Annotated in this window: 52 protein-coding genes and 2 pseudogenes (2 of these 54 running past the window's edge); 22 read left to right on the top strand and 32 right to left on the bottom strand. The window is 71.6% G+C overall.

What is annotated here, in order from left to right; all coding sequences use genetic code 11:
• The 3 genes in view from DFJ67_RS26565 to DFJ67_RS26555 are tightly spaced (each overlapping or abutting the next) and all read right to left on the bottom strand, a layout consistent with a single transcriptional unit that may run on beyond the window.
• Positions 1–1,196, bottom strand: the 5' portion of a protein-coding gene (locus tag DFJ67_RS26565; protein ID WP_116070513.1) for an FGGY-family carbohydrate kinase. It extends 208 nt beyond the left edge of the window; only the first 1,196 of its 1,404 coding nucleotides appear in the window; it begins with the start codon at positions 1,194–1,196; its stop codon lies off the left edge, out of view.
• Positions 1,193–2,200 carry a LacI family DNA-binding transcriptional regulator gene (locus tag DFJ67_RS26560; RefSeq protein WP_116070512.1) on the bottom strand — a complete coding sequence of 336 codons (1,008 nt, stop codon included), beginning with the start codon at positions 2,198–2,200 and terminating at the stop codon, positions 1,193–1,195. The genes DFJ67_RS26565 and DFJ67_RS26560 overlap by 4 nt, the downstream gene beginning before the upstream one ends.
• On the bottom strand, positions 2,197–3,246 hold the full coding sequence (locus DFJ67_RS26555) for a 1-phosphofructokinase family hexose kinase (RefSeq protein ID WP_170215989.1): 1,050 nt from the start codon (positions 3,244–3,246) through the stop codon (positions 2,197–2,199). Before DFJ67_RS26555 ends, DFJ67_RS26560 begins: the two co-directional genes overlap by 4 nt.
• 192 nt (positions 3,247–3,438) lie before the next feature.
• On the opposite strand from DFJ67_RS26555, the gene DFJ67_RS26550 reads away from it, so the two are divergent.
• From DFJ67_RS26550 to DFJ67_RS26540, 3 genes are read left to right on the top strand one after another with little or no spacing between them, the layout of a single operon-like run.
• Positions 3,439–4,011, top strand: a complete 573-nt coding sequence (locus DFJ67_RS26550) for a P-loop nucleotide/nucleoside kinase family protein (protein WP_170215988.1) — start codon at positions 3,439–3,441, stop codon at positions 4,009–4,011.
• 35 nt (positions 4,012–4,046) lie between these two features.
• Entirely contained in the window at positions 4,047–5,039 is a 993-nt protein-coding gene (locus DFJ67_RS26545) for a class I mannose-6-phosphate isomerase (protein ID WP_116070510.1), read from the top strand.
• A gap of 3 nt (positions 5,040–5,042) precedes the next feature.
• Entirely contained in the window at positions 5,043–5,924 is an 882-nt protein-coding gene (locus DFJ67_RS26540; protein ID WP_116070509.1) for an aminoglycoside phosphotransferase family protein, read from the top strand.
• On the opposite strand, the gene DFJ67_RS26535 is transcribed toward DFJ67_RS26540, so the two are convergent.
• Genes DFJ67_RS26535 through DFJ67_RS26520 form a run of 4 tightly spaced genes read right to left on the bottom strand, consistent with a single transcriptional unit; the run spans position 5,921 to position 8,459 of the window.
• Positions 5,921–6,709 (bottom strand): SAM-dependent methyltransferase, encoded by a 789-nt coding sequence (locus DFJ67_RS26535; RefSeq protein WP_203783091.1) that lies wholly within the window; start codon positions 6,707–6,709, stop codon positions 5,921–5,923. The two genes, DFJ67_RS26540 and DFJ67_RS26535, sit on opposite strands and share 4 nt — an antisense overlap.
• 57 nt (positions 6,710–6,766) lie before the next feature.
• Complete coding sequence (locus tag DFJ67_RS26530) at positions 6,767–7,171, bottom strand: SRPBCC family protein (protein ID WP_116070508.1); 405 nt, start codon at positions 7,169–7,171, stop codon at positions 6,767–6,769.
• Between the two features lie 2 nt (positions 7,172–7,173).
• Positions 7,174–7,593 (bottom strand): ribosomal maturation YjgA family protein, encoded by a 420-nt coding sequence (locus DFJ67_RS26525; protein WP_116070507.1) that lies wholly within the window; start codon positions 7,591–7,593, stop codon positions 7,174–7,176.
• Between the two features lie 17 nt (positions 7,594–7,610).
• Entirely contained in the window at positions 7,611–8,459 is an 849-nt protein-coding gene (locus DFJ67_RS26520; protein WP_116070506.1) for a helix-turn-helix transcriptional regulator, read from the bottom strand.
• A gap of 125 nt (positions 8,460–8,584) precedes the next feature.
• Between DFJ67_RS26520 and DFJ67_RS26515 the strand changes: the two genes are divergently transcribed.
• A complete protein-coding gene (locus DFJ67_RS26515; RefSeq protein ID WP_116070505.1) occupies positions 8,585–9,583 on the top strand; it encodes an aldo/keto reductase in 999 nt (332 codons plus the stop codon).
• A gap of 1,160 nt (positions 9,584–10,743) precedes the next feature.
• On the opposite strand, the gene DFJ67_RS26505 is transcribed toward DFJ67_RS26515, so the two are convergent.
• Entirely contained in the window at positions 10,744–11,271 is a 528-nt protein-coding gene (locus tag DFJ67_RS26505) for a dihydrofolate reductase family protein (protein WP_116070504.1), read from the bottom strand.
• Positions 11,272–11,347: 76 nt separating this feature from the next.
• Here DFJ67_RS26505 and pdxR point away from each other — a divergent pair, with 76 nt between their 5' ends.
• Complete coding sequence (gene pdxR, locus DFJ67_RS26500; protein ID WP_116070503.1) at positions 11,348–12,751, top strand: MocR-like pyridoxine biosynthesis transcription factor PdxR; 1,404 nt, start codon at positions 11,348–11,350, stop codon at positions 12,749–12,751.
• Between the two features lie 637 nt (positions 12,752–13,388).
• On the opposite strand, the gene DFJ67_RS43960 is transcribed toward pdxR, so the two are convergent.
• The 6 genes from DFJ67_RS43960 to DFJ67_RS26465 all read right to left on the bottom strand — a co-directional run bounded on the left by DFJ67_RS43960 (position 13,389) and on the right by DFJ67_RS26465 (position 19,538).
• Positions 13,389–14,042 carry a tetratricopeptide repeat protein gene (locus tag DFJ67_RS43960; protein WP_116070502.1) on the bottom strand — a complete coding sequence of 218 codons (654 nt, stop codon included), beginning with the start codon at positions 14,040–14,042 and terminating at the stop codon, positions 13,389–13,391.
• A gap of 10 nt (positions 14,043–14,052) precedes the next feature.
• Positions 14,053–14,421 carry a DUF5955 family protein gene (locus DFJ67_RS26485; protein ID WP_116070501.1) on the bottom strand — a complete coding sequence of 123 codons (369 nt, stop codon included), beginning with the start codon at positions 14,419–14,421 and terminating at the stop codon, positions 14,053–14,055.
• Positions 14,418–16,169, bottom strand: coding sequence for an AbeC-like domain-containing protein (locus DFJ67_RS26480; RefSeq protein WP_116070500.1), 1,752 nt, complete (start codon positions 16,167–16,169; stop codon positions 14,418–14,420). Before DFJ67_RS26480 ends, DFJ67_RS26485 begins: the two co-directional genes overlap by 4 nt.
• Before the next feature lie 121 nt (positions 16,170–16,290).
• Complete coding sequence (locus tag DFJ67_RS26475; RefSeq protein ID WP_116070499.1) at positions 16,291–17,037, bottom strand: anti-sigma factor; 747 nt, start codon at positions 17,035–17,037, stop codon at positions 16,291–16,293.
• Complete coding sequence (locus DFJ67_RS26470; protein WP_116070498.1) at positions 17,034–17,723, bottom strand: sigma-70 family RNA polymerase sigma factor; 690 nt, start codon at positions 17,721–17,723, stop codon at positions 17,034–17,036. The genes DFJ67_RS26475 and DFJ67_RS26470 overlap by 4 nt, the downstream gene beginning before the upstream one ends.
• Before the next feature lie 96 nt (positions 17,724–17,819).
• A complete protein-coding gene (locus DFJ67_RS26465; RefSeq protein ID WP_116070497.1) occupies positions 17,820–19,538 on the bottom strand; it encodes a hypothetical protein in 1,719 nt (572 codons plus the stop codon).
• A gap of 84 nt (positions 19,539–19,622) precedes the next feature.
• Between DFJ67_RS26465 and DFJ67_RS26460 the strand changes: the two genes are divergently transcribed.
• From DFJ67_RS26460 to fmdA, 6 genes and pseudogenes are all read left to right on the top strand, one after another.
• The gene (locus DFJ67_RS26460) at positions 19,623–20,426 is read left to right on the top strand and encodes a methyltransferase domain-containing protein (protein ID WP_116070496.1); all 804 of its coding nucleotides are present in this window, start codon (positions 19,623–19,625) and stop codon (positions 20,424–20,426) included.
• 44 nt (positions 20,427–20,470) lie between these two features.
• Positions 20,471–20,917: pseudogene (locus DFJ67_RS44755) on the top strand (NAD(P)-binding protein); the annotation flags it as partial.
• 187 nt (positions 20,918–21,104) lie between these two features.
• Entirely contained in the window at positions 21,105–21,647 is a 543-nt protein-coding gene (locus DFJ67_RS43365) for an FAD-dependent monooxygenase (protein ID WP_211333966.1), read from the top strand.
• A 42-nt stretch (positions 21,648–21,689) separates the two neighbouring features.
• Positions 21,690–22,454, top strand: a complete 765-nt coding sequence (locus tag DFJ67_RS26450) for an SDR family NAD(P)-dependent oxidoreductase (protein ID WP_116070495.1) — start codon at positions 21,690–21,692, stop codon at positions 22,452–22,454.
• Between the two features lie 73 nt (positions 22,455–22,527).
• Positions 22,528–22,797: a zinc ribbon domain-containing protein gene (locus DFJ67_RS26445; protein WP_116070494.1), complete on the top strand. Its 270-nt coding sequence runs from the start codon at positions 22,528–22,530 to the stop codon at positions 22,795–22,797.
• A gap of 86 nt (positions 22,798–22,883) precedes the next feature.
• The gene (fmdA, locus tag DFJ67_RS26440; RefSeq protein ID WP_116076670.1) at positions 22,884–24,140 is read left to right on the top strand and encodes a formamidase; all 1,257 of its coding nucleotides are present in this window, start codon (positions 22,884–22,886) and stop codon (positions 24,138–24,140) included.
• On the opposite strand, the gene DFJ67_RS26435 is transcribed toward fmdA, so the two are convergent.
• Genes DFJ67_RS26435 through DFJ67_RS26415 form a run of 5 tightly spaced genes read right to left on the bottom strand, consistent with a single transcriptional unit; the run spans position 24,124 to position 28,784 of the window.
• Positions 24,124–25,191, bottom strand: coding sequence for a VWA domain-containing protein (locus tag DFJ67_RS26435; RefSeq protein WP_116070493.1), 1,068 nt, complete (start codon positions 25,189–25,191; stop codon positions 24,124–24,126). The two genes, fmdA and DFJ67_RS26435, sit on opposite strands and share 17 nt — an antisense overlap.
• The gene (locus tag DFJ67_RS26430; protein WP_116070492.1) at positions 25,191–26,144 is read right to left on the bottom strand and encodes a VWA domain-containing protein; all 954 of its coding nucleotides are present in this window, start codon (positions 26,142–26,144) and stop codon (positions 25,191–25,193) included. The genes DFJ67_RS26435 and DFJ67_RS26430 overlap by 1 nt, the downstream gene beginning before the upstream one ends.
• Positions 26,141–27,025: a DUF58 domain-containing protein gene (locus DFJ67_RS26425; RefSeq protein ID WP_116070491.1), complete on the bottom strand. Its 885-nt coding sequence runs from the start codon at positions 27,023–27,025 to the stop codon at positions 26,141–26,143. The genes DFJ67_RS26430 and DFJ67_RS26425 overlap by 4 nt, the downstream gene beginning before the upstream one ends.
• Positions 27,022–27,990 (bottom strand): AAA family ATPase, encoded by a 969-nt coding sequence (locus DFJ67_RS26420; protein WP_116070490.1) that lies wholly within the window; start codon positions 27,988–27,990, stop codon positions 27,022–27,024. The genes DFJ67_RS26425 and DFJ67_RS26420 overlap by 4 nt, the downstream gene beginning before the upstream one ends.
• 8 nt (positions 27,991–27,998) lie before the next feature.
• On the bottom strand, positions 27,999–28,784 hold the full coding sequence (locus tag DFJ67_RS26415) for a S1C family serine protease (RefSeq protein WP_116070489.1): 786 nt from the start codon (positions 28,782–28,784) through the stop codon (positions 27,999–28,001).
• 159 nt (positions 28,785–28,943) lie between these two features.
• On the opposite strand from DFJ67_RS26415, the gene DFJ67_RS26410 reads away from it, so the two are divergent.
• Positions 28,944–29,921 carry an ArsR/SmtB family transcription factor gene (locus DFJ67_RS26410; protein WP_116070488.1) on the top strand — a complete coding sequence of 326 codons (978 nt, stop codon included), beginning with the start codon at positions 28,944–28,946 and terminating at the stop codon, positions 29,919–29,921.
• Positions 29,922–30,019: 98 nt separating this feature from the next.
• Positions 30,020–31,144, top strand: coding sequence for an epoxide hydrolase family protein (locus tag DFJ67_RS26405; RefSeq protein ID WP_116070487.1), 1,125 nt, complete (start codon positions 30,020–30,022; stop codon positions 31,142–31,144).
• 257 nt (positions 31,145–31,401) lie between these two features.
• On the opposite strand, the gene DFJ67_RS26400 is transcribed toward DFJ67_RS26405, so the two are convergent.
• Together DFJ67_RS26400 and DFJ67_RS26395 are read right to left on the bottom strand one after the other, a co-directional pair.
• On the bottom strand, positions 31,402–33,750 hold the full coding sequence (locus DFJ67_RS26400) for a phosphoketolase family protein (RefSeq protein WP_116070486.1): 2,349 nt from the start codon (positions 33,748–33,750) through the stop codon (positions 31,402–31,404).
• Positions 33,751–33,759: 9 nt separating this feature from the next.
• Positions 33,760–36,276, bottom strand: coding sequence for an ATP-dependent Clp protease ATP-binding subunit (locus tag DFJ67_RS26395; RefSeq protein ID WP_116076669.1), 2,517 nt, complete (start codon positions 36,274–36,276; stop codon positions 33,760–33,762).
• 154 nt (positions 36,277–36,430) lie between these two features.
• Between DFJ67_RS26395 and DFJ67_RS26390 the strand changes: the two genes are divergently transcribed.
• Both DFJ67_RS26390 and DFJ67_RS26385 read left to right on the top strand, forming a co-directional pair.
• Positions 36,431–37,393 carry a DUF2267 domain-containing protein gene (locus DFJ67_RS26390; protein WP_116070485.1) on the top strand — a complete coding sequence of 321 codons (963 nt, stop codon included), beginning with the start codon at positions 36,431–36,433 and terminating at the stop codon, positions 37,391–37,393.
• 13 nt (positions 37,394–37,406) lie between these two features.
• Positions 37,407–38,123, top strand: coding sequence for an alpha/beta fold hydrolase (locus tag DFJ67_RS26385; RefSeq protein ID WP_116070484.1), 717 nt, complete (start codon positions 37,407–37,409; stop codon positions 38,121–38,123).
• Here the strand turns inward: DFJ67_RS26385 and DFJ67_RS26380 are convergent.
• Positions 38,120–38,734 carry an LUD domain-containing protein gene (locus DFJ67_RS26380; RefSeq protein WP_116070483.1) on the bottom strand — a complete coding sequence of 205 codons (615 nt, stop codon included), beginning with the start codon at positions 38,732–38,734 and terminating at the stop codon, positions 38,120–38,122. The genes DFJ67_RS26385 and DFJ67_RS26380 overlap by 4 nt on opposite strands.
• Positions 38,735–38,818: 84 nt before the next feature.
• Here DFJ67_RS26380 and DFJ67_RS26375 point away from each other — a divergent pair, with 84 nt between their 5' ends.
• Positions 38,819–39,442 (top strand): TetR/AcrR family transcriptional regulator, encoded by a 624-nt coding sequence (locus tag DFJ67_RS26375; RefSeq protein WP_239096970.1) that lies wholly within the window; start codon positions 38,819–38,821, stop codon positions 39,440–39,442.
• A 117-nt stretch (positions 39,443–39,559) separates the two neighbouring features.
• Here DFJ67_RS26375 and DFJ67_RS26370 read toward each other — a convergent pair whose 3' ends face one another.
• From DFJ67_RS26370 to DFJ67_RS26340, 7 genes and pseudogenes are all read right to left on the bottom strand, one after another.
• Positions 39,560–40,420, bottom strand: coding sequence for a hypothetical protein (locus DFJ67_RS26370; protein ID WP_116070482.1), 861 nt, complete (start codon positions 40,418–40,420; stop codon positions 39,560–39,562).
• Positions 40,394–41,064, bottom strand: a pseudogene (locus DFJ67_RS26365) (spermine/spermidine synthase domain-containing protein); the annotation flags it as partial. The gene DFJ67_RS26370 and the pseudogene DFJ67_RS26365, both read right to left, overlap by 27 nt.
• Positions 41,064–41,891: a dioxygenase family protein gene (locus tag DFJ67_RS26360; RefSeq protein WP_116070480.1), complete on the bottom strand. Its 828-nt coding sequence runs from the start codon at positions 41,889–41,891 to the stop codon at positions 41,064–41,066. The gene DFJ67_RS26360 and the pseudogene DFJ67_RS26365, both read right to left, overlap by 1 nt.
• A gap of 37 nt (positions 41,892–41,928) precedes the next feature.
• Positions 41,929–42,972: a LacI family DNA-binding transcriptional regulator gene (locus DFJ67_RS26355; protein ID WP_116070479.1), complete on the bottom strand. Its 1,044-nt coding sequence runs from the start codon at positions 42,970–42,972 to the stop codon at positions 41,929–41,931.
• A 23-nt stretch (positions 42,973–42,995) separates the two neighbouring features.
• Positions 42,996–43,817 (bottom strand): carbohydrate ABC transporter permease, encoded by an 822-nt coding sequence (locus tag DFJ67_RS26350; RefSeq protein WP_116070478.1) that lies wholly within the window; start codon positions 43,815–43,817, stop codon positions 42,996–42,998.
• On the bottom strand, positions 43,814–44,767 hold the full coding sequence (locus DFJ67_RS26345) for a carbohydrate ABC transporter permease (RefSeq protein ID WP_116070477.1): 954 nt from the start codon (positions 44,765–44,767) through the stop codon (positions 43,814–43,816). Before DFJ67_RS26345 ends, DFJ67_RS26350 begins: the two co-directional genes overlap by 4 nt.
• A gap of 2 nt (positions 44,768–44,769) precedes the next feature.
• On the bottom strand, positions 44,770–46,071 hold the full coding sequence (locus tag DFJ67_RS26340) for an extracellular solute-binding protein (RefSeq protein ID WP_116070476.1): 1,302 nt from the start codon (positions 46,069–46,071) through the stop codon (positions 44,770–44,772).
• 255 nt (positions 46,072–46,326) lie between these two features.
• On the opposite strand from DFJ67_RS26340, the gene DFJ67_RS26335 reads away from it, so the two are divergent.
• From DFJ67_RS26335 to DFJ67_RS26325, 3 genes are all read left to right on the top strand, one after another.
• Positions 46,327–47,973, top strand: coding sequence for a glycoside hydrolase family 43 protein (locus DFJ67_RS26335; RefSeq protein ID WP_116070475.1), 1,647 nt, complete (start codon positions 46,327–46,329; stop codon positions 47,971–47,973).
• A gap of 85 nt (positions 47,974–48,058) precedes the next feature.
• Entirely contained in the window at positions 48,059–49,249 is a 1,191-nt protein-coding gene (locus tag DFJ67_RS26330; protein ID WP_116070474.1) for an endo-1,4-beta-xylanase, read from the top strand.
• A complete protein-coding gene (locus tag DFJ67_RS26325) occupies positions 49,246–49,926 on the top strand; it encodes a polysaccharide deacetylase family protein (RefSeq protein WP_116070473.1) in 681 nt (226 codons plus the stop codon). Before DFJ67_RS26330 ends, DFJ67_RS26325 begins: the two co-directional genes overlap by 4 nt.
• Positions 49,927–49,952: 26 nt before the next feature.
• Here the strand turns inward: DFJ67_RS26325 and DFJ67_RS26320 are convergent, their stop codons facing one another.
• A complete protein-coding gene (locus DFJ67_RS26320; RefSeq protein WP_116070472.1) occupies positions 49,953–51,017 on the bottom strand; it encodes an amidohydrolase family protein in 1,065 nt (354 codons plus the stop codon).
• 9 nt (positions 51,018–51,026) lie between these two features.
• Complete coding sequence (locus DFJ67_RS26315) at positions 51,027–52,403, bottom strand: FAD-binding oxidoreductase (protein ID WP_170215987.1); 1,377 nt, start codon at positions 52,401–52,403, stop codon at positions 51,027–51,029.
• Here DFJ67_RS26315 and DFJ67_RS26310 point away from each other — a divergent pair.
• Together DFJ67_RS26310 and DFJ67_RS26305 are read left to right on the top strand one after the other, a co-directional pair.
• Positions 52,360–53,307, top strand: coding sequence for a LysR family transcriptional regulator (locus DFJ67_RS26310; protein WP_116076665.1), 948 nt, complete (start codon positions 52,360–52,362; stop codon positions 53,305–53,307). The two genes, DFJ67_RS26315 and DFJ67_RS26310, sit on opposite strands and share 44 nt — an antisense overlap.
• A gap of 9 nt (positions 53,308–53,316) precedes the next feature.
• A complete protein-coding gene (locus DFJ67_RS26305) occupies positions 53,317–54,669 on the top strand; it encodes a type I glutamate--ammonia ligase (protein WP_116070470.1) in 1,353 nt (450 codons plus the stop codon).
• On the opposite strand, the gene DFJ67_RS26300 is transcribed toward DFJ67_RS26305, so the two are convergent.
• A complete protein-coding gene (locus tag DFJ67_RS26300; protein ID WP_116070469.1) occupies positions 54,663–55,193 on the bottom strand; it encodes a TetR/AcrR family transcriptional regulator in 531 nt (176 codons plus the stop codon). The two genes, DFJ67_RS26305 and DFJ67_RS26300, sit on opposite strands and share 7 nt — an antisense overlap.
• A 107-nt stretch (positions 55,194–55,300) precedes the next feature.
• Between DFJ67_RS26300 and DFJ67_RS26295 the strand changes: the two genes are divergently transcribed.
• Positions 55,301–56,114: the 5' portion of an SDR family NAD(P)-dependent oxidoreductase gene (locus tag DFJ67_RS26295; protein WP_116070468.1), read on the top strand. The gene runs 104 nt beyond the window's last position; only the first 814 of its 918 coding nucleotides appear in the window; its start codon is at positions 55,301–55,303; its stop codon lies beyond the right edge, outside the window.

Here is a 56,114-nt window from a genome sequence, read left to right as displayed (position 1 = left end):
CTGGCCATCCGGGTCCAGCCGCCGGCCGCGACCGCGGTGCGGTGCTCGCCGACGACCGAGTTGACCGCGGCCAGCAGTGCCGCGGTCTGCTCGCCGAGGTGCGCGAGGGTGGCCGCCCAGAGCAGGTCGGGGCTGGCACCGTCGCGGATCCGGAGGGTCACGTCGTTGTCGTGCATCGCGGCGCCGACCACGGTCAGCGCGTCGCCGACCGGTGCGTCCGGCCGCCACCGGTGGTCGAGTTCGTCGCGGCGGGCCGGGTCGTCGGCACCGACCAGCGCGAGTACCCGGCGCATCACCAGGCCGGAGCGCATCCCGCCGATCAGCACCGCGTGGTCGGGCAGCACGTGCCGGCCGGCGTCGATGCCGAGCGCGACCAGGGTGGACCGTTCGTCGTCGGTGAGGATCCGCGGCACCGAGCGGAGCAGCACCTCGGCGGTGCCGCACGAGTCGAAGAGGTCGGCCGGGCCGGTGGCGCCGGCGCCGATGGCGGCGACCGGGTGGTCGTGGCCGGCGACGGTGACGGCGGCGCCCTTGAAGGCGCCTTGTTTGACCCGGCCGGCCGGTTGGCCTGCCGGCCTCGTCTCGGGCAGGAACGCCGGGCCGACGCCGATCCGGTCGAGCGCTTCCGCCCACGGCTGGCCAGTTGCCTGGTCGAGCAGCCCGGTGCGGGAGGCCAGGGACGGCTCGCTGACCCGCTCGCCGGTCAGCACGTAGGCGACGTACTCCGGCATGTTGAGCCAGCGCGACGTCTGGTCGAGCCGGATGCCGGCGCCGCGCATCCAGAGCAGCTTCGGCAGGCTCCACTGTGAACCGACCGGGAGGCCGGTGCGGCGAGGGAAGTCGGCGACGAACTCCTTGCCCTGGTCTTTGAGTTCGGTCGCACCGCGCTCGTCGAACCAGGCGATGACCGGCGAGGTCTCCCGCCCGTGCGCGTCGAGGATCGTGCCGCTCTCGGCCAGGCCGGCGATGCCGATGCCGGTCACCTGAACGTCGTCTTCGACCTGGGCGACCGCGTCCTCGAGCGTGCGCAGCACGTCGGCGACGAGTGCCGCGCCGGTGGTCTCCAGCCGGCCGCCGGGTGTCTGCGTCCAGGTGGTCGGGTTGCGGGCGAAGGCGACGGTGGTGCCGTCCGGGCGGGTCAACACGGCCTTGGTGACGGTGGTGCCCAGGTCGACACCGGCGACGAGCTCGTTCATGCGGTCACCTCCGGTGCGAGTTCACCGCTGCCGCGGGGCACCACCCGCAGGGGCGCCAGGATCGTTTCCACCGGTGGCTCGTCGCCGGCCAGGCGGCTGAACAACCGCTCCGCCGCGAGCCGGCCGATCGTCTCCGGCGAGTGGTCGACGATGGTGATCGCCGGGGTCAGCGTGTCGGCCATCGCGAAGTCGCCGAACGAGATGAAGCCCAGGTCGGTGCGGCGCAGCCGGTGAATGGTCGGCAGCGAGCCCAGCGAACAGCGGGTGTTGGCGCTGAAAATCGCGGTCGGCGGGTCCGACATCCGCAGCAGCGCCTCGACCGCGACCCCGGCGTCGCCCTTGGCCGGCTCGACCTGGGCGACGAGATCCTCGTCGAAGACGATGCCGGCGCCCTCGATCGCGTCGCGATAGCCGGCGAGCCGGTAGCGGGCGGTCGCGGTGCTCAGCCGGTCGCCGATGTAGGCGATCCGCCGGTGCCCGTGCCGCATCAGGTGCTCGACGGCCATCCGGGCACCGCCGCGGTCATCGACCACCACCGCGTCGGCCGCGAGGTCTTCGGCGGCGCGGTCGATGAAGACCAAGGGGCAGCTGGAGGTACGCAGGTAAGCGTGATCGTCCGATATGGACGCGATGATCAGCCCGGCGACCCGGCGCTGGAACAGGCCGTCGAGCACGATCCGTTCGCGCTCGGCCCGGCGTCGGGTGCTGGCGATGATGACCGAGACGCCGCGGTCGAGGGCCATCCGTTCGATCTCGCCGATGACGCTGGCGAAGAACGGGTCGCCGACCTCGTCGACCACGACACCGATCGTCTCGTCCTGACCGAGGCGCAGCGACCGGGCCAGCGGGTCGGGCCGGTAGCCCAGCTCGACGACCGCCTGCTCGACCCGCGCCCGGGTGGCCGCCGAGACCCGCACGTCGCCGTTGATCACCCGGGACGCGGTCTTGGTGCTGGTCTGTGCGGCCTCCGCGACATCGCGGAGCCGGGCGCGGGGTCGCTTCATGACTGGGTGTCCAGCTTGCGCAGTTGGGCGAGCAGTTCGGCGGCCCGGTCGGGGTCGACTCCGCCCGCGCGGAGCTGTTCGCAGGAAGCGCTGGCTGTCGCGGACCCACGCAGCATGGCGGCGGGCCAGTCCGGTTCGACGGCGCGACCGCGATCAAGGTCGCCTTGGTTGCCGACGGCGTTGCCGGCGGCGTTGGTCGCCGCTTCGAGTTCTAGGAGGACGCCGCCGAGGAAGGAGTCGCCGGCGCCTACCGCGCTGACCACCTCGACCTTGATCGCGGGGAACCAGCGGACGCTGGCTGTTCCCTGTGCCAGAGCGACGCCGTGCGCGCCGGCGGTGACGGCGGCGTTGCGGGCGCCGAGCCGGCAGAGCGTGGTCGCCGCTTCCATCGCGCGCTCGCGCACGTCGCTGTCGGCGTCGAGCAGCACCAGGCCGGACGTGCCGGAGATGGCCGCCTCGGCCTCTTGCAGGTTGGGTTTGACCAGGTCAGGCCCGCTGGCCAGGGACGCGCGCAAGGCGCCCGGCGCGGTGTCGACGACCGCGAGGACGCCGGCCGCGTGCGCAAGCTGGACCAGCTGTCCGTAGGCGTCTGCCGGCGCGCCCGGCGGCAGGCTGCCCGAGCAGGCCAACGTGCGGTGGCCGGGCAGGCTGGCTTCGATCGCGTCGCGGTAGCGCTGCCAGATGGTCGCGTCGATGGTCGAGCCTTGCTCGTTGACGATCGTGGTGCGGCCGCCGGGCTGCTCGATCATGATGATCGCGTTGCGGGTGTCGCCGGGCATCGGCACGTCGACGACGTCGGCGCCTTCTTCCGCGAGCAGCCGCAGCAGGCGTTCCCGGTCGCGGTCGGCGACCAGACCGACGACAGTGGCCCGTTGGTGGTGGGCCCGGGCGACGCGGGCGATGTTGACACCCTTGCCGCCGGCCGTGACCTCGACCGACCGGGCGCGCATCACCCCGCCGAGCACCAGCTCCGGGACGAGCTGTGTCCGATCCAGACACAGGTTGGGCGTCGCGATCAGCACTGACCGGTCCCCTCTTTGACTCATCAGGTAATCGTTGTCACGAGACGAGGTAATCGATGTCACAGCGGTGCTCGCACTATGTGCACGGTGCTTCATGACTGTCAAGATGACGAGGAGTTTTCAGCCAGGTTTCGTAACAGGATCGTTTCCTGGAGCGGCCGTACGACATGGAGAGTGACGTTCGCGTCACACACGGTCAGTGGCGGAGGTGCTGTTGTGGTCGATCTGCCCGCGGTGCTCGTCGCCGGTCCACCGGCGAGCGGCAAAACCGTGCTCGGAGCCGCGCTCGCCCGGTCGCTGAACGCGGTGCTGCTCGATCAGGACGTGCTGACCAGGCCGCTCACCGCGGTCGTCGCCGAATTGCTCGGCACCGATGACCTCGACGACCCGCGGCTGGCTCTGTCCACCCGGGCCGCTCGTTACGAGACCCTGTTCGACGCCGCCGCCGACAACCTCGCCATCGGCAACCCGGTGGTGCTGGTCGCGCCGTTCACGGCCGAACGCCGTGATCCGGTGACCCTTGAACGGCTCGCCGACCGGTTCGCGGCTTTAAGTGCAAAGGCGACACTTGTCTGGCTACGGGCGACACCCGACCTGTTGCGCCACCGGATGGGCGGCCGGGCCGCCGCGCGCGACCGCGCGAAGCTAGCCGATCTTGCGACGTTCCTGGGCCGGGTCGACCTGGCCCCGCCGCTGGTCCCGCACCTCGCTGTTCCGGCCGAAGCCGCGCCGGCTGAGCAGGTCCGACTCGTACTCGAACAGCTTGACGTTTCGCGCGGGCCCCTTTAATGATCAGTTCGCCGCCCCTGCTCAGAGGAGATCCCATGACCGTCATCGTGCTTCCCGTCAACCAGCCGGCGGATCGGTTCTATCTGGGCGGCGACCGGATCGCGGCGTTCCGCGGCAGCGCACCGGCCGGCGACCACACGCCCGAAGACTGGGTGGGCTCGACCACCACCGTCGCCGGCTTCGACTCGCTCGGCCTGACCGTGCTCGACGACGGCCGCCTCCTGCGCGCCGCGATCGCCGACGACCCGGTGCGCTGGCTCGGCGCCGCACACGTCGCACGCTTCGGCGCCGACCCGGCGCTGCTGGTCAAGCTCCTCGACGCCGGCGAGCGGCTGCCGGTGCACGTACACCCGGATGATGCCTTTGCCCAGTCGCACCTGGGTTGTCGCAACGGCAAGACCGAGTCCTGGATCATCCTGGACGCGGAACCCGGCGCCAAGGTGCACCTCGGCTTCCGCGAAGACGTCGAGCCGGCGACCCTGGCCGACTGGGTGGCGCGCCAGGACCGGGCCGCGATGCTCGACGCGCTGCACGCCGTCGAGGTGACCGCGGGCGACACGGTCTTCGTGCCGGCCGGCTACGCGCACGCGATCGGCGCGGGCATCCTGCTGCTCGAACTCCAGCAGGCCGCCGACCTGTCGCTGCTGCTCGAGTATGACGGTTTCGCCATCGACGGCCCTCGCGACGGCCACCTCGGCATCGGCTTCGACGCGGCCCTGCCGTGCGTGCGCCGCCAGGCCGTGCCCGCCGGCACCCTCAAGGAACTGTGCGGACGGATCGACGACACCCGAATCTTCCCGGCGTACGGGGATGCCTTCTTCCGCGCCATTCACCACAGTGGACCGTCCGAATGGGAGCCTGGTTTCTCCATCGCCGTCGTGCTTTCCGGCGAGGGCCGCCTGTCGTGGGGCGCCGACGAGTCGCTGGCGCTGCGCACGGGCATGACGGTGCTCATCCCGCACGACGCCGGCACGGTCCGTGTCGAGGGCCCGGTCGAGCTGGTGCGCTGCCGCCCGCCCGTCGCCTGATCCATGCGGTGGCTGGCCGGCTGCTCCCCGACGATTCTGGCGCAGGCGGTACGAGCTGTCGCGCCTGCGCTCGGTGGCACCTCGATCGAGATCCGCGAGCGAGCCGTCGAGGACGATCCACTGTGGTGGTCGTCGACCGCCGTCGTCGATGGCCGGTTCATCGCGAAGTTCGCGTGGTCGCGGCCCGCTGCCCTGCGCCTGGCCCACGAGATCGGTGTCCTGACCGCGCTGGCGGGCGAGCCGTTCCTGCCCGAGGTGGTTGCCAGCAGCACCGATCCGCTGCTGCTGGTCACCCGGCGGGAACCCGGAACGTCGCTGTTCGAGATCGTCGACTCGATCGACCGGGACCGCGCCGGCCGTCAGCTCGCGGCTTTTCTCGCCAGGCTGCACGACCCGGCAACCCGGGCCCGCGTCGAGACCGCCGTCGGGCCTCTTGCCGCAGCGAGCGCGGGTCCGCAACACCCGCCGTCGACACAGGTCCTCCTCGAAGGTCTGGAGCCCGATCAGAGCGGTGCCGTCAGCCGTTGGTGCCAATGGGCGGACGCCGCACTCGCACGGCCGCGTCCGGCGGTGGTCGTGCACGCCGATCTGCACGGTGACAACCAGATCTGGGCCGGCGACGAGCTGCGCATCGTCGTCGATTTCGAGAACGTCAGCCTCGCCGAGCCGGAATACGACCTGCGCGCGTTTCCCGGGACGGGTCCCGGCGTGGAACTGCTCACGGCCACCACCCGCCACTACGAGCGGATCACCGGCCGGCACCTGTCCATCGACCGCGTCATGGCCTGGCACCTGCGAACCGTGCTGGGTGACACGTTGTGGCGCGGTGGCCCGTTGCCGATCGACGACCTGGCCGCCCGGTTCGCCGAGCTCGGGATCGACTAGAGACCGGACCGCGCGTTCTTCCGCGCTGTCACCATCGCGAAGGTCAGCAACTCGCCGGCGTCGGCGGCGAGCAGGTCGATCACCGCCTGGCGATTGTGCTCTGTGCCGGCCCAGTCGCCTGTGTGCTCGGCCAGCGCCTGCGTCCATAGCAGCCAGTCTCGCCAGCCATCTTCCTGTTGTCGTGCCGAGGTGACGGTCACGAGTTCGGTGACTTCCCACTGGAAGCGCCACCACTCGGCAGTGTGCCAGGCGATCGGCTCCCAGCCGAACAGTGCCTTGATGCGCTCCGGGATCGCCCCGAGCTCGCGGACCTCCCGGGTCATTCCCGGCGTCGCCACGCCAAGTTGGCCGCCGGGCCGCAGGAACCCCACGAGGTATGGCAGGTAACTGTCAGAGGTGCCGAAATATTCGAAGGCGTCGATGCTCACGATGGCGTCGAAGCTGCCTTTCCCGAACGGCAGGTTGTGCGCTTCGGCCCGCACGGCGGTCACCTGGCCGGAAACGCCGGCGTCAGCGAACACGGCGGCGGCCTCATCCGGCGCGATCCACCAATCGGCCGCCACGACCTGGACGCCGTATTCACGGGCCAGGAACACGGACGTCGCTCCCTTGCCGGAGCCCAGGTCCAGGACCTGCATTCCCGGGCGCAGGTCAAGATCCCGGGCCAGGTCTTCCAGCAGCCACAACGGGTTTGGCCCCATGTCCAGATCGAGCAGCCAGGCCGGGTCGTATCGGGACGAGCGCGGATATCGATCTGGGCGGGCGAGCTCATCGAGGAATGTCACGGGTACCGATCAAAGCCGGTCACCCGCGGGCATGCAATCGCTTTGCTCACCCTGCCTCTAGCCGGAAGTCTCCAGGACGGCCTTCAGCTCCACGATTCCCCGCTCGACCCGGGGCCGGACCAGGTCGGCCGCGTCGTGCGGGAGGACATCGGTCAGCCAGACGAGCCGGCTACGGTCACCGTCGTCGAACACCTGGAACGACGCGTGGTGGTAGGTCAACGGCAGGCGCTGGCCGTCGGTCACCGCGTACGCCATCCTGCGGATGCGGTGGTCGATGGCGAGGATGAGCTCGCGCACCTGGGTGCCGTCGGGCATGGTCAGGACGCGCACGTCGCCCTCGATCCGGGCGTCGGCCACCCGGCCGGGCAACAACCGGCGATGGACGGCACCGACATCGGCGATGGCGTCCCACACCCGTTGCGCGGGAACGTCGATGATCGCTTCGACACTGACCGTGGCGATGACTACTCCTGAGTGGACGTCGGGCGGACAAGGGCGTGATGGACAACGGCCAACGGGAGCACGCCGGCCACATACCAGAAGAGGTCGCTGGCGTCGAACTCCACGCCCAACGCGAGCCGCGCGAGGACGCTGCGCTCCGAAAGCTCGGCCGGCCAGCCGGTGAGCTGGAGGAGCTCGACCAGCCAGCAGAAAGCGATCGCCACTCCCCCGGCCACCAACGGTCTGGCGGTGGGCGCGACCAGAAACACCCCCGCGTAGACCATGGCCGCATACAGGACCGTGCCCGAATATTGGGCCAGGGCGCCGGAGCTGTCCAGGACGCTCGCGCCGCTCGCCAGCATCCTGATCCCAAGCGCAACGGCGAGAAGCCCGGCCACGCAGGCGAGCGCGACCAGCCGCACGCGCCAGATCCGATCTACCACGCCGCGACGATAGCGGCTTACGTCGTGCGGGACGGGAAGTCTTCGAGCCCGAGCACCGACAGCAGCGCCAGTTTCTCGGCGGCGTCGGTGCCGGCTGCCGGGGTGAAGACCAGCAGGAACTGGCCCTGGTCCGGGGTCATCAGGGTCTCGCAGTCGACCTCGATCCGGCCGACCTTCGGATGGATGATGACCTTGCGATCGGCGCGGCGGGGGCCGACCTCGTGTTGCTCCCACAGGGCGCTGAACTCGGGGCTCGCCGCCCGCAGCCGGGCGACCAAACCGTCGACGTCGGCGTCGCCGTGCCGGCGGGCGGCGGTCGCGCGCAGGTCGGCCACGAACATGCGGGAGTGGTGCGCGTGTTCCTCCGGCGGGTGCACGAGGCGTGCGGACGGCTCGGTGAACCAGCGCCAGGGCAGGTAGCGGCGGTCGCCCTTGAAACCGCTCGGGTCGCCGTGCAACAGGGTGGCCATCCGGTTGTGGGCCAGCGCCTCGCCGAGGTCGGACAGCACCGTGGCCGGGGTGTCGCCGAGCAGGTTGAGCATCCGGAGCAGGCCGGCGCGGGCCAGCCGGGCGGTGCCGGCCGACGGCGGCGGTTGGTGGCCGGCCAGGTGGAAGAGGTGGGCGCGCTCGTCGTCGGTCAGCCGCAGGGCGCGGGCCAGCGCGGTGAGCAGTTGGGTCGACGGCTGGGCGCTGCGGCCCTGCTCGAGGCGGACCACGTAGTCGACGGACATGCCCGCGAGCATCGCGACTTCCTCGCGGCGCAGGCCCGCGGTGCGCCGGCGCGGACCCTCCGCCATGCCGACCTCGCCGGGGCTGATGGCCAGGCGCCGGCGGCGGAGGAAATCGGCGAGATCGTCGCGCTGCATGCACCCATCCTTGCTCGCGGCGGGTGGCGGCAGCCAGGGAGCGGCGCTCCTACGACAAACGCTCCGCTGCCCACCAGCGTGCCCGGTGGGCACAGTGAGGGGACAACGAACAAGAGGAGATCGACGTGCTGACAACCAAACTGGGCCGCACCGGGCCGACCGCTTCCGCGCTGGGGCTCGGCGCCATGGGGATGTCGGACGGCGCCTACGGGTTCGCCGACCGGCGGGAGAGCATCGCCACGGTGCACGCGGCCCTCGACGCCGGGATCAACCTGATCGATACTGGCGACTTCTATGGGATGGGCCACAACGAGCTGCTGCTGAGCGAGGCGTTACGCGGTCGCGACCGGGACAGCTACCTGCTGAGCGTGAAGTTCGGCGGACTGCGCGGCCCGGACAACTCGTGGGGCGGCTTCGACGGCCGGCCGGCGGCGGTGCGCAACTTCCTGGCGTACTCGCTGACCCGGCTCGGCACCGACCACGTCGACATCTACCGGCCGGCCCGGCTCGACCCGACCGTGCCCATCGAAGACACCATCGGTGCGATCGCCGAGCTGGTCGAGGCCGGCTATGTGCGGCACATCGGGCTGTCCGAGGTCGACGCCGAGACGGTCCGCCGGGCCCACGCGGTGCACCCGATCGCCGACCTACAGATCGAATACTCGCTGATCTCCCGCGGCGTGGAAGCCGAGATCCTGCCGGTCCTGCGCGAACTCGGCATCGGGATGACCGCCTACGGTGTGCTGTCCCGCGGGCTGATCTCGGGACACTGGCGGCCCGGTGACGGTGCGGGCCAGGGCGATTTTCGGTCGCACAGCCCGCGCTTCGCCGCCGGCAACGTCGAAGACAACCTGGGGCTGGTCGAGGCGTTGCGCGAGGTCGCCGTGGCCAAGGGCCACTCGGTCGCTCAGGTCGCCATCGCCTGGGTGAGCGCGCAGGGCGCCGACATCGTGCCGGTCGTTGGTGCCCGCACCCCGGAGCGGCTCGGCGAGGCGCTCGGCTCGGTCGACGTCGAGCTGACCGCCGACGACCTGGCCGAGATCGAGAAGGCGGTGCCGACGGGCGCGGCCAAGGGCGACCGCTACCCCACGGCGATGATGCACACGCTCGGCACCCCGGACTGACCAGAAGGCTGGGCGCAGGCCCGGACCGAGCAGAGCGGTGACGGCGAGCGACGCCGCGGCCAGCAGCGCCATCGTCGTGCCGACCGGCAGGTGTTGCGCCAGCAGGCCGGCCAGCGTGGCACCGATCGCCTGGGTCGCCTTCATGCCGGTGCCCTGCAGGCCCAGGGCCTGGCCGCGGACCTCGGCGCCGACCAGCGCGAGCAGGCGTTCCTGCAACAGCAGGGTGGACGCGTAGCCGATCGACGCCAGCGCGGCCGCGGCGACCGCGACCGGCGTGCTGAGCGGCAGGGCGAACAGCAGGTAGGGCAGGGCGAGCAGGAACCGCAACGGGGTGACCATCCGTGCCCGTGTGGCCGGTGGCAGGAATCGGCCCGCGGCCACGTCGCCGAGGAGCATGCCCAGCGCCGCGGCGACGAACAGTGCCGCCGCGGCGTGCGGCGTGTAGGGGACGAACAGCGCCTCGCAGCCGACGACCAGGCCGTTGGGTAGCCACATCGCCAGATAGATCACGCGCCGGTCCGGTGTGGACAGTAGGTGGCGGTTGACCCGCCAGGTGGCCGCGACGGATGGGCGTCCGGCCGCCCGCGGCGGCCGATCGCTCAGGCCTGCCCGCAGGATCAGCGCCGCGCCGCCGGCCAGGGCCGCGCCGACCAGCAGCGCGGTTCGTGGCGACAGCACCGCCAGGAGAACGCCGCCGAGCCCGAAGCCGGCGATCTGCATCGCGCCGACCGAGATGTTGAGGACCGAGCGGCCGAGCACGTAGCCGTCCGCCGGCACGATCTCGTTCAGCAGCCCGAAGCGGACGCCGCCGCCGAGCGAGGTGGCCAGGCCCGACGCGGACAGCACTGCGAACATCGCACCCAGCGGCAGGCCCGGCAGGGCCAGCACCAGGGCGGCCACGCCGCCGGCGACGGCGGTCAGCGTCAGCGCCGCGCGTGGCCGCACCCGGTCGGCGACCGACAGCAGCGTGCTGGCGCCGACCAACTCGGCGAACGACGGTCCGAACATGCTCAGGCTGGCCAGCAGTGGTGAGTCGGTGTGGGCATAGACCAGCGTCGCCAGCGCCAGCCCGCCCACTGTCGTCGAGGCGACCTGGGCACAGCTCGCCACGAACAGCGGCGTGAACTCCGGTGTCCGGAACAGTTCGCGGTAGGTGCGCATCAGGGCCGCGGTCGGTAGCGCACGTCGACGGCCGTCGTCGGGTGCAGGCGGATCGGCTTGCCGCCGGGGTTGTCATACATCCGGATGCCCTCACCCAGTAGGACCGGTGCGATGTGCAGGTCGACCTCGTCGATCAGGCCGAGTTCGAGGAGTTGGCGGCCGATGGTCGGCGAGAACACCTCGACGTTCTTGCCGGCGGCCGCCTTCAGTGCGATCGCCACCGCCTCGGCCGGGCCGCAGTTGAGGAAGGTGACCCGGTCGGCGGGCGTCGCGTCCTCGGGGTGGTGGGTGAGGATGAAGATCGGGCCGTGCCACGCGCTGCCGTAGGGGCGGCCGTCGCCGGCGCTTTCCCAACCGTCGCGGCCGCCGAGCACGGCGCCGGTCGAGGCGGCGTACTCCTGGATCAGGCCTGGATGGAAGGTGATGCCGGTCATCCAGTCGTGCGAGTGGTCCGGCGTGGCCACGAATCCGTCCAGTGACATCGCGAAGTGCAGGAGTACCTTGCCGCCGGCGGTCTGCGGTTCCATGTCGCCTCCAGAGGTGTGCTGAGCTCGTCCGGTTGACCGTATGGTCGCGACTGGCCCTGCGTTAAGGTCCAGTTCCATGGCTGTTGAGTGGTCCGGTTTGACGCCGGAGATCATGCTGCGGCTGGACCGGGCGGCCGCCGGCACGCTCGGCGCGCAGTTGCAGGAGTCGCTCCGCGCGGCGATCCGCTCCGGGCGCCTGGGCGGCGGCGAGCGCCTGCCGTCGTCGCGGAAGCTGGCCGCGGACCTCGGCGTCTCCCGCGGCCTGGTGCAGGGCACCTACGAGCAACTGGCCGCCGAGGGATACCTGACCGCGACGGCCGGTGGCACGACCCGGGTCGCCCAGGCCATCCGGCAGTCGGCGCCGGACCAACCGCCGGCCGCGCCGAAGGCCGACCGGGGCATCGACTTCGCGCCGGGCAGGCCTGACCTCAACAGCTTTCCGATGCGCGACTGGCTGTGGGCGTGCAACGAGGTGGCGCGGACGGCGTCGCGCGTCGAGATCGGCTACAGCGACGGAGCCGGCTCCCCACGGCTGCGTGCCGTGCTCGCCTCCTACGCCCAGCGGGTGCGGGCCGCGTCGGTCGACGCCCGCGACGTGGTCGTCTGCGCCGGCTTCACCCAGGGCGTCGCACTCACTTTGCGCGTGTTGGCCGAGCAGCGCACCAGGATCGTCGCGGTCGAAGACCCAGGCCACCCCGAAATGGCGATGCAGGTAGGCCGGGCCGGGCTGGAAGTGGCGCCGGTGCCGGTCGACGGGCACGGTTTGGTCGTCGACGCGCTGTGCCGGACATCAGCGACCGCCGTCATCCTCACCCCGGCGCACCAGACTCCCACCGGCGTCGTGCTCGCCCCCGCACGGCGACAGGAACTGTTGCGGTGGGCCGAGGAACGCGACGGCGTCATCATCGAAGACGACTACGACTCCGAGTTCCGCTACGACCGGCAACCGGTCGGTGCGCTGCAAGGGCTGGCGCCCGACCGGGTGGTGCTGATCGGGTCGGTCAGCAAACCCCTCGGGCCCGGGCTGCGGCTGGGTTGGGTGCTCGCCCCGGCCCGGCTCGCCCCCGCCATCGCCGTGGAGAAGCACCGCAGTGACCGCGGCTCCCCCGGTCTCGACCAACTCGCGCTCGCGCGGCTGATCGAGTCGGGACGCTACGACGCGCACCTGCGCCGGATGCGGCGGGCGTACGCCGCCAAGCGGGTCGCACTCACCGAGGCGCTGCGACAGCACGCGCCGCACCTGCGGTTGACCGGGCTCGAGGCCGGCTTCCACGCCGTGGCGGAGTTGGCCGACGGTGTCGACGAGGCCGCGGTCGTGGCCGCCGCGGAGCAGCGATCGGTTCGCCTGCACGGGATGCGCCGCTATCGGGCGCACGGCGGAGCGACCGGCCGTGCGGCCATCGTGTTCGGCTTCGGCGATCTCAACGAGCACGCCATCCGCGCCGGCATCGGGGCCATCGCAGACCTGCTGCACGACTAGGCTCGGACTGATCTGACGGGGGTTTGACGAACGTGGACGATCCGATCGAGCGGGCCAAACTGTTCTACGAGCAGATGGCCTTCGCGGGAGACAACAGCGGCCTGGCCATCGCCGAGCGCGAACTCGACGGCGTCGAAGCGGCGCTGGCGCTGGCCCGTGGCCGGGTGATGCACGGGCGTTTCCTGGAGACCCAACGGGAAGATCCACATGAGTTGGCGCTCTTCGAACGGGCGGCGGAGCTGTTCCGGGCGCTCGGCGACGGACGCGGCGAGGGCGAGGCGCTGCTCTGGGTCGGCATCTTCCACCAGTTCATCCGGCACGACAACGCCGCCGCCGTGCCGGCGCTCGAGCGGTCGCGCCAACTCGTCGAGCCGACCGGCGACGGGCTGATGTTGTCCTACGTGTTGCGGCACCTCGGCATCGCCGAGCACGCCGGCGGCCGGCTCGACACCGCGCGACATTTGCTGGAGGAGTCGACGCGGCTGCGGCGCGAGGCCGGGATGCCGGCCGGCGTCGCCGCCAATCTGGTCGGGCTGGCCTACATCGCGCTCGCGCAAGGCCGGCACGACGAGGCGGCGGCGATCGTCGCCGAGGCCGGTGACCTGGCCGCGGCCAGCGGTGCGCACTCCATCGCCCGTCAGGTCGACGAGGTCAACGTGGCACGCGCCTCGGCGACCCACTCTTTGACGGCGTCGGCGCCCGCGTCGGCGGCGAGCCGGTCCGCCTCGTCGAGCAGCGCGGCGGCGTCGCCGGGGCCGCCCTCCGCGGTGAAGTAGGCCGCGGCGACCAGGTTGGCCGCCACGCCGGCGGAGAAGCCGAGGTCGCGACGGAGTTGGGTCGACTCCGCCAGGGCCGCCTGGGCCTCGGCGCCGCGGCCGGCGTGCTGGGCGGCGAAGGCCAGGTGGCGCAGGGCGTAGGAGCGGATCAGGTCGTCGCCCAGCTCAGCCGCTCGGGCGAACATCGGCTCGGTCGTGTCCATGTCGCCGCGCACCACCTGGTGGTAGCAACCCACCCAGAACTGCGCCTCGGCCTCGCCGTGGGTGTCGCCGAGCGACTGGTAGAGCGCCAATGCCCGGTCGAAGAGGGCGATCTCGATCGGGTCTTCCGGCGCCGGCTCCGCGCCGGCCGAGCGGGCGGCCAGGAAGCGGGCGTGCCGGATCCGGCCGCGGGCCAGCGCGGTGTCGGCCTCGACCGCGTCCAATGCCCGGTCGGCGGTGTCGAGGCCCTCGGTCGCACCGGCGAACACCGCCGCCTCGTAGCGTTCCAGCGCTTCAGCCAGTCGATCATCCATCCAACGGAGTCTAGGTAGTGGACGGCGTCCCGGCGAGCATGCTTTCGACCAGCGACCACACCTGGTAGACGGCGGTCGCCAGGGCCGCGACCGGTTTGACCCGGCTGACCAGGCGGGCGAACGTCGAGCGGAGCGCGTCGGTGTCCGGATCGCCCTGGCGCACCTCGGCCGCGAGCGCGTCGACGTCGCGCAGCGCCTTGGCCCGGTCGACCACCTCGTCGGCGCCCTCGATCGCGGCGCGTACCTTCGTCAGTTCCCGGACGATCGCGTCGAGTTGGCGGGCCGGCGGCGCCGCGACGACCGCCTGGGCGTGATCGCCCGCCGCTACCGCGCCGTGGTTGTCGCGGCCGATCGAGATGCCGTACGTCGGTTGGCTCACCGCTTCTTCTCCTCCGTGCCGCCGGCCGTCGCCTTGGCCTGTTCGCCCGCGGCCGCCGCACCGTAGTTGTCACCGGCGATCACCACGCCGTTGTTGGTGTAGGAGCTGACCCGCTCCTCGTATTCGGACGTGTCGACGCCGTTGCGGCGCAGATAGTCGACCACCGCGTCGTTGATCCGGCGCTGCACGAGCTTGGCGTATTTGGTGGAGTCCAGCCGTTGCAGGTAGGTCAGCGGTGCGGTCGACGACGCCAGTTGGCGGATCTCGTCGCGCGCACCGAAGTCGTAGACCTCGTCGTCGACGCTGGACTGGTCGGCCCGGCCACTGCGCCACCACGCCAGCGCCCGCCGGACGAGCGCGGTAACCAGGCGGGGCGCCGCCAGCGACACGTCGGCGCCGCCCCTGCGCAGGCTGTCCTTGAACGTCTCCCACCACAGGTCGGAGCCGGCCGCGAAGTGGTCGATGTCGAGGTATTTGCGGTGGATCGGCCCCAGCATCGCGGCCACGTTCTCGACGTAGAGCATGCCTCCCTCGACGGCGATGTGGGTGAACGTGGTGACCATGACGCTCTGGTGTTCGGCCGGCATGACGACCGTGCGGTCCGGGCGCCGGATGGCTCGGCTCTCCGCGCCGACGCTGGCCCGCAGGAAGTGCCGGGCGCTCGACTGTGGATGGCGCACGATCTCGTCCATCGCGTCCTGGGTGGCGACCGAGTAGGGCACCCGCAGGTGCTGGTCGACCAGCGGGAAGCCGCGCCACCTGGTGCCGCCGGCGATGATCTGGTCGCGCAGGTGCAGGCTGGTGAACGCGGCACCGTCGGGCAGGTCGGGCGAGCTGAGCGCCGCGAGCCGTTCCTTGACGTGCCGGTTGAGCGCGACCGGGTCGATCGGCACCGGCGGCGGCGCCGGCTCGTCGGGTGGCCGGCGCGGCGGCAGGAAGGTCTCCGGCGGTCGGGTCGGCTTCAACTCGACCGCGACCGACCAGGCGTCGGTGACCCGGCCCGCGCCGAGGAACGGGTTGTATCCCGAGTGCAGCACGACGTTGCCGTGCTGGGCGGCGGTCACCGTCTCCAGCCGGTGCGCGGCGAGGCCGGTGATCCCGGCATCGACCCGCGACGGCGGAGCCCCGGCTGCCAACTCGGTGCACAGCACCCGCACCATCCGGCCGCGGCAGCCGAGCACGACGAAGAACGCGGCGATGCCGACCAGGCCGGTGCCGACCAGCCAGAGCCCGACGCCCGACGATTCAGCGGGGTCCTCGTAGTAGTAGCCGTCGGAGCCGAGACGACTGATCGTGTCGACGATCCAGCCGCCGAGCAGGAGGAGCGCGAGCAGCACCACGATGGCGATGACGCCGAGCCGCTTGGCCCGGGATCGGCTGAGCGGCCCGCCGGACAGGCCCGGCAGGGCGAGCGCGAGCGCGGCGAGCACCAGCAGCAGCGTGCCTTCGGGTGCGATGAACAGGCCGGCCAGCAGCACGGCGGTGACCAGCGCGTGCTGAGCCAACCACAGCCGGCGGGCACGGTAGGCGTGCCGCAGCACCGGCGCCAGGTCATAACCGGTCGCGGGTACGACGGCCCGGTGCGCGTCTTCCATCAGCTCGCGGATGACCTTGTCGCCGAAGCCGGGGTCGACATAGGACGCTCCGCACAGGTAGCGGGTGATGGCGTTGAGCCGCTCCGCCGGTGGGTGCGGGGTCGAATGGTCGAACAGCGCGTCGTCGAGCCGGTGTGCGGCGGCGGTAGGCAAGGCGTGGCGTCCCGTCTGAGCGGTTTCTGACCGGACCGACCCTACGGGGAACCACGTTCGCCCTGGTAGCACCCGTCTGGTCGACCTCCGCACGGGTGACAGTGGACAAAGCGCCGCGCGGCTACATCTCGACTGTCACCAGCGGGCTGGTCGCGCCGTTGTCGTGGACGACCTGCACCTGCACGGCCTTCATGTCGGCGGCGGCCATGGCGGTGGCGGTCTGCAACAGCAGCGGTGCCGGCCGGGCCGCCGTGCCGTAGCCCTCGGGCGGCACCCGCCAGCTCGACACCACCTCGGTCTGGCCGTTGGCGCCCAGCACCACCAGGTGGCAGGTGGCCGGTCCGTTGAGTTTGCTCAGTGCGAACGAGATCCGGGTGCCGAAGGGCCGGGAGTCGACGGCGAGGTCGGCGTGCACCCCGGTCGTCGGGTCGGTGGCACTGTGCGGCTCGCCGGGCCCGATGTTGGGTGTGCCGTCGGGCCGCACCGACGCGCCCGCCGACGGGGCCGCCACGACCTGCGGGTCGGCCACCCAGCGGGCGCCCGCGAAGAGGGCGAGGCCGCCGACCAGGGCGATCAGCACCACGCCGGCCGCGAGGCTGAGCAACCGGCGGCGGCGGACCCGGCGGCGGTCGTCGCTCACCGCGGTCAGCACCCGGCCGAGCAGCACGCCCTGCTGGTCGACCCGCTCGGTCACCGCGAGGTCGGCACCGTTGACCTCGGCAAGCGCGTCGACCACCGGCAGGAACGACTCGAGTTCGCCGGCGCAGACCCAGCAGTCGGCGAGATGCTCCTCGAACCGTTGGCTGTCGACCTCGTCGAGGACGCCGAGGGCGTATGACGCCACGTCGAAATGCTGCTCGCGGCTCATGAATCCGCCACCTCGCGCTCCCCGAGTGCCTCGCGCATGGCGCGCAGCGCGTAGTAGACGCGGGACTTCGCCGTGCCCAACGGCACGCCCAGTTCCTCGGCCGCCTCCGGGACCGTGCGGCCCCGGAAGTAGGTCGCCAGGAGAATCTCCCGGTGCACCGGGCTCAAGGTCTTGAACGCGGCGGTGATGGTCATCCGGCGGAGCACGTGCTCGGTCTCGTCGGAGTCGGCGAACCGGGTCAGATCCTGGTCGTAGGCCTCCTGCGGCCGGGCCTGCACACTGCGGTGCTCGTCGATCACAATCCGCCGGGCGACCGTCACCAGCCAGGGTCGCAGCGAGGTGTGTCCGGAGGTGTTGAGCCGGTCGGCGTTGCGCCAGGCCCGCAGCAACGTCTCCTGCACCACGTCTTCGGCCCGCTGGCGGTCACCGCCGGTCAGCCGCAGGACGAACATCAACAGCGGGCCGGCGTGCTCCTGGTAGAGGAGCCGCATCAGCTCGTCGGGGTCTCCGGGCGTGGCAGGCCCGGCTGGGGACTCACCGGAACCCGAACGTCGCAGCACCCGGTCATTCTGTCCTGCGGCCCGCGGCACGTCAGTAGCCGCCCCTGCGCGACCGCCTGACCGGGGCGGGAACGCCCATTTCGCCAGCGGGGCGATACCGGGCGTCGCGGCGGCGACCGCGTGCATGCCAGACCTCCTCGTCCCCGACCGGCGGCAGACTCCACCAGGGCCATCTGTCGGTACGGACGCCGACGCCCATCGGATCAACGAGGATGCGGATCGTCAGTCGACGTCACCCAGGATCGCCACGTAGCAGCCGGTGGTCGGGCCGCGCTGGGCCGGCGGATAGAGGTTGATGATCTCGGTGAGCGCGGCCGGCCCGAAGTCGCGTTGGGTGGCGACCGTGCCCAGCGCCGCGAAGTCGGTGCGGAGTTGTGCGGCGGTTTCGGCGGCTTCGCCCTTTTTCGTGTAGCCGAACAGGATGACCCGCTGGAAACCGTCGGTGAGCTGGTTGAGGCTCTGGCCCGTGCAGGGCTGGCCGGCCTTCGGCGGCACGTGGGCGGGCTCGGCGCGGGGCCGGAGCACGTCGTCGGCATACCAGCCGACCGCGTGGGCGCTGGCCGTCAGCACGATCGTCATGTCGCCGGGCCGGTGCTGGGTCGACAGCCAGGCCAGGGCGGCCCGCTCGTCGACGGTGCCCGGGGGCTCCGGCGTGGTGCGGGCCTTGATCAAGGGGGTGATCATGACGGCCAGCGTCAACACGGCGACCACCCCGGCGAGGCCGCCGACCAGGGCCGCGCCACCGCGCCAGGAGGTGCGCGCCGGGCCACGCAGCGCGCGGAACGCGACCACGACCAGCTTGGCGGCGGCGGTCGTGGCGAACGCGACCGCAACGTACACGCAGGGCAGGATCCAGATCGCCATCCGCATGTAGAGCGGGACCACCTCGGCGAACGCGAGCAGGAAGGCAAGCAGGGGTACGCCGGCCAGCAGGGCACCCCACGGTCGCCGGTAGTAGACGGCGGCCAGGCAGCCGAGCGCGAACAGCAGCCAGAAGATCGGCGCGACGACCGACAGGTAGCCGGGGCCGGTGCCGGGCGGCGACAGGTGCAGCGGATCGGTGCCGAGGACGGTGAGCCGGTCCCAGGCCCAGTCGAGCGTCTCCCGCTTGGTCGCGTGGGCCGGCGGGTAGCCGCGGCGGCCCCAGAAGATGGCCATGAAGTCGCTGCCCACCACGTAGCGCAGCGAGGCCAGGTAGTGCACCGCGAACACCGCGAACCAGATCAGGAACGGCCAAGCCGACCGGAAGGCCTCTTTCCATCCGGTGCGCCAGCCGGCGCGCAGCCACGCCGTCGCCACCACCACGACCGCGAAAACCGGTGTGGCGAGCATGGCGCCCATGCTGAACAGGCAGGCCAGCGCCGCGACCGACCACCAGATCACGTATTGGCGGGTGGTCGGGCGGGCCTTCTCCAGCAGCACCATGGTCAGGAACAGCAGCAGCATGGTCCAGAAGAGGTCACCCGTGTATTGCTTGACCTCGGCCGAATAGCGCAGCAGCGACGCGTTGGCCACGAACAGTGACATCAAGGTCACCGACCCGACCGGCCCGAGCCAGCGGCGACCGGCCAGCCAGGCCAGCACCAGGGTGCCGACGGCGGCCAGCAGCGGCAGCACCCGCAGCACGTATTCGTCGGTGCCGAACACCAGGACCAGCGCGTGTTGCACCCAGAGCCAGCCCAGGGGCGCGCTCTGGTTGTAGTCGAGCGCGCCGGCGAGGTCGAGGAAGCCCCGGTCGCGGATGTTGCGCGCGATCATCTGCTCGTCGAGCCAGAGCGGGTGGTGGTAGGCGGCCCGCCGGACCAGCAGCACCACCTCGAGGGCGAACGGCACCAGGGCCAGGTCGGCCCACGTGAACCAGCGCCACCACGGCCGGCGGGCCGGCGCGGCGCTGGCGTTGTCGTCGGCTGGCGCGACGGCAGTGGCTGTTGCGTGTGACATCGCCACAGAGGCTAATACCTGGCCCGCAATTCTCAGTGTGCGCTCCACGATGTGCGCCCGGTGCGCCCGGACCAGCCTTGGACCATGACGTACGTGATGGGACGGACCGCGGCGGAGTACGCGCGGCTGCGTGAACAGGCCCGAACGTGGGCCGATGCCACCGGGACGCTGCTCGACACGGTGGGGCTGGCGCCCGGCGCGCGCTGCCTCGACGTCGGCTGTGGCCCGGGCGAGACGATGCGGCTGATGGCACAGCGGGTCGGGCCGACCGGCCGGGTGGTGGGCGTCGACGTCGACGCCGACCTCGGCCGGGCCGCGGTCGACCAGCTCACCGCGGCCGGCCACCGGCAGTGCGAGTTCGTCGAGGGCGACATCGAGCGGGCGGACCCCGTACCCGATGGCGGTTTCGACCTGGTCTTCGGGCGGTTGATCCTGCTGCACGTCGCGGACCCGGTCGCGGTGCTGCGCAGGATGTGGGGCTGGACCGCGCCCGGCGGCGCCCTGGTGGTGCAGGACTACGACATGCGCGGCGTCGACTGCGACCCGCCGCTGCCGGTGGTCGACGACTGGCGCCGGGTCTTCCTGGGAACCTACACGGCGGCGGGGCGCGATGTCGGGCTCGGCCACCGGCTGCCACGGCTGTTCGCGGAGGCGACCGGCGCGTTCCCGGACGGCACGGTCGTCAACGGCCGGATCGACCGGCTGGCGAGCACGGGCGGGATGCTGGCAGCGACCTACCGGAGCATCACCCCGGTGGGGATCAAGCTCGGCACGGTCACCGAGGCCGAGGCGGAGACGTTCCAGGCCGGGATCGCCGAGGCGATGACCACCCATCCCGACCACCAGGCGCTGTGGCCGCTGCTGGTCGGCGCACACCGGCGGCGCTGAAACCGGACTGCGGCCGACCGCATCGACCGGGGATGATGTGATTCATGACTGTACGGGCGGCGGTCGTGGGTGGCGGGATCGGCGGGTTGGTCGCGGCGTTGGCGTTGCGGCGGGCCGGGGTCGACGTGCGGGTCTTCGAGCAGGCGCCGGCGGTCGGCGCGGTCGGTGCCGGCATCCAGTTGGCGCCCAACGCCACCCGGGTGCTCGACGCGCTCGGCGTGCTGGCGGCCGTCCGGCCGATCGCCGTCGAGCCGACCGCGTTCGAGTTCCGGCGCTGGGACGACGGGCGGCTGCTCTCGTCGACGCCGCTGGGCGCGGCGATGGTTGCCGACTACGGCGCGCCCTACCTGCACGCGCACCGGGGCGACCTGGTCGGGGTGTTGAGCGCTGCGGTGCTGGCCGCCGGGGTGCCGGTCGAGGTCGGCGCCCGCTGCGTCGACGTGGTGCCGGGCGAGCGTGGCGCCGAGGTGCGGTTCGCCGGCGGCCGGCGCGAGACGGCCGACCTGGTGGTCGGCGCCGACGGCATCCACTCGGTGGTCCGGCACGCCATCCTCGGCGCCGAAGACGCGCGGTTCACCGGGCACGTGGCGTTCCGCGGCCTGATCCCGGCGGAGCGGGTGGCCGGGCTGCCGGTCGGGCGCACCGCGACCGTGCGGATGGGGCCGGGGCCGGCACTGCGTGCACTACTTCGTCTCGGCCGGTCGGCTGCTCAACGTGGTCTGCGTGATCGAGGAAGACGCCTGGACCCGGGAGTCGTGGACCGACCACGGCGACCCCGCCGAGTTGCGGGCCGCGTTCGCCGGCTGGGATCCGGTGGTCCGGGCGGTGATCGACGAGTTGGCCGCGCCGCTCAAGTGGGCGCTGTTCGACCGGCTGCCGTTCGAGCGGTGGAGCAAGGGCTCGGTGACCCTGCTCGGCGACGCCTGCCACCCGATGCTGCCCTACGGCGCGCAGGGTGCGGCGCAGGCGATCGAAGACGCGTTCGCGCTGGCCGCCTGCGTGCGCGACGACGACGTGCCGGCGGCGCTGGCCCGCTACGAGGCGCTGCGGCACGAGCGCACCGCGCGGGTGCAGGCGATCTCCCGCGGCAACGCGACCCGGTTCCACCTGCCCGACGGGACGGAGCAGCAGGCCCGCGACGCGGCCATCGCGGTCAGCAACGGCCTGTCCCCCGACCTGGCCTGGCTCTACGGCTTCGACGTCCTCGATCCAGATAGCTGAATCTAGCTGCGCCACCCGGTCGCGGCGGCCGACGATCATTCGATGGGCACGCTCGACGGCAAGATAGCGCTGATCACCGGCACCGGCGGCGGCATCGGCCGGGTCGCCGCGCTGACCTTCGCCCGCGAGGGCGCCAAGGTGTTCGGCTGCGACATCCAGGTCGCCGGCAACGACGAGACGATCGAGCTGGTCCGCACCTCGGGCGGTGAGATGGCCGGCCTGGCACCCGCCGACCTGACCGACCCGGAGCAGGCCCGCCAGGTCGTCGACGCGGCCGCCGCGGCGTTCGGTGGGCTCGACATCGTCTACAACAACGCGGCCTCGCTGCGGTTCGGCCCGATGCCCGATTACTCGGTCGACGACTGGCGGGCGACCATCGCCGGCGAGCTGGACATCCCGTTCTTCGTCTCGAAGTTCGCCTGGTCGCACCTCGTCCGGCGGGGCGGCGGCGTGATCATCAACGCCGCCTCGATGGCCGGCATGATCGCCGGCGAGTTCCCGCCGATGGTCGGGCACTGCGCGGCCAACGCCGGGATCATCGGGATGACCCGGCAGCTCGCCCTGGAGGGCGCGAAGGTCGGTATCCGGGCGGTGACGATCAGCCCGGGGCCGACGCTGACCCCGGCGAGCGACCGCGACCTCGGCGACAACCAGCCGGTGCGCGACGCGATCACCGCCAAGACGCTCGTGAAGCGGTTCGCCCAGCCGGAGGAGGTGGTCGAGCTCGTGGCCTTCCTCGCCTCCGACCGCGCTGCCTACATCACCGGCGCCAACTTCCCGGTCGAGGGCGGCGCCACCGCCTGGTGAGCCGTCACCCGTTCGGGTGCACCGGCCGCGCGCCTTACCCGGCCGGTGACCGTCGCAGCCAATGCTGAGACGCATGGCGACGTACGTCTACCGCTGCCCGAGTGACGGCGACTTCGAGGTGCTCGTCGCGCTCGGCGCGGCCGCCCTCACCGTCCCTTGTGCTCAGTGCGGCGACGACGCGCGCCGGGTCTGGTCGGCGCCGCACCTGGGTCGCACGCCCCGCCGGGTGTCCACCGCGATCGAGCATGCCGGCCGCAGCGCCGAGACGCCCCAGGTGGTCTCGCGGCCGCCCGGCACGCGGCCCGCCCCGGCGCGGGTGCCGCGCGGACTGCCCCGGCTGTGACCCGCGGGCGGTGACACCTCGGCCCGCCGGCCGGGACTCACGACGGCGCGCGCCACGGGGGCGCGGTGCGGCGAAAGGGAGTGGGCATGCCCGAGGTCATCTTTGGGTTGGACTCGACCAAGCGGTTCCGGGAGCAGGAGAAGATCGGGCACAACCGGTGGCACCCGGCCGTCCCGCCGGTCGCGACCGTCAAGCCCGGTGCGACGTTCCGGGTGCACTGCCGCGAGTGGTTCGACGGCGAGATCCACAACAACGACTCGGCCGACGACGTACGCGATGCGCCATTGTCCATTGTGCACGCGCTCAGCGGGCCGTTCGCGGTGCAGGGCGCGGAACCCGGCGACCTGCTGCTGGTCGACATCCTCGACGTCGGGCCGATCCCGCAGGAAGACAGCGGGCCGCTGGCCGGGCAGGGCTGGGGCTACACCGGCATCTTCGCCAAGCAGAACGGCGGCGGCTTCCTCACCGACCAGTTCCCCGACGCCTACAAGGCGATCTGGGACTTCCAGGGTCAGGTCGCGACGTCGCGGCACCTCCCCGGGGTCTCGTTCACCGGCCTGGTGCACCCGGGCCTGATGGGCACCGCGCCGTCGGCGGACCTGCTGCGCAAGTGGAACGCGCGGGAGACCAAGCTGCGCGACACCGACCCCAACCGGGTGCCGCCGCTCTCGCTGCCGCCGCTGCCGCAGGACGCGGTGCTCGGCACGCTCTCCGGTTCGGCGTTCGACGACGCCGCGGCCGAGGCCGCCCGCACCGCGCCGCCCCGGGAGAACGGCGGGAACCAGGACATCAAGAACCTGACCAAGGGCTCCAGGATCTTCTATCCGGTGTACGTACCCGGTGCCAATCTGTCCGTCGGTGATCTGCACTTCTCGCAGGGCGACGGTGAGATCACCTTCTGCGGCGCGATCGAGATGGGCGGGTTCATCGACCTGCACGTCGACGTGATCAAGGGTGGCATGCAGACCTACGGCGTCGGGGAGAACGCGATCTTCCTGCCCGGCAACAACAATCCGCAATACAGCCAGTGGCTGGCGTTCTCCGGGATCTCCGTGACGCTCGACGGCGAGCAGCACTATCTCGACGCGCAACTGTCGTTCCAACGGGCCTGCCTGCACGCGATCGACTATCTGACCACGTTCGGCTACACCCCGGAGCAGGCCTACCTCATCCTCGGCGCGGCGCCGATCGAGGGCCGCTTCTCCGGCGTGGTCGACATCCCGAACTCGTGCGCCACGGTCTACATCCCGACCGAGATCTTCGACATCGACGTACGCCCGTCGGCGTCGGGCCCGACGAAGGTGAAGGCCACCGGGAAGGGCGTGCCTAAGTCGTCGTTCTAGGTCTCGTGCGGTTCCACCACTGCGCGAGGAAGACGGCGGCGAGGACGAGCAGCGCGCCGGCCAGGGCGAACCAGACGGTGATCTCCATGTCCTGCTTCTGCAACACGATGTTGCTGGGCAGGTCGCGGAGCACCCGGGTGAGCTCGGCGGCGTCGCCGGCCTGGTAATACTCGCCGCCGGTCAGGTCGGCGACCTCGCGCAGGGTCGGCTCGTCGATGTTCTGGTAGCGGCGCCCGCCGCCGAACCCGCCGCCGCCGAAGCGCGACCCGTCGCCGAAGATCGCGGCGTCGCCGCTGACCTGGTCGCGGTTGCAGACCATCGCCGACGGTTGGGTGGTGCCGAAACCGATCGTGTAGACCCGCAGCCGGCGGGCCGCCGCCTCGCCGGCCGCGGTGGTCGGGTCGACGCCCTGGGTGTTGCGCCCGTCGGTGAGCACGACGATGGTGTCGGGCTCGTAGTCGCCGGTGCCGCCGCCGGCCGGGAGGTCCACCCCGGTCGGCGGCACGTCGGGGTTGACCTCGGCGATCGCGTCGACCGAGGTGAGGATGGCCAGGCCGATCGCGGTGCCGCGGGCGGTGCGCAGCGTGTCGATGGCCGCGATCAGCGCCTTCTTGTCGGTGGTCGGCTCGACCAGCAGCCCGGCCGTCGAGGAGAACGTGACCAGGCCGATGCGGGCGCCGTCGGGCTGGTCGTTGACGAACTCGCGGGCCGACTGCTGTGCGGCGGTGAGCCGGTTGGGCGGCACGTCGGTGGAGCACATCGAGCCCGACGAGTCGATCGCCAGCATGATGGTCGTCGAGTTGGCCGGCACCGGCACCGACGCCTGCGGCCGGGCGGCACCGGTCGCGAGCACGACCAGGCCGGTCGCGAAGAGCCAGATCGGGATGCGGCGCCGCCAGCGGGAACCGGCCGGCACGGCGGCGCGGACCAGCGCGATGCTCGGCAGCCGCACGGTCTCGCGGCGCCGCCGGCGGCGGCTCCACCAGCGGTAGCCGAGCAGGGCGGGGAAGGCGAGCAACGCGGCGAGGGCCCAGGGCCAGGTGAACGACATCAGATGATCCGTCCGAACCAGTGGATCGTCAGCAGCGCGCCGGCCACCAGGAGCAGCAGCGCGAAGGCGACGACCGGGCCGGTCAGCTCGACCGGTTGGTCGTCGATCGTGGTGCGCAGGTCGAGATCGCGGTAGGCGGCGTCGAGCGCGCCCTCGTCCTGGGCCCGGTGGTAGGCGCCACCGGTCGCCGCGGCGATCTGCGTCAGCAGGTCTTCGTTGAGCGCCGTCGACACCTGGTAGCCGTCGATGTCGACGGTCTTGCCCTCGACGGTGCCGACGCCGACGGTCTGGATGTGCACGCCCGCGTTGGCCGCGAGGTCGGCGGCGAGCAGCGCGTCGGGCCCGCCGGTGTCCTCGCCGTCGGTGAGCAGCACGATCGTCGCGTCGCCGCGGTAGGGCAGGTCGGGCGGGGGTGCCGACGGCTCGGGCAGGCTGACCGGCTGGCCGACGATCGCCGTCAGCGAGGCCAGGATCGCCTGGCCGAGCGAGGTGCCGCCGGTCACCCGCAGCCGCTTGATCGCGTCGACGGTCTCGGTGTGCTCGTTGCCGGGCGTATGGGTGTTGAGCGCGCCCTGGCTGAACGCGACCACGCCGACGTCGACGCTGTCGGGCTGGGCCTGGACGAACGAGATCGCGGCGGCCTGCGCGGCGGCGAGCCGGTTGGGCGCGATGTCGTCGGCGGCCATGCTGTTGGACACGTCGAAAGCCAGGATCACGGTGCCGGAGGTACGCGGGACGCCGAGCGTCGCTTGTGGACGGGCGACGGCGAGCAGCAGGAACACGATAGCGGCGAGGAACAGCACGGTGGGCAGGTAGCGTCGTGCGCCGGTGGCCTTGACGCCGACGGCCGCATAGGCCCGCGCGCGCTCGCGGTGCAGCCAGCGCAGCCCGGCGGCACAGGCCAGGCCGACCACGACGGCGACCGCGAGCATCAGGGGGTGGGCGAAGCTCATCGGCGGCCCCGTTTCGCCCGGCGGACCATCTCGACCAGCGCCTCGACCAGGTCCTCGTCGCTGCGCACCCGGTGGGCGGCCACGCCCGCCCGGGTCATTGCCTCGTCCACACTGGACTCACGGGCGGCCACCTCTTCGCGTAGCCGCTCGCGAAACAGCGGGTCGCCGGTGTCGGCCAGCACCTGCTCGCCGGTCTCGGCGTCTTCGACCAGCACCAGGCCCAGGTCGGGCAGTTCGAGCTCGATCGGGTGGACGACCCGGATCGCGACCACCTCGTGGCGCAGCGCCAGCCGGGTCAGCTCCCCGGCCCAGTCGCCCTCGCCGATGAAGTCGGAGATGACGAACACCAGGCCGCGGCGGGGCGCGCTGCGGGCGGCCAGCCGGATCATCGCCGCGAGGTCGGTGCTGCCGCCGCCGCGGTCCGGCGTCGGCGCGGTGACCAGGTCGGTCAGCCGCAGCACGTGGTCGCGCCCGGTGCGCGGCGGCACCACCCGGTGGCGGCGGTTGTCGTAGAGAACCGCGCCGACCCGGTTGCCGCCCCGGGTGAACAGCCGGGCCAGGCAGACGGCGAGGTCGGTGAGCATGGAATCTTTGCCCTGCGGCGTTTCCCCGAACCGCATGGACGCCGACTGGTCGAGCACCAGCCAGGCGGTCAGCTCGCGGTCTTCGGTGTATTGCCGGACGTGCGGCTGGTCGAGCCGGGCGGTCACGTTCCAGTCGATGTGCCGCACGTCTTCGTCGGGTGCGTATTCGCGGAGGCTGTCGAAGTCGATCCCGGTGCCGCGGAACGCCGTGCGGTAGGCGCCCTGTAGCCGGCCGTCGAGGCGGCGCAGGACCCGCCACTCGAGGCGGCGCAGGAGGCGGTCCGGAGGGGCGGTCATGGGCGGGCGGCCCGTTGCAGCGGTGCGTCGGGAACGGGGACGGCGGCCATCACCTTGGTCAGGATGTGGTCGGCGGTCACGTCGTCGGAGAGCGCCTCGTAGGAGAGCACCAGCCGGTGCCGGAACACGTCGAGCACGAGTTCGGTGACGTCGGCCGGCACCACGTAGTCGCGGCCGCGGATGAACGCCAGCGCGCGGCCGGCCAGGATCAGGTTGATCGAGGCGCGCGGGCTGGCCCCGAAGCTGACGTAGCGGGCCAGGTCACCCAGCCCGGCTGCGGCGGGCTCGCGGGTGGTGTTGGCCAGCCGCACCGCGTATTCGATCAGCGCGGGGTCCACGTACACCCGATCGACCTGGGTCTGCATCTCGACGAGCCGCTCCGGGTCGCTGACCGCCTGCCCGGCCGCGGTGGCGGCGATCGCCCGCTCGACGATCACGAACTCCTCGGTCGGGCTCGGGTAGCCGACCAGGACCTTCATCATGAACCGGTCGACCTGCGCCTCGGGCAGTGGATAGGTGCCCTCCGACTCGATCGGGTTCTGGGTGGCCATCACCAGGAACGGCCGCGGCACCTGGTGGGTCTCCCGGCCGATGGTGACCTGCTGCTCCTGCATCACCTCGAGCAGCGCGCTCTGCACCTTGGCGGGCGCCCGGTTGATCTCGTCGGCGAGCAGCAGGTTGGTGAACACCGGGCCGAGGGACACCTGGAACTCGCCGCTGTGCTGGTGGTAGACCCGGGTGCCGACGATGTCGGCGGGCACCAGGTCGGGGGTGAACTGCACCCGGTGGAACTTGCCGCCGATCGCGCCGGCGAGCGCCTTGACGGCGAGGGTTTTCGCGAGGCCCGGCACGCCCTCGACGAGGATGTGCCCGCGGGACAGCAGGGCCACCAGCAGCCGCTCGAGCAGCACGTCCTGGCCGACGATGGTCTTCTTGACCTCGTACAGGATGGGCTCGGTGTCCATGCACGCTCCTACTGTTCTGGTCCGGGCGGTCCGGTGCCGTCGCCGCCACCACCGAGGGCGGCGCCGATCGGCACGGCGAAGCCGACACCCACGAAGGTGCCGGCCGGGGTCGGGTTGAGCAGCGCGACGACGATGCCGACGGTCTCGCCCCGGGCGTTGACCAGCGGCCCGCCCGAACTGCCGGGGTTGACCGCGGCGTCGAACTGGATCAGCCCGCGCAGCCGGCCGCCGTCCATCCCGGACGCGGCCCGCTCCAGGCCGGATACCACGCCCGCGGTGGTGGTGTCGGTCAGGCCGAGTTGGTTGCCGATGGCCACGACGTCGTCGCCGACGTTGAGCCGGCCGGCGTTCCCGATGACGGCGGGCACGACGATGCTGGGCAGGTTTTCGGGCGCGAGGAGCGCGATGTCGTTCTCCGGGTCGCTGCCGGCGAGGGTGGCTTTGGTCGCCGTGCCGTCCGGGAAGGTGATCTCGATGTCTTTCGCGCCCTTGACCACATGGAAAGCGGTGACCACGAGGCCGTCGGCGTTGGCGACGACACCGGTGCCGTTGCCGGCGCCGCGGATGGCGACCACCGACGGCACGAGGGCGGCGTAGACCTGCGCGGGGGTCAGCGGCGGTGCGGTGGTGGGCGACGGGCTCGGTGCGGCCTGCGGCTCTTCTCCCCCGCCGCCGGCCTGGAACGCGACGATCGCGGTGAGGGCCAACAGCACGACGACGCCGGCGGCGATCAGCAGGCCCCGCCGCGAATGGCGGGGCGGCGGAGCGGCGGCGACCTCGTCGGGCACGGTCATCGCGGACCGCGGCCCACGCGTAGGTGCATAGCGCCACCCTAACCGCGCTCCGCCGGGATGCTAAATGTCCGTCCTTTCGGGAGGACTGTAGTGCGGCGGACAGCATCGGGTCCGGCCGATGGATACGGTCGGGTCCAGCAGTGACGTCTGGGGGCGATCGTGCGTATCCATTTCACCCGGCTCGATCTGGCGCGCACCCAGTTGACCGACGGCCCCGACCCGATGTGGGAGATGGTCAACAGCCTCCAGGCCCTACAGAGCCGCTACCGCCAGGCCGAGCTTCGCCACTGGCGGCGCGACACGGCGCAGGTGCTGCGCGGCCGGGGGCTCGCCGCGCCGGTGCGGCACAAGCTGTTCGCGCTGGCGCCGCACGCGGCCTACTTTCCCGACCTGATCACCCCGCTGGAGGGCGCGCTCGGCCTCGAGGCCGGCATCGACGCGGTGCTGTCCACGCCGCGGCAGCGCATCGTGGCCGAGCTCGACCAGTTGCGGCCGGCGCGCACCGCCCCGCTGGAAGACCTGCGGTCCGGGCGGGCGGCCGACCTGCACGCCTGGGGTGAGCTGCTGCGGTCCTACTACCGGTCGGCCGTCGACCCCGTCGGCGAGCAGATCGCCGCCGCGGTCGACCGCGACCTGGCGACCCGGCGGGCGGCCGTGCACACCGGTGGCGTCGAAGGACTGCTGTCCAGCTTCGACCCGCTGATGCGCTGGTCGTATCCGGTGCTCGAACTGCCCAACCACCCGTCGGGGCGCGACGTTCATCTCGAGGGCCGCGGCCTGCGGCTGATCCCGTCCTACTTCTGCCGGGTCCATCCGCTCACCGTCTTCGACGCGTCGCTGCCGCAGGTCGTCGTCTACCCGATCCGCCACCACGCGGCCTCGGGCGTCAACAGCCGGCAGGCGCTGTCCAGGCTGCTGGGTGAGACGCGGGCGGCGGTGCTCATCTCGATCCACCAGGGGTGCGGCACCGGCGCCCTCGCGCAGCGGGTCGGCATCTCGGCCCCCGCGGTCAGCCACCACATCGGTGTCCTGCGCGACGCCGGCCTCGTCACCAGCTCCCGGTCGGGAACGGGCGTCCGGCACACCCGCAGCCGCCTGGGCGACGCGCTGATCCGCCGCCACGCACCGCCGGCCTGACACGCAGCCGGTTTCCACACAGGTGGAAACGCCTCCGTCCGCGGGGCACGCGCGCGCCACAGTGGTCCTTTGTCGTGCGGTCGCCAAGGAGGAGTGCGATGAGTGACGACATCCGGCCATTCCGCATCGAGGTCCCCCAGGACGACGTCGACGACCTGCGCGCCCGGCTCGGCAACGCCCGCTGGCCCGACGACACACCCGGCGACGGCTGGAACCGCGGCGTTCCGCCCGACTACCTGCGCGACCTGGCACACCGCTGGCAGAGCACTTACGACTGGCGCGCGCACGAGGCCCGGCTCAACGGCTACCCGCAGTTCACCACCACGATCGACGGGCAACAGATCCATTTCCTGCACGTACGCTCGCCACGACCCGACGCGAAGCCGTTGCTGATCACCCACGGCTACCCGAGCTCGGTGGCCGAGTTCCTCGACCTGATCGACCCGCTGGTCGAGCCCGCAGCCGGCCAGGCGTTCCACGTCATCGCGCCGTCGCTGCCGGGCTACGCCTTCTCGACGCCGTTGTCCGGGCCCGGCTGGGCAATGGGCCGCACGGCCGCGGCCTGGGTCGAGCTGATGCGCCGCCTGGGCTACCAGCGCTACGGCGTGCACGGCGGTGACGTGGGCGCCGGGGTGTCGGGCCTGGTCGGCGGCCTCGACGGCGAACACGTGATCGGCGTGCACGTGGTCACCGATCCCTACACGGCCGCCTACGTCGCGACCTTCATGCCCGGAATGGCCGACCGCCTCGACGCCAACGATCCGGTCGACAAACTCATCCTGGCCCGGATGGACGCGTTCCGGCGGGAGGGGTCGGGATACCTCGCCATCCAGAGCAGCCGGCCACAGACGATCGGGTACGGTCTGGTCGACTCGCCGCTGCTGTTGCTGGCCTGGATCGCCGAGAAGGTCCGCGAGTGGACCGACCTGCCGGTCGACGAGGATCAGGTGCTGACGAACGTGTCGCTCTACTGGTTCACCCGTTCCGGCATGACCGCCGCGCACACCCTTTACGAACAGGCCCACTCCTCGGACTGGGGCGCACCCCCGTCGGTCCCACAGGCTTTCGCGGTCTTCGGCGCCGACGAGACGACCCGCAAACTGGTCCCCGCGCCGCCCGGCGCACGCTGGTCGGAGTTCCCGCGCGGGCGGCACTTCCCGGCCTTGGAAGCACCCGCCGACCTGGCCACCGACCTGAAGGAGTTCTTCGGACCGCTCACCTAGCCGCTGCGCCCAGCCAGCGCGGTGTTGAACGGGGGCCGCGCTGGCTGGGCGGCAGCGCCACGGGACACATCGACTCTCCCTCCATCGATACAGTTATCGCCGTCATTGGCAGGTGTCCACGGGGGGAACCGCCCGCGCCAGCGGCGCGGTCACACGATCGGCGACACAGATCTGGTCGGCGGCATCTGGCACATCACCATGAGGATCTGCGTGCCCGACAACCGCTGCAGCGAAATCCAGACGTATCCCAAGCCGAGCTAGGGTGCGGTTTCGGATTCCGGTGTCCACTGCCAGCCGGTGATGCGCGGGTCGTCTTCGCCGTGTTCGCGGGTGTAGTCGCGGCACGACTGGCGCACGTCGACCATTTCCTGGCGCAGCCACGCCGCCCGGGTGCCCAGGCCCGGCACCCGGTCGATCACGTCCATGACCAGGTGGAAGCGGTCGAGTTCGTTGAGCATCACCATGTCGAACGGGGTCGTGGTGGTGCCTTCCTCCTGGTAGCCGCGCACGTGCAGGTTGCGGTGGTTGGTGCGCCGGTAGGTCAGGCGGTGGATCAGCGCCGGGTAGCCGTGATACGCGAAGATGACCGGCTTGTCGGTGGTGAAGATGGCGTCGAACTGGGCGTCCGGCAGGCCGTGCGGGTGTGCGGTGTCGGGCTGCAACCGCATCAGGTCGATGACGTTGACCACTCTGATCCGGAGGTCCGGCAGGCGCTGCCGCAGTAGGTCGGCCGCCGCGATGGTCTCCAGGGTCGGCACGTCGCCCGCGCAGGCGAGCACCACGTCCGGCTCCTCGCCGTCGTCGCTGCTGGCCCAGCGCCAGATGCCCAGGCCCCGGCGGGAGTGCATGATCGCCTCTTCCATCGAGAGCCACGTCGGCGCCGGCTGCTTGCCGGCCACCACCACGTTGATGTAGTGCCGGCTGCGCAGGCAATGGTCGATTGTGGACAGCAGGGAGTTCGCGTCCGGTGGCAGGTAGACCCGGACGACCTCGGCCTTCTTGTTGACGACGTGGTCGATGAAACCCGGATCCTGGTGGGAGAAGCCGTTGTTGTCCTGCCGCCACACGTGGCTGGACAGCAGATAGTTGAGCGACGCCAATGGGCGGCGCCACGGGATGCCGCGGGTGACCTTGAGCCACTTCGCGTGTTGGTTGACCATCGAGTCGACGACGTGGATGAACGCCTCGTAGCTGGTGAACAGGCCATGCCGGCCGGTGAGCAGATAGCCCTCGAGCCACCCCTGGCACAGGTGCTCGGACAGCACCTCCATGACGCGACCGTCCGGCGAGAGGTGGTCGTCGTCGGGGTGGATGGTGGCGTCGAAGGCGCGGTCTGTGGTCTCGAACACGGCGTCGAGCCGGTTGGAGACGACCTCGTCGGGGCCGAAGAGCCGGAACGTGTCGGGGTTGGCGACGATCACGTCCCGGAGCCAGCCGCCGAGGACCCGGGTGGCCTCGCTGATCGGGCGGCCGGGGTCGGTGACCGGCACGGCGTATTTGCGGAAGTCGGGCAGGACCAGGTCGCGCAACAGCAGGCCGCCGTTGGCGTGCGGGTTGGCGCTCATCCGATGTTCGCCGTGCGGTGCGAGCGCGGTGACCTCGGCGACCGGCGTGCCGGCCGGGTCGAAGAGTTCCTCCGGGCGGTAGGAGCGCATCCACGCCTCGAGCATCGCGAGATGTTCCGGGTTCTCCCGCACGTGTGCCAGCGGCACCTGGTGTGCGCGGAACGTGCCCTCGACCGGAAGGCCGTCGACGACGCGCGGACCGGTCCAGCCCTTGGGCGTACGCAGAATGATCATGGGCATTCGGCCCGCGCGGCCGCGGCGCTGGATGTCGCGGATCCGGGCCAGGACCGTGTCCAGGGTCGCGGCCAGCAACTGGTGCACGGCCGCGGGCTCGTCGCCGGCCACCAGGAACGGCTCATACCCGTGGCCGCGCATGAGCGCCATGAGGTCGTCTTCGGGGATCCGGGCGAGCACCGTCGGGTTCGCGATCTTGTAGCCGTTGAGGTGCAGGATCGGCAGCACGGCGCCGTCCCGGGCCGGGTTCAGGAACGTGTTCGACGGCCAACTGGCCGCCAGCGGGCCGGTCTCCGCTTCACCGTCGCCGATGACGCACGCGACGACGAGGTCCGGGTTGTCGAACGCGGCGCCGTACGCGTGCATTAGCGAATATCCGAGCTCGCCGCCCTCGTGGATCGAGCCGGGCACCTCGGCCGCGACGTGGCTCGGGATGCCACCCGGAAAGCTGAACTGCCGGAACAGCCGCGCCATCCCGTCCTCGTTCTGCCCGATCGACGGATAGAGGTCGGTGTAGGTGCCCTCGAGCCAGGTGTTGGCCACGATCGCCGGCCCGCCGTGGCCGGGGCCGGTCACGTAGATCATCTTCAGGTCGTGCTGGGTGATGGCCCGGTTGAGGTGGGCGTAGAGCAGGCTCAACCCCGGGCTGGTGCCCCAGTGGCCGAGCAGCCGCGGCTTGATGTGCTCGGGCCGCAGCTGCTCGCGCAGCAGCGGGTTGCCCATCAGGTAGATCTGGCCAACGGTCAGGTAGTTCGCCGCGCGCCAGTAGGCATCGAGGCGACCGAGTTCCTGGTCGGTCAACGGCATGACGAGTGGTTACGCCGCGACCGGCGACTCGACCTCGAAGGTCAGTTGGCCGTCGCGTTCGTCGACCTTGACCTTCTGCCCCGCCGAGACCCGACCGTCGAGCAGCATCTCGGAGAGCCGGTTGTCGACCTCGCGCTGGATCGTGCGGCGCATCGGGCGCGCGCCGTACGCCGGTTCGTAGCCGTGGTCGACCAGCCAGCGGATCGCGCCCGGGCTGAACTCCACCGCGATGTTCTGGGCGTGCATCCGCCGGCGGGTCTGCTCCAGCATCAGGTCGGTGATCCGGGTGAGCTGCTCGGGCTCGAGCCGGCCGAAGATGACGATGTCGTCGATCCGGTTGATGAACTCCGGCCGCAGTTCCTCGCGCAGCCGGCGGGTGATCCGGTCGCGCAGGTCGCGCTGCGCGTTGCCGCTGCCGGCGGTCTCGAAGCCGACCGACGCCTGGTCCGCGGTGATCAGTTCGGAGCCCAGGTTGCTCGTCATGATCAGGACGGTGTTCTTGAAACTGACGGTGCGGCCCTGGCTGTCGGTCAGCCGGCCGTCGTCGAGCACCTGCAACAACAGGTTGAACACGTCCGGATGGGCCTTTTCGATCTCATCGAGCAACACGACGGCGTACGGGCGTCGGCGCACCGCCTCGGTGAGCTGACCGGCCTCCTCGTAGCCGACGTAACCGGGCGGCGCGCCGACCAGCCGGCTGACGGTGTGCCGCTCCTGGAACTCGCTCATGTCCAGCCGGATCATCCGGTCCTGGTTGCCGAACAGCGTCTCGGCCAGGGCCCGGGCCAACTCGGTCTTGCCGACCCCGGTCGGGCCGAGGAACAGGAAGCTGCCGATCGGCTGGTTGGGGTCGCCCAGCCCGGTCCGCGACCGGCGGATCGCCTGTGCGACGGCCGCGACCGCCTCGTCCTGCCCGATCAGCCGCTCGTGCAGGCGCTGCTCGAGGTTCGCGAGGCGGGCCTTCTCCTCCTCGCTGAGCTGCCGCGCCGGGATGCCGGTGGCCCGGGACACCACCTCGGCGATGTCCTCGGCCGTCACCTCGGGCACCTGGGCCTGGCTGCCGCCGCCGCGGTCCTCGAGGTGCTTGCGCAGCTCGGCCGCCTGGTCGCGCAACTCGCTGGCGCGTTCGTAGAGTTCCGCCGCGACGGCCTGGTCCTTGTCGCGGCAGATCTGCTCGATCTGCTGCTCGACGTCGCGCTCGTCCTTGGCCACCGAGCCGCTGCGCAACTGCACCCGCGCGCCCGCCTGGTCGATCAGGTCGATCGCCTTGTCCGGCAGGAACCGGTCGGCGAGGTAGCGGTCGGACAGCTCGGAAGCCGCGACCAGCGACTCGTCGGTGAACCGTACGCCATGATGGGCTTCATAGCGGTCACGCAGGCCGCGCAGGATCTCGATGGTGTCGTCGACGCTCGGCTCCGGCACCAGGATCGGCTGGAACCGCCGCTCCAGCGCGGCATCCTTCTCGATGTAACGCCGGTATTCGTCCAATGTGGTCGCACCGACGGCGTGCAGCTCGCCCCGGGACAGGGCGGGCTTGAGGATCTGGGCCGCGTCGGTCGCGCCCTCGCCGGCGCCCGCGCCGACCACCGTGTGGATCTCGTCGATGAACACCACCAGGTCGTCGGTGTGCTCGCGGGCCTCGTCCAGCAGGTTCTTCAGCCGCTCCTCGAAATCGCCGCGGTAGCGGGTGCCGGCCACCAGGCCGGTCACGTCGAGCTGCACGAGGCGCTTGCCGGTCAGCGTGCGCGGCACCTCGCCGTCGACGATCTTCTGGGCCAGGCCTTCCACGATCGCGGTCTTACCCACACCGGCTTCGCCGATCAGGACCGGATTGTTCTTGGTACGCCGGGCCAGCACCTCCACGCACTGCTCGATCTCGTCGGCCCGCCCGATCACCGGGTCGATCCGCCCCTCCCGGGCCAGCGCGGTCAGGTCCCGCCCGTACTGGTCGAGGGTCGGTGTCCCGGTAGTTGACTCCTGTTGCTGCGGCACCCTCGGTGCGGTGGCCGCGCCGGGTTGGGCCGCCGCCTGGAGCGACTCGGGGTTGATCCCGTGCATGGCGAGCAGCCGGCCGGCCTCGGTCTCCCGGTTGAGGGTCAGGGCCAGCAGGATGTGCTCCGGCCCGAGGTAGGACGAGCCGAGCCGGCGGGAGATCTGATGCGCCTGGAGCAGCACCCGCTTGGCGTTCGGGGTCAGCGCCGGCGGCCCGGGCACCGCCCCGCCCTTGCGGTCGCGCTGCTCGATCTCGCCGGCCAGGGTCGCCGGATCGGCGCCGGCCCGGGAGAGCAACTCGTTGAGCGGCGGTTTCTGGGTCATCGCCCAGAGCAGATGCTCGGTGTCGAGGTCGCCGCTGCCGAGCTGTGCGGCCTCGCCGGCCGCGGCCTGGAGCAGCTCACGGGCGTCCTGGCTCATCACCTTGCCCAGGTCGAGCCGGGCGCGTGGTTGGCCGGGGGAAAGGAACTGGGCCATGAACTCATCGAACGGGTCCCCGCCGAACGGCCCGTTTCCCCAGTATCCGGTCGACATCACCATCTCCTCCGTGTCGGCGGCGATAGGGCGGCCCGTACCCGTTCGTCCGACGGGCAAACCGGCAAGCGCGGCGTACGGGGTAAGTGGTGCGCTTGTGTCGAAAGCGCCGGATCGGGGTGTGTAGTCCGGGGCGGAGCGGGCAACCCACGACATGGCCCCCAAGGAGATGGAAGGCGACAACCGCCGTCGCCGCGAACTCGCCAGGGAAGCGCGCCGCGCCAATCGCTCACCGAGCGCGGAAGGCGTCACGCTGGGCGCCTCGAAGCAGCAGGAACACCGGCAGGAGAAACGCCGCGCGGGCCCGGTGCCGGCCGGCCGGCACAAGCCGGACGCCGGGGCCACCCGGATCCCCGAGCTGGGCGAGCCGGAGCAGGAGTGGCCGCGCCGTCCGGGTTCCGAAGATGGCAGCACCGACGCCGGCGCCGGTCCTCGGCTGCGTTATCGGGAGATGGTCGGCGAGGTGGCCCGGCTGACCGGTGACGAGTTCCGGACGGCCCGCGAGCTGACCCGCGCGGTGGTCGGTGTGACGGCCCGCTCGCTGGACGAGCCCGACGGCAAACGCCTGATCCAGACGCTCCCGGGTGAGCTGGAGGTGGCCCGCACACTGAGCGGCCCGCCGGAGCGCGACCTGACCATGTTCCTCCGCGAAGTCGGCCGCCTCCTGGAACGGCGGCCCGAAGAAATAAGGATCAAGGTCCAGGCGGTCTTCGCGGTGCTCGGCGACGCCGGCATCGACCTGCCGCTCCCGCCAGAACTGGGTTCGCTGGCGGAGCCGTTGCCGCCGGACGAGCGCACACCGTCGGGCCACCCGCTGGCGCTCGACGACGACGAGGTGTCCGTCGCGCTCCAGGACCTGCCGGACTGGTCCGGCGACCGGCACGCGATGAGCCGCACGATCGAGTTGCCGCCCGACAACCTCGACCGGGTGCTGCCGCTGATCGAGGGCCTGCGGGCCGAGACCGGCCGCTCACCACACATCTCCCGCCCGGCGGCGGGCACCGCGACGCTGACGGTCTACACGGCGGCGACGGGCACGGTGACCGAGGCCGACGTGGCTCTGGCCCACCGGGTGGATATCGCAGTCGACGACGCGGGCGCCGGCATGGCCGGCTAACTGGAGGTTGTCCATGACTAATCCGACGGTTGTCCTCGTGCACGGCGCCTGGGCCGACGCGACCGGCTTCGACCCCGAGATTCGCGCCCTGCGCGAGCGCGGGTTCCCGGTCGTCGCGTTCGCCAACCCGCTGCGCTCGCTGGACGGCGACGCGAAATACCTGGCCGAGTTCCTGAAGACGGTGCCCGGTCCGATCGTGCTCGCCGGCCACTCCTACGGCGGCAACGTCATCTCGATGGGCGCCGTGGGCAACGACCAGGTGAAGGCGCTGGTCTACTTCGACGGCTGGATGTGCGACGAGGGCGAGAGCCAGCAGCAGCTCCTGGAGAAGTTCGAGGGAAGCCTGGTCGGCCCCGCGATCCGGCCGGTGCCGTTCACGGCGCCCGACGGGAGCGACGGCGCCGACCTCTATCTCGACCTCGACTCGTTCCGCGCGGCGTTCGCCGCCGACATCGACCCGGACACGGCCGCGGTGATGGCCGCCACGCAACGGCCCTACGCCGCGGCCGCGTTCGCCGGCGTGCCGTCGGGCCCGCCGGCGTGGAAGACGCTGCCGTGCTGGTATCTGCTCGGCACCGAGGACAAGGCGGTCCCGGCGGCCCTCCAGCGGTTCATGGCCGAACGCGCCAACGCGACGATCGTGGAGGTGCCGTCGTCGCACGTCTCCTTCGCATCACATCCCGAGGCCGCGACCCAGCTCATCCTCCAGGCCGTCGAGGCAACAACTTAGAAGCCGACGACCTGCCGGATCAGGACGATGTGGATCCGGCCGGGCATTTCCTGGTGGATCTCCAGGACCTTGCCGACGCTGCTGTGCTGGCCGTAGACAGCCTGCGCGCGCACGTCCTCGAGCTTGAGGCTGTGCTGGTAGATCCGCTCGTGCGCGGCCTGGAGGGTGGGCACCAGCTTCTGCGCGCCGACCACGAAAATCACATTGGCCGCACCCCAGGCGTACGACGCGAACTGGCTCCCCGAGGCCGAGGCGATGACCAGCGTGCCGTCGTGGGTGACCGCGTGCACGCTGCCCAGGGCGTAGTCGGTCTGGTTGGCGATCAGCTTCATCTCCTGGCCCTGCGTCTGCCAGTCGAGCGCGAGCATCTTGGCCCGGGCCGAGTCGTAGGGGCCGCCGTCGTTGATCGCATCCTCGATGCCGGTCTCCTTGAGGGTCACCGAGGTGTTGGTCATCACCGACGAGCCGTGCGGGATGCGGGCCAGCACGGCCTTGCGGGCCGTGTCGAGATCGTCGACGACCTCCACGCTGAAGCCGTGCTCCTCGAGCGCGACCACGGTCGCGGCCAGCGTGGCGTCGTCGGGCAGCGTGGTGAATCGGGCGTCACTCATCAGTCTCTCTCCTAAGCGGGGTAAAGTCCGGTTGTGCCAAGCGGACTTTACCCCGGTTATCCGCCCGCCGGTAGGGTGAGGCCCGTGACCGAGCCCTTGACGTGGCGAGCGCCACAGGTCGAACGCGCCGACGCCGCCCGCAACCGGCAGCACCTGATCGCCACCGCGCGGGAGATGCTCGCCGAGGCCGGCCCGGATCGATTGACCATGGACGCGCTGGCCGAGCGCTCAGGCCTGGGCAAGGGCACCGTCTTCCGCCGCTTCGGCACCCGCGCGGGGATCTTCTGGGCGTTGCTCGACGAGGCCGAACACGGCTTCCAGGAAGAGGTGCTGGGCGGCCCGCCCCCGCTCGGCCCCGGCGCGCCGCCGCTGGACCGGTTGATCGCCTTCGGCGAGGCCCGGGTCCGTTTCCTGATGGACAACCGCGACATCGGCCGCGCCGCGCTCGACGGCCGGCAGGCCAACCCCGCTGGGCCGCAGACGTCGCTGTCGCAGGCCCACATCCGGATGCTGCTCAGCCACCTCGACCTGGGCCCGGCCGACCTGGGCCTGCTGGCCATCCAACTCACGGCGGCGCTCGACGGCCCACTGCTGCTCTACATCTCCGCGGCCGACCTCGACCACGCCACGACCGAGATCGCGGACTCACTCACCAACGGCTGGCGCGACCTCGTCCGCCGCGTCGCCCGCCCGCTGGCCGACAGGTAGTCAATCCGGGCCAGCAACGTCGGGCGCGTCGCGCCGGAGCGGGGAGGTCTTCTCGCGCGCTACATGTTCTTCTATGTGCGCACATAGAAGAACATGTAGCGCGCGAGAACACCGGCGTCAGCCCCGGTTGAGGAACGTCAGCGCGGCCGGGTCCTCGGGTGTGCTGATGGCGCCAGCGTCGATCAACGCATCGGTGATATCCCAGATGAGCTCGTGTGCGACCACCACGGTCGCGACCCGGGCGTCGTCGATCGGGAGCGCCGCTATGGCCGGGCCCGTCAGCGCCTCGGCGACCTGGTCGGCCACGCTTCCGGCGAGTCGGTCCAGCTCGCCGCCGTCGCCCACGACGGGGATCACGGGACGGCGGAGCGCGGGGGCGTCCGCGGTCGTTGCCGTCCACACCCGCACCAGCGTGCCGTCGTCGGTGCGGGTGAAGTTGGTGCCGGCGGCGGCCGGTCGCGGTGGATAGACGGCCCAGAACACGCCGTTCCACCACGGGCGGGTGGCACACAGCGCGGTGTCCGGTGTCCTTCCCGCGCGCGCCAGGCGGTCCCAGAGGAGGCCGTCTAGGGCATGACCGAAGACGATGGCGTACGCGCTGTCGGCCAGCCCAAGGTCGGCAAGCGCGGCGCACAGCCCGGCGACCGGCGCGGCGATCCCGGCGGCGAGCGACGCACCGACCGAGCGCAGCCGGGCCCGCAGCGGCGTGGTCTCGGCGCTGCCCAGCACCGGAAACGTGGTGCGCAGCAGACCGCCCTCGACGGCCAGCAGGTCGAACTCACGCAGCCTGGCGACCGCCGCCTCGGTCGGATCCAGGCCCCGCGCGCGCAGCGCCGCCCGGGAAGCCCCGCCGCCGCGGGTCGCGTGCAACAACCGGCCGTTGCTGCCCTCGGCGACCACGGCGTGCGGGGTGCTGAGCGCCTCGGGGCAGTAACAGTGCAGGCCCCAGCGCGCCAGGTCGGGCGGGTCGGCGCGCACCGCTAGGAAAGCCGGGCCAGATAGACGACGTCGGGCTCGCCGCGTTCGACCTCGGTCAGCAACGTGCGCACCGGGCCGATCGTCGTCTCCAGGCGTTTGGCGTAGTCGTCGGAGGCGGCCGCGCTCCAGACCGCCAGCACGCCGCCCGGGCGGAGGTGGGCGCCGAGCACGGCGGTGCCGGCGTCGTCGTAAAGAGCGGCGTTCTCGCCGAAGACCGTCCAGTCGGGGCCGTTGTCGACGTCGAGGCAGATCGCGTCGAAGAGATCTTCCGTCGTGGCCAGCCAGTTGCCCAGGTCGGCCGTCACCACCCGGACGCGGGGGTCGTCGAGCGCTCCCCCGCTGAACGGCGCCAGGTGGGTGCCATGCCAGGCGACCACCGACGGCTCGATCTCGACCACCACGATCTCTTCGACGGAAGCACAGCCGACCGCCTCCGCCAGGGAGTAGCCGACGCCCAGGCCGGCGATCAGCAACCGGGTGCCGGGCGAAGCGCCGTCCAGTGCGGCGCGGACGAGGAGGCGCTCGGACGAACCGCTGCGGGTGTCCATCAGGAACACGCCGTTGCTGATCAGCTCATAGTGTTCGGCGTCGCGGCGTAGGACCAGCTCGCCGCGGGGCGTTTCGACGCGTTCGACCGTCTCCATCACGCGGCTCGCAAGACGAAGTCGTGCTCGACCAGGGTGCTGCCGTCCGGCTGCATGACGAACTCCTTGATCAGGCTGGCTCGTACGCCGAAGACCGCATCACTGTCCAAGTAGGAGCCAGCGGCGTCGAACAGGTGGGTGGTCACCGGCTGGTGGCCGTCGGCCGAGACGATGACGTGGATGTGGGCCGCCCGCCAGGGGTGCCGCCCGGTGGCCCGCAGCAGCACGCCGACCGGGCCGTCGTCGGGGATGGTGTAGCTGACCGGGCGGCTGGTGCGGAAGACGAAACCGCCGGAAGGATCGGTGCGGAAGCGGCCGCGCATGTTTCCCTGCGGCTGCGAGACGTCCTGCACGTCATAGAGGCCGTTCGAGGCGCACTGCCACACGTCGAGCACGGCCCCGGCCAGCGGAGCCGAGCCGCCGCGCACCTGGCCGCGGACCAGCGTCGGCACGCCACCAGGGTCGGCCACCGCGATCGAGTCGCCCAACGCCCGCCACGGCGCGTCGGGCACGTAGAACGGGCCCAGCACGGTCGCCTCGGTGGCCGCGTCGGCCGGGTGGGCGATGGTCTCCACCAGCGACGACAGGCCGAGCGTGTCGGAGAGCAGGATGAACTCCTGCCGCCGCTCGTCGCTGAGCCGGCCGACCGCGGTGAGGAACTCGATGCCGGCCAGCCACTCGGCGGGCGTCAGGTCGACCTCGCGGGCGAAGCCGTGCAGGTGCCGGACCGCGGCCCGGAGCACCTCGCGCAACCGCGCGTCGGGTGTCGCCGCGACGCGGTCGAGCACCTGCCTGGTCAGGTCACCGGCCGGATCGCTCTGGGTCATGGCCGAAGACTAGTGACCACCCTGGACGGTCGCCAGGTTATTGCTTCGGTGCCACCGCGCTGTCGCGGACGACCAGCTCGGTGGCCAGCTCGATCCGCGGGCTCTCGATCTGCTCGCCGCGGGCCAGCCGGAGCACGGTGCGGGCGGCGAGCAGGCCCATCTCGGCCAGCGGTTGGCGCACCGTGGTCAGCGGTGGTGAGCACCAGCGCACCTCGGGCAGATCGTCGAAGCCGACCACGCTGATGTCGTCGGGCACCCGCAGCGTGCGCTGGCGGACCGCCTCGTACACCCCTAATGCCATCTGGTCGCTCGACGCGAAGATCGCGGTCGGCGGGTCGGCCAACGCCAGCAACTCGGTGCCGCCGGCGAAGCCGGCCTCGTGGTAGAAGTTGCCCGGGCGGATCAGCGTGTCGTCGACCGGGATGCCGGCCGACTCGAGCGCCGCGCGATAGCCGTCGAGGCGGGCGCGGCTGCACATGAGCTGGGGCGGGCCGGCGATGAAGCCGATCCGCCGGTGGCCCAGGCCGATCAGATATTCGGTGGCGTGCAGGCTGCCCACCCAGTTGGTGGCGCCGATGGTGGGCGACTCCTGCGGCGGCACTCCGGCCGGGTCGACGATGACCACCGGAATGTTGAGCCGGCGCAACTCGCTCTGCAGCGGCGGCTCGAGCGTCGAGGTCACGAAGATGACGCCCTCGGTCGAGCGGGTGCGGATGTTGTCGAGCCACTGCTTGGCCGACGAGGTGCGGCGGTGGATGGCCGACACCACCGTGCCGACCCCGGCGGCGTGCGCGACGTCTTCGACGCCGCGGATGATCTCCACCGCCCACGGGCTGTCGATGTCGTTGAAGACCAGGTCGACCAGCCCTGAGTTTGCACGCATGCTGGGCGGGCGGCGCCGGTAGCCGTGCTGGCTGAGCAGGTCTTCGACCCGCTTGCGGGTGTGCGGCGACACGTCGGCGCGGCCGTTGAGGACCCTCGACACGGTGGGCACCGACACGCCGGCCAGGCGTGCGATCGCCGCGATGGTCACGGTCCGTTTGTCGTCGGAGGCCGCTGGCATGGATCGCCCTTTCGTCATGGGGTCGAGCCTACGACCGTCGATCAGCCCTTCACACCGCCGGCCAGGCCGCCCACGAGCTGACGTTCGGCCACCGCGTAGAAGCCGAGCGCCGGAATCATCGAGATCACCACGTACGCCAGCACGCGCGCCGTGTCGTCGGAGTATTGCCCCTGGAAAGCTTGCACGCCCACCGGCAGCGTCCACCAGTTCTGGTCGGTGAACACGACCAGCGGCAGCATGAAGTTGTTCCAGCTGGCCACGACGGCCAGCACCGACACGGTGGCCAGGGCCGGGCGGGCCATCGGCAGCAGGATCCGCCAGAAGAAGCCGGCCGGGCTACAGCCGTCGAGCGTGGCCGCCTCCTCGACCTCGGCCGGGATCGTCCGGAAGAACTGCCGCAGGATGATGATGGTGACCGGCAGCCCGAACGCGGCCTGCGGCAGGATCACGCCGAGCGGGTTGTCGAGCAGCCCCATCGACCGCAGCAGGATGAACAGCGGCAGGATCGCCACCGCGAACGGGAACATCAGCCCGGCCGCGAACAGCGTGAACAGCGCCTCCCGGCCGCGGAACGCGAAGCGGGCGAAGACGAACGCCGCCATCGCCGACGCACCGACGACGGCCAGGGCGGTGGCCACCGCGATCAGCGTGCTGTTGGCGAGCTGCCGCCAGAACACGCCGGAGGCCAGGATGCCGGTGTAGTTGCCGACCACCCAGGGGTCGGGCAGGCCGAGCGGGTTCTCGGCGAGCTGGCCGTTGTCCTTGAAGCCGCCGAGCACGCCGAACAGCACCGGCACCACGATCAGGGCACCGATGACGATCGAGACGAGGTGCAGGATGAGTCGCCGGGCCGGGGTCGTCATCGCTGCACTCCCTTGGTGGTGATCGCACCCTCGGTGTCACGGCGCATGATGACGCGCTGGTAGAACAGTGCGAACGCGAAGCTCAGCACGAACATGATGATCGAGATGGCGCTGGCGTAGCCGACCTCGAAGCGGCGGAAGCCGTACTGGTACATGGTCACCGCCATGGTCTCCGACGAGTGGATCGGGCCGCCGCCAGTGAGCACCCAGACCATGTCGAAGAGCTGGATGGTGCCGATCACCGAGAGGAACACGCTGACCCGGATGGTCGGGCCGAGCAGCGGCAGCGTCACGTGCCGGAAGACCTGCCAGGAGCTGGCGCCGTCGGTGGTGGCCGCTTCGGTCAGCTCGCGCGGGATGTTCTGCCGGCCGGCCAGGTAGAGCACCATGTGGAAGCCGAAATACTTCCAGGAGATCACCAGGAACAGCGCGAACAGCACGGTGTCGGGGTCGGCGAAGACCGTGCCCGCGTCGGCGCCGAGCCAGCGGGCCAGGCCGTCGCCGAGGCCGCGGTTGGGCGAGAAGACCAGCGTGAAGAGCACCGCGGTGGTGACCTCGGAGAGCACGTAGGGCGCGAAGAAGATCAGCCGGTAGATGCCGCGCCCCTTGAGCGGCTGGTTGAGCAGCATGGCCAGGCCCAGCGCGACCGGGAGTTGCACGACCAGCGAGAGCCCGATCAGCACCAACGCTCGCCAGAGATCGCCACGGAAGGTCGGGTCGGCGAACGCGCGGGTGAAGTTGTCGAGACCGACGAAGTTCTCCGGCAGACCGAAACCATTCCACTTGTACGCGCTGGCGTAGCCCGCGACCAGGATCGGCGCGACGACGAGCAGCAGGAACAGCGCCAGTGCGGGCGCGATGAACACGGCGACGGTTGCCAGCCGGCCCGCTCGCGGCCGGGCCCGGCGGCCCCTGGTCTGCAGGGCCGCCGGCACTGTGGTGGTGAGCATCGCTACTGGCTCTTCGCCACCGTGGTGATGTCCTTGACGACCTGGTCGGCTTTCTTCGAGCCGGCGATCAGCTCGGCGACGCTGTCGTTGACCTGCTGGCCAACGGCCGGCGGGTAGGCCTGGTCGAGGTAGAGCTGGAACCCGGTGGCGCCGGCCAGCGTCGACGCGACCACCTTGCTGGTCTCGTCCTTGATCGAGTCGGCGGCGTCCTTGGCGGTGGGCAGCACCGCCCCGGTGGCCGCGGAGCGGCGCTGGTGATCGACGTCGAGCAGCGTCTTGAGCAGGTCCAGGGTCGCCGGCGGCGCGTTGCGGCCGACCGCGAACCCGTTGCCGCCGCCGAACGCGTCGGTGGGCTTGCCCTTGCCGCCGTCGACGGCAGGGAAGGTGAAGAAGCCGAGCTTGTCGCCGATGCCCTTCTTGCTGGTCGAGGAGCTGGCCTGCACCGAGGGTGCCCACTGGCCCATCAGCTCCATCGCCGCCCGGCCGTTGCCCATGGTCGCGGCCTGGCCGTCGGGCGAGCCGTATTCGGCGCCGAGGAAACCCTTCTGGAACGGCTGGAGGTCGACGAGCTCCTTGAGCCGCTCCCCCGCCGCGACGAACTCGGGTGTGTCGAAGTTCTTGTCGGTCGCCGCCCGCTGCAACGCTTCGAGTCCGCCGACCCGCATCGCCAGGTAGGCCCAGTAGTAGTGGCCGGGCCACTTCTCCTTGCCGGCCAACGCGATCGGCACCGTGCCGGAGCCCTTCACCTTGCTGACCACGGTGAGCAGTTCGGCCCAGGTGGTCGGTGCGGCGGTGACGCCGGCCTTGGCGAAGAGGTCCTTGTTGTACCAGAAGCCGATCATGCCGATGTCGAACGGGATGCCGTAGATCCGGTCCTCGATCGTGTAGGGCTGCATCGCGGCCGGCAGCAGCGTGCCCACCCACGGCTTGACGTCGTCGGTGATGTCCTTGACCAGGCCGGCGTCGACCTGCTGCTGCAACACGCCGCCGCCCCACGACTGGAACAGGTCCGGCGGCGAGCCGGCCTGGGTCGGGGTGGTCAGCTTGGTCTTGAACGCCTCGTTCTCCAGTGGCTGGATGGCGATCTTCACGTTGGGGTGCGCGGTCTGGTATTCCTTCGCCATCGCCGCCCAGACCGGCAGCATCGGCTCGGTGTTCTGGATGTGCCACCAGTTGATCGTCTGTGGACCGTCGGCCGTGGCCGAGCCGCCGCCGTCGTCGTCGCCGCAGGCGCTCAACAGGACCGCACCGGCGCCCAGGCCGGCCAGTCCGAGCAGCGATCTACGGGAAAGGTGCGCTGTCATGTGCCATCCCTTCGAGGAAATCCGGTTCTTCGGATGCCGACCGCGGCCGGCGGGACGTGCAGGAAACGCAGGTGCCGAAACTTTCGGATCGATGCCGATAGTTTTCCCGGTATGGCGGGCAGGTTACGACGTGCGCAACTGCGGGTCAAGGAACTGTCTAATCTCGATGTGAGCCATTACCGTGTTCGGGAGTTCGCCCATATCGGGGCGACCGGCTTCCGGAAGTCACCGGAAGCGGACCCGAAGGAGCTGCCCATGTCGACCGAGACCGCAGCCACCGCAACCGCCGCGCGGTCGATCCGGAACCCGGTCCTGCGGGGCTTCAACCCGGACCCGTCGATCCTGCGCGTGGGTGGCGACTACTACCTGGCCACCTCGACCTTCGAGTGGTACCCGGGCGTCCGCGTGCACCACTCCCGCGACCTGGTGAACTGGCGAACGCGCGGCGGCATCATCACCGATGGGCGGCTACTGGACCTGCGCGGCAGCGGCGACTCCAACGGCGTCTGGGCGCCCGACCTGAGTTACCACGACGGTCGGTTCCACCTGATCTACAGCGACGTGGCCAGCTTCGCCAGCGGCTACTGGGACCCGCAGAACTTCCACACCAGCGCGGCGTCGATCGACGGGCCCTGGTCCGACCCGGTCCTGCTGCACGGCCGCGGTTTCGACGCGTCGCTGTTCCACGACGACGACGGCAGCACCTGGCTGCTCAACCTCAGCGCCGACTGGCGACCCGGACGGGACCGGTTCGGCGGCATCGAGATCCAGCGCTACGACCTGACGGAGCGGCGACTGGTCGGCCCGGCCCGGCTCATCTTCACCGGCACCGAGGTCGGGATGACCGAGGGACCGCACCTCTACCGGCACGACGGCTACTACTGGCTGGTCACCGCCGAGGGTGGCACGAGCTGGGAGCACCAGGTCACCGTGGCGAGGTCCCGCGACCTGTTCGGGCCCTACGAGGCCGATCCCGAGGGCCCGCTGCTCACCTCGCTCGGCCACCCCGACCTGCGGTTGCAGAAGGCCGGCCACGGCAGCCTGGTGCGCACCGAAGACGGGCAGTGGTATCTGGCCCACCTCACGGCCCGCCCGGCCACCCCGCTGGGCAACTGCGTGCTGGGCCGGGAGACGGCGATCCAGCGGGTCGACTGGGCGCCCGGCGGCTGGCCGCGGATCGAGGGTGGGATCCCCGCCGAGGAGGTCGTCGCACCGGGCCTGCCGGCGCACCCGTGGCCCGCCGAGCCGGCGACCGACGAGTTCACCGGGCCGGACCTCGCGCCGTGGTGGTCGACGCTGCGCCGGCCCGCGACGCCGGACTGGGTCGACCTGACCACCCGCCCCGGGCACCTGCGGGTGCGCGGCGGCCAGTCGCCGGTCGGCCGGCAGAGCCCGAGCCTGGTCGCCCGCCGGGTCGGCGCCGAACACTGCGCGCTGTCGACCGTGGTCGAGTTCGCGCCCGGCGACCACCGGCAGCTAGCCGGGGTCACCGCCTACTACAACACCCGCAACTGGCACTACTGCTACCTGACCCGGGCCGACGACGGCCGGGTGGTGCTCGAGGTGCTGACCAGCGACCGCGGCCGGCTGCGCGGCTATCCGGAGGTCACCGTCGACGCCGGCGCCGCCACCCGGGTCGGCCTGCGCGCCGAGTTCGACGGTCCGGTGGTGCGGTTCGGCTACGACCTGGGCGCCGGCTGGCGAGAACTACCGGTAACGCTCGACGCCACCATCCTGTCCGACGAGCACGCCGCGCAGGTGGTTGACGGTGAGCCGGCCGCGTGGGGCTTCACCGGGGCGTTCATTGGGCTCTGGGTGCAGGACCTGGGTGCCGACGGGGTCCACGCCGACTTCGCCGAGGCCACCTACACGGAGGGAACTTCCGGAACTCTTTTGGATTGACGCGGGGCAATCTCGGCCGTTACGTTTCGGCAAAGTTACGGAACTCGATCCGTAACTATCGGCGTCGCTCGCGATAGGAGCGCACATGAAGCTGAAACGATGGCTGGCCGCCAGCGCGGTCGTGCTCGCGACCGCCGCCGTCGCGGGCACACCCGCGACGGCGAGCCACCCGGTCGACCCGGCCCAGCAGAGCCTGCGCACGCTGGGCCTGCGACATGACCTCTACATCGGCACGGCGGTCGACATGGCCGCCCTGGCCGACACCGCCGACCCGCTCTACCGGGCGACGGTGTCCAAGGAGTTCTCCACCGTCACGGCGGAGAACGTGATGAAGTGGGAGTCCCTCGAACCGACCCGCGGCACCTACAACTGGGGCCCGGCCGACGAGTTGATCGCGTTCGCCAAGCGCAACAACCAGCGCGTCCGCGGCCACGTGCTGGTCTGGCAGAACCAGTTGCCGGCCTGGCTGACCACGGGCGTCAACGACGGCACGATCAGCACCACGGAACTGCGCGACATCCTGCGCAACCACATCGCCACCGTGGTCAAGCATTTCAAGGGCAAGATCTGGCAGTGGGACGTGGTCAACGAGGCCGTCAGCGACCCGTGGGACACCCCGTCGACCCTGCACTACAAGGGTTTCTGGGCCGAGCACCTCGGCCCGGGCTACATCGCCGACGCGTTCCGCTGGGCCCGCGCCGCCGACCCCAACGCGCTGCTGTTCTACAACGACTACAACATCGAGGCGTTCGGCTCGGGCAACCCGGCCGACGACAAGACCCAGTTCGTCTTCGACATGGCCAAGGCGCTGCTGCGCGACCGGGTGCCGATCGACGGCATCGGCAGCCAGGGCCACCTGGGCACGCAATACGGCAACTACGACACCCTCCAGGTCGCCGCGGCGCTCAAGCGCTTCGCCGGGCTGGGCCTGGCCACCGCGTTCACCGAGGTCGACGTGCGCAGCCAGATGACGGCGGGCGTGCTGGCCGGCGACTCCAACGAGATCAACCCCCGGTTGCAGGCATCGGCGGGCAACTACAGCGTGCTGCTGCGGGCCTGCCTCGCCGACCGGCACTGCCTCTCGTTCACCGTCTGGGGCTTCACCGACAAGCACTCCTGGGTGCCCACCTGGTTCACCGACCCGCCGGAGGGGCTCGCCACCATCTACGACGAGAACTACCAGCCCAAGCGGGCCTACCAGGAGATGAAGGCCGACCTCATCTACAGTGGACCGCCTTACGTGCTGCCCCGCGTCCCGCAGAAGCCGCGGCGATGAGACGGGTGTTGGTCGCCGTGCTCGGCGCGCTGGCGCTGGTGCTCGGCGCGGCCGGCACCGCGGGCGCCCACGGGAGGGTCAGCGCCGACATCGTCGACACGGCCAGCGGCCGCGGCAACGTGGTCAGCTTCACCTTCGACGACGGCCCGAACCCGCCGGACACGTTGCGGCTGCTCGATGTGCTGCGCCGGCACCACGTCAAAGCGGTGTTCTGCCTCTGGGGCGACCACGTGGTCGAGCATCCCGAGGTGGTGCGGGCGATCGTGCGGGCCGGCCACACGCTGTGCAACCACAGCATGCATCACGACGACCTGAGCACCTGGACGCCGGAGCAGATCGCGGCCGACCTGCGCGAGACCAGCGCCGCGATCCGGCGTGCGGTGCCACACGCCCGCATCCCCTACTTCCGCGCGCCGTTCGGAGCGTGGGGAGCGAGTGCGGACGTGGCGGCATCGCTCGGAATGCGCCCGCTGGGCTGGCGCTACGACATCACCGACTGGGAACCGCCGGGCACCGATGTGCTGGTCCAACGCCTCCTGGACCGGCTCACACCCGGCGCGGTCGTCCTGATGCACGACGGCGGCGGCAACCGGAGCCAGACCGTCGACGCCGTCGACCGGGTGATTCCCGTGCTGCGCGCACAGCGCTGGCGGTTCACGCTGCCGGAAGGCTGCTGAACCGCGGTGAGAAGGCGGAAGGGGCCCTATCGGCCAGGGCCCCTTCCGCCCACCGCCGGGTAGACCCGGTGCGCGTTCTCGGTGGTCCGCCGGGCCAGGTCGGCGCCAGCGACTTCGCGGAACAGCGCGGCGCCGAGGAGATGCAGTTCTGGCAGCGCGAAGCCGTCGGAGGAGTAGAGGAACTTGCCGTAGGGGCACAGCTCGAGCGCCTCGGCGAGGACGGCCGCCGCCCGTGCGCCGACGTTGTGGGTCGCCAGCCCGAGATCCATGTGGACGGTTGGGAACACCTGCGCGAGATAGCCCGCATGCCGCTGGAACGGATAGCAGTGCAACAGCAGCACGGGTACGCCGGTCGCCTCCGCGGCCCGCAGCCACGGTGCCAGCAGCAGCGGGTCACAGGTGCGCAGGTCGACGTCGCGGTCACCGAGTCCGGTGTGGAATTGCAGCGGCAGTCCGGTGTCCAGCGCCGCGAAGGCCAGGAACCGGTGCAGCGTCTCGTCGGCGAGCCGCCCGCCACCAGCGGCCAACCAACGACCGGCCGCCGCCACCACCTCCGCGTCCGACGGCCGTTCCGGGCCCAATCCGAGGCCGACCCGGTAGGCGGCGACCGACTTGAACGCCGTCGTGCCCGGGCGGCCGGCCGCCTCGGCCAACGCGGCCCGCAGCGCGGCCGCGAAGCTGGCGGCGGACCCCCCGGCCGTCGCCAGCTCCTCGGCCACCGCCTCCAGCCGGACCACCTCGTAGGCGGCCGCGCCGGCCGCCTCGCCCAGCTCGGCCGGCGAGGTCAGCGGCTCGGGCGTGTAGCCGGTGTCGACCAGCATCGCCGCGAGCCCGGCCGCGTGCAGCAACCGCCGGCCGACCGCGGCGTGCCCGAGCTCGACGCGCCGCTCCAGGTAGGCCTCCGGCGTGGCGGTCGGTGCCAGGTCGAGCAGCGGGAAGCAGAGCCGCCGCAGCGCGTCGCCGAGCGACGAGTCGAACAGCGTCGTTCCGGGCGCGGGCCGGTCGGCCTCGGTGAGCCGGGCCTCGAACCCCGCGCGATCCAGATCGCGTCGCACGACGCCGTGGCAATGGTGGTCGACCAGCAGCTCCACCGACCCAACCTAGTCGCGCGGTGGGATGTTGTGGTTGATGCGGAAGAGATTGCCCGGGTCGTACGCTGCCTTGATGCGCGCCAGGCGGGCATAGGTCGCCGGGTCGTAAGCCTGCTCGACCGCTTCGGGCGTGGTGTCGTAGGCGGTCAGGAAGTTGACCTGCTTGCGGCCGGTGACCCACGGAGCGAGGGTGTCGACGACCTGGCTCAGGGCCGGCCAGAACGCGGCTTCCATGCCCGGCGCGCCGACGGTGGCGGCGAAGAGCTGGAACGGCGCGTCGCGGTTGTCGACGGCGTTGGGCGTCCGCGGCTCACGCGCGAGCGCGCCGCCGAGCTGACGGACTTCGATCATCACGAGCGGCGTGTCGATCCCGGGCCCGACCGCGGCGACGAGCGCGTCGGCGGCCTTCTCGGGAAAGTCGGACAGCAGGCAGCCGACCTCGTACGCCGGCACCGGGTCCACCGGGTCCGCGTGGATCGAGGCCACCGCGCTGTAGGGCATCTCCACCACCGAGTCGATCAGCGGGGGCGCCGCCGCCCGCAGGTCGGCCACGAGTCGCTCGCCGTCGGTCGCGGAGCCGAGGTAGGCCACCCGCACGTGCACCGCGAAGCGACCCCGCAACGGCATCGGCACGAACGGCAACGGCGGCAGCCGGAGGAACGCGAAGGAGACGGTGAGCTCGTCGGGGGCATCGGCAGCCAGCTTCCGGTAGGCGTTCAGGACCGGACCCACGTGCCCGCCGCCATAGAACAGCCCGCCGCCGTAGAGGCGGGTCACCGGGAACAGGTCGATCGTCAGCGAGGTGATGACGCCGAAGTTGCCCTTGCCGCCGCGGATGGCCCAGAAGAGGTCGGGCTCGGTCTGCGCGTCGATCGTGCGCAGCTCGCCGTCGGCGGTGACGATCTCGGCGGACCGGACATGGTCGGCCGCGTAACCGTGCGCCCGGCCGAGCACCGGGCTCAGGCCGCCGCCCAGCGTGAAGCCGACCACGCCGACGTTCGGCGAGGAGCCCGTGAGCGGCGCGAGTCCCTCCGCCGCCGCGGCGTCGACCAGGCTCTGCATCTCGACGGCCGGGCCGACCGTCGCCCTGCGCCGGTCGGCGTCGATGACGACGGTGTCCATCCGCCGCAGGTTGATCAGGACGGCGCCGTCGGCGGGCAGCACGGCCCCGTGCCCGGTCGCGACGACGGCCGTGGCCAGGTTGTGCGCGTGCGCGAACCGGACGGCGGCCTGGATGTCGGCGACACAGGCGGCACCGACCACGACGGCCGGGCGGTGCGTGTGCGCCAGGTTCCAGGTCGCGGTGTCCTCGGCGTAGCGCTCGTCGCCGGGCACCGCGACGGTGCCGACGAACTTCGTGGCCGTCGCCGAGGAGGGCAGTGTCACCAAGGGCGCCCAACGGGTCCGGGTGGCGCAGTCGGCGGTGTCGGCCACGATCCAGAAGCTGGAGCGGGAGTTGGGGGCACCGCTGTTCTCGCGGGAGGCCGCCGGAGTCGCGCTGACCGACGCGGGCACCGCCCTGCTGCCCGAGGCGCGGGCACTGCTGAGCGCCGAACGGCGGGCCCGGGACACGGTCGACCAGGTCCGTGGCGGCCTGCGGGGCACGATCCGGATCGGCACGCTGCACTCGATCGGCGCGCGGCCGGCCTCGCGGGGAATGCTGGTCATCGACCTGGCGGAGATCCTGGGCCGGTTCCACGTCACGCACCCGCTGGTCTCGTTCCAGATGCGCAGTTCCGCGCAGGGCTCGGCCGGGCATCTGGCCGCCGTCGCCGCCGGAGACCTCGACCTCGCTCTGGTCGCCGCGGTCGACCACCCGCCTGGCGTACGCATGCATCCGCTGGGCGCGGTGCGCTGGTCGTTCGTCTGCTCCCGGCGGCACCGGCTCGCCGACGCGTCCACGGTGCGGCTCGAAGACCTGGCCGACGAGACCTTCATCGACTCGCCGCCCGGCTGGGGCAACCGCGCCATGACCGACCGTGCTTTCGCCGGCGCGGGCATCGTGCGCAGTGTCCCGTTCGAGGCGGCCGATCAGGACACGAGCCTTGGTCTCGTACGCAACGGCCTTGGTGTGGCGTTGCTGCCCCGGGTCGGCAGCGAGCACGAGGACGTCGCGATCATCGACGTCGAGGACGCCGACCTGGACCTGCCGATCGCGGTCGCGACGCCCACCGACCGCCAACCGTCGGCGGCCACGTCCGCCTTGCTGGCCAGCATCCTGAAGGCCGCGGGCCGGCGCCCGCCAGCGCGCCGTGGCAATGGTGGTCCAGCGGCGGCTCGACCGTCCTAACCTAGGTCGGTGGACGCCAGCGAACGGGACCGCCGGGCCGCCGACGCTCGGTTGGCGGCCGACCGGCTCGCCGCCGAGGGCGTCGAGGGTGTGGCGCTGACCTGGGTCGACACCAGCGGCATCACCCGGGTCAAGGCGGTGCCGCTGGCCCGGCTGCCACACGCGGCCGCGTGGGGCGCGGGCGCCGCGGCGGTCTTCGACGCGTTCCTGGTCGACGACGGCTCGGTGCGCGGCCGCTACGCCGGCGGCCCGGTCGGTGACCTGCGGCTGCACCCCGACCTCAGCCGGCTGGTGCCGCTCGCGGCGACGCCCGGCTGGGCCTGGGCACCGGGTGACCGCTTCGACCAGGCCGGCGAGCCGCATCCGTTGGACGCGCGCTGGCTGCTGCGGCGCGAGCTCGACCGGCTCGGCGGCCTCACCGTGCGGGCCGGGTTCGAGGTCGAGTGGTGCGTCTCCCGCGGGCCGGGCGACGAGTTCGTGCCCGCGACCACCGGTCCGGCGTACGGGATGATCCGGCTCGTCGAGCTCGCGCCCTATCTGCGTGCGGTGCTCGCGGCGCTGGCCGCCCAGGGCGTGGTGGTCGAACAGATCCATCCGGAGTACGCCGCCGGCCAGTTCGAGGTGGCCGTGGCGCCGGACGACCCGCTCGGTGCCGCCGACACGGTGGTGCTCGTGCAGGAGACGGTGCGGGCGGTCAGCGTCGCGCACGGCCTGCGGGCCACGTTCGCGCCGAAGGTGGTCGCGGGCCAGGTGGGCAACGGTCGGCATGTGCACCTGAGTGTGCTGCGCGACGGGGTGAGCGCGATGGCCGGCGGGACAGGGCCGTTCGGCCTCGACCGCGACGGCGAGGCGTTCGCCGCCGGGATCCTGGCCCGGCTGCCGGCGCTGCTGGCGATCGGTGCCCCCTCGGTCGCGTCCTACCTGCGGCTGGTGCCGTCGCAATGGGCCGGCGCGTACGCCTGCTGGGGTCTGGAAAATCGGGAGGCCGCGCTGCGGCTGGTTGCCAGCGAGTCGGCGAACATCGAGGTCAAGTGCGTCGACGCGGCCGCCAATCCCTATCTGCTGCTGGCCGGCCTGCTCGCCGCGGGCCGGGCCGGTGTCGTGGCCGGCGCCCGCCTGCCGGAACCGGTGCCCGACGATCCCGAGGCGCTGACGCCCGGCGAGCGCGCGGCCCGCGGCATCGTCCGGCTGCCGCCGTCACTGTCGGCCGCGGTGGCGGAGTTCGAGGCCGACGAGGTGCTCGCCGAGGCGCTCGGCCCGGCGGTGGTCGACACGGTGACGGCGGTCCGGCGGGGCGAGATCGCGCTGTTCGACGGCGCCGGCGACGAGGCGGTGGTGGCCGCGACCCGCTGGCGCTACTGACCGGCGACGCCGTGCAGCAGCAGCCCGATCAGCCGGGTCGCCAGCGCCCGTTCGCGCTCCTCCCCCGCGATCAGCGTGATCCCACCCAGGGCCAGCAGCACGTCGTTGGGGTCGACGCCGGGCCGCGCGGCGCCCCCGTCGAGCAGCGTCGCGATCGCGGTCCGGAGCAGCTCGCGGGTGTGCAGCCGGTCCTCGTCGGCACGGAGCACGCCGACCATCGCCCGCTTCGTGGCCATGAAGTCGACGAACCGCTCCATCCAGGTGGCCAGCGCGTCGACCGGTGGCAGCTCGGCGAGAAGGTCGGGCGCGGCGGCGCAGAGGCGGGCCACCTCGTTGTGGTAGACCGCGTCGACCAGGACCTCCCGGGTCGGGAAGCGGCGGTAGAGCGTGCCGATCCCGACGCCGGCCTCGGCCGCGATCGCCTTCAGCGAGGCACCGGTGCCCTCCCGGGCGAACGCGGCCGCCGCGACCTCGAGCAGCCGGTCGTGGTTGGCGCGCGCGTCGGCGCGCAGCGGTCGGGACACAGTTTGCGCTCCTCGGTGACGCGGGCCACTGGCTAACCGGAGTCGGGTCCGCTTAGTGTAGGCGGAGCCGGGTCCGTTTAGAGCGTAACCCGCCAGGAGGAGGAACCATGATCACCACTCCGTTCGGCGCCACCTCGACCGCCGCTGACGTGCTGGCCGGCGTCGACCTGCGCGGCCGCCGCGCCGTCGTCACCGGCGGCTCGTCGGGCATCGGCGTCGAGACCGTCCGCGCGCTGGCCGGCGCCGGTGCGCAGGTCACCCTGGCCGTGCGCGACGTGGCCGCCGGGCAACGGGTCGCCGGCGAACTCGGGCACCCGAACCTGGCGGTCGCGCCGCTCGACCTGGCCGACCTCGCGTCCGTCGCGGCGTTCGTCGCGGGCTGGTCCGGGCCGCTGCACATCCTGGTCGACAACGCCGGCATCATGGCCACCCCGCTGCTGCGCACCACCCGCGGCTACGAGTTGCAGTTGGCCACGAATCACCTCGGCCACTTCGCCCTCGCCACCGGACTGCACCGGGCGCTGGCCGCGGCCGGCGACGCCCGGATCGTCTCGGTCAGCTCGGTCGGACACGTCAACGCCGGCGTCGACTTCGACGACCTCCAGTTCGACCGGCGGCCCTACGACAAATGGGTGGCCTACGGCCAGTCGAAGACGGCCAACGTGCTGCTCGCGGTCGAGGCGGCCAAGCGCTGGGCGGCCGACGGGATCACCGCGAACGCGCTCAACCCCGGCCGGATCACCACCACCAACCTGGGCCGGCACATCGGTGACATCGGCAGCGCGCCGGCGTCGTTCGACCCGGCCAGCACCGATGTGTCCTGGAAGGACACCGCACAGGGTGCCGCGACCTCGGTCCTGCTGGCCGGGTCGCCGCTGGTCGCGGGCGTGACGGGACGCTACTTCGAAGACTGCCAGGAGG

The organism is Asanoa ferruginea (assembly GCF_003387075.1).
GTDB lineage: Bacteria > Actinomycetota > Actinomycetes > Mycobacteriales > Micromonosporaceae > Asanoa > Asanoa ferruginea.
This window is presented reverse-complemented; position numbering and strand designations above follow the sequence as displayed.

Excerpts from the sequence above, each read along its gene's own strand:
- DFJ67_RS26465 (WP_116070497.1), bottom strand. The coding sequence starts at position 19,538 with ATGTCACACGCAACAGCCACTGCCGTCGCGCCAGCCGACGACAACGCC.
- DFJ67_RS26450 (WP_116070495.1), top strand. The coding sequence starts at position 21,690 with ATGGGCACGCTCGACGGCAAGATAGCGCTGATCACCGGCACCGGCGGC.
- DFJ67_RS26475 (WP_116070499.1), bottom strand. The coding sequence starts at position 17,037 with ATGAGCCGCGAGCAGCATTTCGACGTGGCGTCATACGCCCTCGGCGTC.
- DFJ67_RS26390 (WP_116070485.1), top strand. The coding sequence starts at position 36,431 with ATGGCCCCCAAGGAGATGGAAGGCGACAACCGCCGTCGCCGCGAACTC.
- DFJ67_RS26335 (WP_116070475.1), top strand. The coding sequence starts at position 46,327 with ATGTCGACCGAGACCGCAGCCACCGCAACCGCCGCGCGGTCGATCCGG.
- DFJ67_RS26445 (WP_116070494.1), top strand. The coding sequence starts at position 22,528 with ATGGCGACGTACGTCTACCGCTGCCCGAGTGACGGCGACTTCGAGGTG.
- DFJ67_RS26330 (WP_116070474.1), top strand. The coding sequence starts at position 48,059 with ATGAAGCTGAAACGATGGCTGGCCGCCAGCGCGGTCGTGCTCGCGACC.
- DFJ67_RS26325 (WP_116070473.1), top strand. The coding sequence starts at position 49,246 with ATGAGACGGGTGTTGGTCGCCGTGCTCGGCGCGCTGGCGCTGGTGCTC.
- DFJ67_RS26360 (WP_116070480.1), bottom strand. The coding sequence starts at position 41,891 with ATGACCCAGAGCGATCCGGCCGGTGACCTGACCAGGCAGGTGCTCGAC.
- DFJ67_RS26405 (WP_116070487.1), top strand. The coding sequence starts at position 30,020 with ATGAGTGACGACATCCGGCCATTCCGCATCGAGGTCCCCCAGGACGAC.
- DFJ67_RS26355 (WP_116070479.1), bottom strand. The coding sequence starts at position 42,972 with ATGACGAAAGGGCGATCCATGCCAGCGGCCTCCGACGACAAACGGACC.
- DFJ67_RS26415 (WP_116070489.1), bottom strand. The coding sequence starts at position 28,784 with ATGACCGTGCCCGACGAGGTCGCCGCCGCTCCGCCGCCCCGCCATTCG.
- DFJ67_RS26520 (WP_116070506.1), bottom strand. The coding sequence starts at position 8,459 with ATGCAGCGCGACGATCTCGCCGATTTCCTCCGCCGCCGGCGCCTGGCC.
- DFJ67_RS26430 (WP_116070492.1), bottom strand. The coding sequence starts at position 26,144 with ATGAGCTTCGCCCACCCCCTGATGCTCGCGGTCGCCGTCGTGGTCGGC.
- DFJ67_RS26540 (WP_116070509.1), top strand. The coding sequence starts at position 5,043 with ATGCGGTGGCTGGCCGGCTGCTCCCCGACGATTCTGGCGCAGGCGGTA.
- DFJ67_RS26380 (WP_116070483.1), bottom strand. The coding sequence starts at position 38,734 with ATGAGTGACGCCCGATTCACCACGCTGCCCGACGACGCCACGCTGGCC.
- DFJ67_RS26345 (WP_116070477.1), bottom strand. The coding sequence starts at position 44,767 with ATGCTCACCACCACAGTGCCGGCGGCCCTGCAGACCAGGGGCCGCCGG.
- DFJ67_RS26340 (WP_116070476.1), bottom strand. The coding sequence starts at position 46,071 with ATGACAGCGCACCTTTCCCGTAGATCGCTGCTCGGACTGGCCGGCCTG.
- DFJ67_RS26470 (WP_116070498.1), bottom strand. The coding sequence starts at position 17,723 with ATGCACGCGGTCGCCGCCGCGACGCCCGGTATCGCCCCGCTGGCGAAA.
- DFJ67_RS26385 (WP_116070484.1), top strand. The coding sequence starts at position 37,407 with ATGACTAATCCGACGGTTGTCCTCGTGCACGGCGCCTGGGCCGACGCG.
- pdxR (WP_116070503.1), top strand. The coding sequence starts at position 11,348 with ATGGCTGTTGAGTGGTCCGGTTTGACGCCGGAGATCATGCTGCGGCTG.
- DFJ67_RS26400 (WP_116070486.1), bottom strand. The coding sequence starts at position 33,750 with ATGCCGTTGACCGACCAGGAACTCGGTCGCCTCGATGCCTACTGGCGC.
- DFJ67_RS26350 (WP_116070478.1), bottom strand. The coding sequence starts at position 43,817 with ATGACGACCCCGGCCCGGCGACTCATCCTGCACCTCGTCTCGATCGTC.
- DFJ67_RS26460 (WP_116070496.1), top strand. The coding sequence starts at position 19,623 with ATGACGTACGTGATGGGACGGACCGCGGCGGAGTACGCGCGGCTGCGT.
- DFJ67_RS43960 (WP_116070502.1), bottom strand. The coding sequence starts at position 14,042 with ATGGATGATCGACTGGCTGAAGCGCTGGAACGCTACGAGGCGGCGGTG.
- DFJ67_RS26395 (WP_116076669.1), bottom strand. The coding sequence starts at position 36,276 with ATGTCGACCGGATACTGGGGAAACGGGCCGTTCGGCGGGGACCCGTTC.
- DFJ67_RS26425 (WP_116070491.1), bottom strand. The coding sequence starts at position 27,025 with ATGACCGCCCCTCCGGACCGCCTCCTGCGCCGCCTCGAGTGGCGGGTC.
- fmdA (WP_116076670.1), top strand. The coding sequence starts at position 22,884 with ATGCCCGAGGTCATCTTTGGGTTGGACTCGACCAAGCGGTTCCGGGAG.
- DFJ67_RS26560 (WP_116070512.1), bottom strand. The coding sequence starts at position 2,200 with ATGAAGCGACCCCGCGCCCGGCTCCGCGATGTCGCGGAGGCCGCACAG.
- DFJ67_RS26545 (WP_116070510.1), top strand. The coding sequence starts at position 4,047 with ATGACCGTCATCGTGCTTCCCGTCAACCAGCCGGCGGATCGGTTCTAT.
- DFJ67_RS26555 (WP_170215989.1), bottom strand. The coding sequence starts at position 3,246 with ATGAGTCAAAGAGGGGACCGGTCAGTGCTGATCGCGACGCCCAACCTG.
- DFJ67_RS26420 (WP_116070490.1), bottom strand. The coding sequence starts at position 27,990 with ATGGACACCGAGCCCATCCTGTACGAGGTCAAGAAGACCATCGTCGGC.
- DFJ67_RS26435 (WP_116070493.1), bottom strand. The coding sequence starts at position 25,191 with ATGTCGTTCACCTGGCCCTGGGCCCTCGCCGCGTTGCTCGCCTTCCCC.
- DFJ67_RS26505 (WP_116070504.1), bottom strand. The coding sequence starts at position 11,271 with ATGGAACCGCAGACCGCCGGCGGCAAGGTACTCCTGCACTTCGCGATG.